The sequence below is a fragment of the Bradyrhizobium centrolobii genome (genome assembly GCF_001641635.1).
Classification (GTDB): domain Bacteria; phylum Pseudomonadota; class Alphaproteobacteria; order Rhizobiales; family Xanthobacteraceae; genus Bradyrhizobium; species Bradyrhizobium centrolobii.
Genome location: NZ_LUUB01000105.1, coordinates 7,501 through 54,307, shown reverse-complemented (window position 1 = coordinate 54,307; position 46,807 = coordinate 7,501). Strand labels below are relative to the sequence as shown.

Here is a 46,807-nt window from a genome sequence, read left to right as displayed (position 1 = left end):
TGTGCGGACCGGGGACATGGGTAACACCGTTCGGAGACATGGGTAACACATTCATTTTGCATCACCTCGAAGATCGATGGATGCGATTTGATGGGCTCCGAAGTAGACGCCGAACTGACCATCCGTGGCGAGTGGCCTGATGGCCAGAAGCTCGCCCCGGAAGGCCTCCGGAACGCGCCAGCGCTGCTTGCCGAAGCGTAAGTTGGCCTTGAGCTGACTGGCCCTGCGCACGATTGCTCCTTCCTCGTACTCGGGCTCGGGCAGCTTGCTTGGCAATGAACGGGAGCTTGGCCGATACCGGTTCGCCGGGACGTCGTAGTCCAATGATTGGTGGGGCCGCTCGGTATTGTAGACGTGCCGCCAGCGGTCGAATGCCTTCTGCAAGTCGCGCGTGGTTCTGAACGTTGTCATGGACAGGACTTCGGTCTTCAGCGTGCGGTGGAAGCGCTCATTCTTTCCCTTGGTCTGAGGATGATAGGGGCGGGCATAGATGACGTCGACGCCCAGCTTGAGCAGCCAGACACGAAGTTTGGTCCATCGAACTTCGGAGCACGTGCCCCAGGGCACACCGTTATCGACCAGGAACGCATTGGGCAGGCCGTAGCGGCGAAACGTCCGTTCGAGATGCTGCTGGACCGTCTCACTTTGCTCGTTGGTGCAGGCCTGCAGGCACAAGGCATAACGGGAATGGTCGTCAACCATGGTGAGCGGGTGACACATCTGCCGGTCGCCCAGAGGGAAGCGTCCCTTGAAGTCCATCTGCCAGACGTCGTTAGGAGCCGGGTGTTCGAAGCGGATGTATTGCGCCGGCTGTGCAGGCGGCGGGACGCGCTCATGCCGGGCTAGAATCGCGTGGACCGTCGAGGCCGCAGGCACGCTCTTCTGCCGATCCTCCAGGCGACGGCGAATCTTGCGGGCGCCCCATGTCGGATGCGCGTCTCGTACCTCCAAGACGGCCGCTTCGATCGCCTCCGCGCTTCGCGCCGGAGAGACATGCGGCCGCCGCGACTGGTCCTGAGCCCAATCCTTCTCGACGGCCTCTGCCGCGGTCGCCCTAGCCAGCCACTTGTACGCGGTCCTCGGACTGATCCCGAAGCGACGGCACAGCTCCCGCCGGTTCACGTCCGCCTGCCGGAACAATCGAACGAACTCTTTCCTCTGGTCCATGAGTGACACCTCGCGCCACGGCATGTCGGCCCTCCCAAGCCTTCCATGCCGTCGATGTGTTACCCATGTCTCCGAACGGTGTTACCCATGTCCCCGGTCCGCACACTTGACCGGGCGATCCAGTAATCCGAGACGCCGGAGCGCTACGGAGAAGGCGCGGCGTACTGGATACCCCGCTTTCGCGGGGTATGACAGCCGTCGCGGGTCTTACGCCGGCGCGCCCGACTTCACGAGCTTGTAGATCACCGAATCCATCAGCGCCTGGAACGAGGCGTCGATGATGTTCGGAGATACGCCGACGGTGGTCCAGCTGTCGCCATTCTCGTCCTCGCTCTCGATCAGAACGCGCGTGACCGCGCCGGTGCCGCCGTTGAGGATGCGCACTCGGTAGTCGATCAGCTTCAGGCCCTCGATGTATTTCTGGTACTTGCCGAGGTCCTTGCGCAAGGCGACATCGAGCGCGTTGACGGGACCGTTGCCTTCGGCCGCCGAGATCAGGTGCTCGCCGGCGACGTCAACCTTCACGACGGCCAGCGCGACAGTGACGCGCTCGCCAAGCGCGTTGTAGCGCTGCTCGACATTGACGTCGAACTGCTCGACCTCGAAATAGTGCGGCACCTTGCCGAGCGTGCGGCGCGCCAGGAGCTCGAACGAGGCGTTGGCGGACTCGTAGGCATAGCCGGCCGCCTCGCGCTCCTTCAATTCCTCGACCAGCCGAGTCAGCTTCGGATCGCTCTTTTCATATGGGATTCCGGCGCGGTCGAGCTCGGCAATGACGTTGGAACGCCCGGCCTGATCGGACACCAGCACCTTGCGGTGATTGCCAATCGCGTCAGGCGCGACATGCTCGTAGGTCTGCGGATCCTTCAGCACGGCGGAGGCATGGATGCCGGTCTTGGTGACGAAGGCGCTCTCGCCGACATAGGCAGCGTGCCGGTTCGGCACGCGGTTGAGCATGTCGTCGAGCGTGCGCGAGACTTTTACGAGGCTTGCCAGCTTCTCGCCCGTCACGCCGATCTCGAAGGCGTCCGAAAATTCCTTCTTGAGTTTCAGCGTCGGGATCAGCGAGCAGAGATTGGCATTGCCGCAGCGCTCCCCGAGCCCGTTCAGCGTGCCCTGGATCTGCCGCGCGCCGGCACGCACCGCCGCGAGCGAATTCGCAACCGCCTGCTCGGTGTCGTTATGGGCGTGGATGCCGACGTGATCGCCGGGGATGTGCTTGATCACCTCGGTGACGATGGCCTCGACCTCATGCGGCATGGTGCCGCCATTGGTGTCGCACAGCACCACCCAGCGCGCGCCAGACTCATACGCGGCCTTGGCGCAGGCGAGCGCGAAGCTCGCGTCCTCCTTGTAGCCGTCGAAGAAATGCTCGCAGTCGAGCATCACCTCGCGGCCGGCGGCCTTAGCGGCGCTGACGCTGTCGCGGATCGAGGCGAGGTTCTCTTCTTTCGTCGTCTCCAGCGCGACGCGCACCTGATAGGCCGACGACTTTGCCACGAAGCAGATCGCGTCGGCTTTCGCTTCCAGGAGCCCGGCGACGCCGGGATCGTTGGAGACCGAGCGCCCGGCCCGCCGCGTCATGCCGAAGGCGGTGAAGCGCGCATGGGCGAGCTTCGGCTTGGTGCCGAAAAACTCCGTGTCGAGCGGATTGGCGCCGGGATAGCCGCCCTCGACATAGTCGATGCCGAGTTCGTCCAGCATCGTGGCGATGACCTGCTTGTCGGCGAGCGTGAAATCGACGCCATTGGTCTGCGCGCCGTCGCGCAGCGTGGTATCGAACAGATAGAGGCGCTCCTTGCTCATTGCGGTGCTCCGAGCGTCTTCTTCATGGTGGTGTTGGCGAGCCATTCGTCGTTGACGGTGACGCTGTTGCGTTGCTGGGCGGCATAGCCGCGCTTGGCAAAGAAGCCCTGGGCGGTGTCGCTGGCATCGACCGTCAGGCTTTTCGCGCCACGGCCTCCGGCGAGCTTTTCCAGCGCATCGACCAGCATGGTCGCGACGCCCTGCCCGCTGACTGCCGGATGCACGTAGAGCATGCGGATATGATCATTGCCGCGCAGCGAGGCGAAGCCGACGGGCGAGCCGTCCAGCGTGGCGATCAACGTCAGGTCGGAGGCGAGCTGGCGGCCGAACTCCTCGTCCTCCGCTGCCGCCATCCAGGCTTCCTGCTGCGCCTCGTTATAGTCGTCGCCGGTCAACTCCTCGATGCTGGCCGCAAAGATCGCAGCGAGGATCGGCACGTCGGCCGGCAGGAAGGGCCGCAGCGCGGGTTTTGGGAGTGCTTGTGCCATCACGCGAGCTCCCAGGTCGTCATCGGCTTGCCATCGGCATCCTTGCCGTCCTTGAGTACGACGCCCTTGGCGGCGAGCTCGTCACGGATGCGATCGGACTCCTTGAAGTCCTTTCTCGCACGCGCGGCAGCGCGCTCCGCGATCAAGCGGTCGATCTCGCCCGCGTCGACGCCGCTCGCCTGCCGCTTCCGCCCCTCCCACTGCGCGGCGCTCTCGGAGAGGAAGCCGAGCAGGCGCAGCGACGCCGAAAGCCCGCTCGCATCGGACGAATTGCGCAGACCATGCAGCGCCGCAATCGTCTGCGGCGTGTTCAGGTCGTCGAGCAACGGCTCGATCACAGATGCGGCCGGCTTGCCGGGCGTAACGTCAGCCGCAAAGCGATACCAGTCGTCGAGCGTCTTGGCGCTCTCCTCCAGTGACTTCATCGTCCAGTCGATCGGCGAGCGGTAATGCGTCTTCAGCATGTTCAGGCGCAGCACCTCGCCCGGCCAATCCGCGAGCAGGTCGCGGATGGTGACGAAGTTGCCGAGGCTCTTCGACATCTTCTCGCTCTCGACCTGAAGGAATCCGTTGTGCATCCAGTAGTTCGCCATGCGCGACTGGTGGAACGCGCAGCAGCTCTGCGCGACCTCGTTCTCGTGATGCGGAAACACGAGATCGATGCCGCCGCCGTGAATGTCGAAGTGCGTGCCGAGATGCTTCCAGGCCATGGCCGAGCACTCGACGTGCCAGCCCGGACGGCCCTGCACCTCGATGCCCGCCGGCGACGGCCATGACGGCTCGCCCGGCTTGGACGGCTTCCACAGCACGAAGTCGGTGGCGTCGCGCTTGTAGGGCGCGACGTCGACGCGCGCACCGGCGATCATCTCGTCGAGCGAACGCTTCGACAATGCGCCGTAACGCGGCAACTCGGAATTGGCCGCGTTCATCGCCTGCGGCGAGAACAGCACGTGGTCCTCGGCGACATAGGCAAAACCGCCGGCGACGAGCTTTTCGATGATCTCGCGCATCTCGCCGATGTGCTCGGTCGCGCGCGGCTCGACGCTTGGCCTCAGCGCCTGGAGCGCATCGACGTCGGCGTGAAACTGACGGCCCGTCTCTTCGGTGACCTTGCGGATCGCCTCGTTCAGCGGCAGGCCGGGAAAATCCCGCGCGGCGCGGTCGTTGATCTTGTCGTCGACGTCGGTGATGTTGCGGACATATTTGACGTGCGCCTCGCCATAGAGATGGCGGAGCAGCCGAAACAGCACATCGAACACGATCACCGGTCGCGCATTGCCGATATGGGCGAAGTCATAGACCGTCGGTCCGCAGACATACATGCGGACATTTTTGGGATCGAGCGGCACGAACGGCCGCTTCTCCTTCGTCAGCGTATCGTAAAGGCGCAATTCCATATGGACACCCATCGGCTGTTGGCCGGGCGTCCAGTGCTCTCAATGCTTTTGAGAAAAGACGGCTCCAGCCAGCGAATCGCTAGCTCGTAATCTCGCAAATAGCGCAAATGGCGAGGAGACCGTTCATGCGGGAACATATGGGCCACGAAGGGCCCTCGCGTCAAGAGAGCCGCGAAAATGCCGTCTTCTCTCCGCAAAGCGCGCCTGCCCCGCCATTATGCTTCATCATCCTTAACCTTTTGAGTTTATTCGGAAGCTGGCGGTTCCCCAGCCCCCCGGTGCACCATGCGATCCCTGCTCGCGCTCCTCTCCTGTGCCTTCATCGTCGCTGCATCTGCTGCATCCGCCGAGACCCGCGTCTTTATCATCGCCAACCAGGCTGACGGCTACGGCATCGACCAGTGCCTCGCCAAGGGTGAGAAATGCGGCGCGCAGGTCGCGCGCACCTATTGCCAGTCGCGGGATTTCGCCCAGGCATCGGCCTATCGCCGGGTCGATCCCGACGAAATTACCGGCTCGGTCCCCAAATCCGGCGCAAACTGCTCCCATGGCCATTGTGACGAATATGTTGCAATCACCTGCCAGCGCTGAATTCGCTCGGAGCTGGCGCATCTTAGGCCAAATCTGCGCTCCCGAAACGACGTGACGATGCCCCGAGAAGCGGGTAATGGAGGGCGCGCTTCGGCCCCCACCGTCCGTGGGGCCGCGACCTCGCTAGAATGGCGGATATGCCTGAATTTTTGTCCCTGTCTCGCTCTCGCTCCCTCCTTGCAAGTGCCGTGCTTCTGAGCGCGATCGCGCTCGCCACCGACGCATTCGCTCAGGCCGGTCCGCCCGGACCGCCGCCTCCGCCCACGCAGGGCGGGCTCGGGCCGAACCCTATGTGCGCGCGGCTGGAAGGACAGCTCGCCACACTCGACCGCGGTGGAAGCAGCGATCCGGCGCGCGAAGACCAGATCCGCCGCTACCAGGATTCCCAGACCCGCCAGCAGGCCGAGCTCGACCGCGTCACCATGCAGGCCAAGCGCATGGGCTGCGATTCCTCCGGCTTCTTCTCGCTGTTCAACGGCCAGTCGGCGCAATGCGGCCCGGTCAACACCCAGATCCAGCAGATGCGCGCCAATCTGGACCAGATCACCGCCAATCTCGAACGCTTGCGCGGCGGCGGTCCCGGCGGCTTCAGCCCGGAGCGCGACAACCAGCGCCGCTCGGTGCTGCTTGCGCTCGCGCAGAACAATTGCGGCCCGCAATATGCCAACGCCGCGCAATCGCAGGGCGGCAACTTCCTGAGCAATCTGTTCGGCGGCGGCAACAGCGCCAACAATCCGCCCGGCGCGCCGCCGCCGGCTGATCTCGGCCCGCAGTCCGGCACGTATCGTACCGTGTGTGTCCGTACCTGCGACGGCGCCTACTTCCCGATTTCGTTTGCGACGGTGCCGGCGCGCTTCCCCGATGACGAGAAGACCTGCAAGGCGCTGTGTCCGGCGGCGGACGCCTCGCTTTATGCCTACCGCAATCCTGGCGAGGACATGAACTCGGCGGTGTCCGTCAGTGGCCAGCCCTACACGGCGCTGCCGAACGCATTCAAATTCCGCAGCGAGTTCAACCCGTCCTGCTCATGCAAGGCCGCCGGCCAGAGCTGGGCCGACGCGCTGAAATCGGTCGACGACAAGGCCGCCGCGGAGCAGCAGGGTGACATCATCGTCACCGAGGAAAGCGCGAAGAAAATGCAGCAGCGGCAGCTCACCAAGAGCCAGCCCACCAACGGCAAGAAAGGCGCGCCCCCACCGCCCGCCACGGCCAGCGCGCCGGCGGCGGCACCGCCCGCGGACACCGGCGCCACCGCTGCGACCTCCGAGAACAAGCCGATCCGCTCGGTCGGGCCGACCTTCATCGCTCCGAAGCAATAGCTTTACGGCAATCTCAAGCGAAGGCGGCCGCCTGGCGCGGCCGCTTTGCTGTTACTGCTCGCCCTCGCGGCTCCACGGAAAGAGATTGGCCGGAAAGTCCGCAGCATAGCGCTTTCCCTTCGGGGGCGGCGGTGGCTCGTCCGGTGGATTCGGGTTCGGCTCGACCACCCTCCGGTAAAGATGCCAGGTGGCATGGCCGAGCACCGGCAGGACGACAGCGAGACCGACGAAGAGCGGTATCGAGCCGATCACGAGCAGCGCCGCGACGATGAGGCCCCAGGCGGCCATCGCAACCGGATTCGCGGCCACCACTCGGAGTGACGTGCGGATCGCATCGATCGCAGTCGCATGCCGGTCGAGCATCAACGGAAACGACACGACGCTGACACACAGGGCCACAACCGCAAACAGGAAACCGACACCACAGCCGACGATGATGAGCGACCAGCCTTCCGGTGTCGTCAGCACGCGTGTTGCGAAGTCAGGAATGCTTGCAGCCGGCGCGTGACCGAAGATTGTGACGTAGATTGCGTTCGCGACACCGATCCAGGCCCCGAACAGGACGAGCAGGAGCACGCCGAGCTCGAGCATGGCGCCGAACGACGGTGCGCGCAGCACCTTGATCGCGTCCCATGCACCGACCTCCTCGCCGCGCTCACGGCGACGGCTGAGTTCGTAGAGACCGATCGCGGCAAAAGGGCCGATCAAGGCAAACCCCGCGGCCAGCGGAAACAATAGCGGCAGGACCGAATAGCCGAGGACCATCCTGAACAGGACGAGACCGAGAACTGGATAAATCACGCACACGACGATCGCGTGACTCGGCATCGCCTGGAAATCCTCCCAACCCAGGCGCAGCGCGTCGGTCAGGTCGGACAGACTGATCTTGCGGATGGGATAAGAGGCCGCTTCGCCGAATACGTGCCGCCGTATGAGGTCGTGGGAGTACAGAGTGGCCATGAACGCACCCTCCCGTGCTGAAAGCCGCGGTGGCGATACCACGCGCCTTCCAGCCGCGCGTGTCCGCCTCACGAGCGAGGAACGCGATGGGCCGAGTACGGCAACCCAGGTTCAGCGAATCGAGCCTGGCCGGACGGAACCCGTCGCGACCTGCTTCACAAGCTTAGCGCGCACGCGGCACGGCTGTGCTCACGGTTGGGTGAATTGTGCATCCGCCAAGATTTGTGCGTTGCGTCACCCCAGACACAGCCATCTGACAGCGCAACTGACGCTTCGCCGAGTTGCCGGGCGAGAGCGACGCCCTCCCCACGTCAGCACGTCTACATGCGCTATTGACGCCGGGTTCGGCGGGTATCATTTTGAATGCATAGACGCCCCCAGCTCCGATGAGATTGGCGGTCGCGACCTCTCTCTTGATATCGCGACCGGTTGAATGGGCGAGGCAAGAGGCGCGGCGATGGCGTGCATGCCAACGCAGCCATCGCGATAGACGTGAGCTCCGCCCCGGATTCGTATCCGCAGCCTTTGATGGCAAGGATGGATCAGGATGGCTGTCGCACTGATACTGCTTCTGGTCGCGATCGGCTCGGTGCTGTTTCACCTCTACAGCCCGTGGTGGTGGACACCGATCGCCACGAACTGGGCCTATATCGACCACACCATCAACATCACCTTCTGGATCACGGGCTTCGTTTTCGTCGCGGTCATCGCCTTCATGGCCTATTGCGTCTTCCGCTTTCACCACAAGGAGGGAAGACGGGCCGACTACAATCCGGAAAACAAAAGGCTCGAATGGTGGCTGAGCGTCGGGACCGGCGTCGGCGTTGCGGCCATGCTGGCGCCTGGCCTCGTGGTCTGGCATCAGTTCGTGACGGTGCCTGCGGATGCCAGCGAGATCGAGGTCATGGGCCAGCAATGGCAGTGGAGCTTCCGCCTTCCCGGCAAGGATGGGCGGTTGGGCACGTCCGATGTCCGCAACATCGGTTCCGACAATCCGATGGGACTCAATCGCGATGATCCACATGCGCAGGACGACGTCGTGATCGAGAACGGCGACCTGCACCTTCAAGTAGGAAAGCCGGTCAAGATTCTCCTCCGCTCGGTTGATGTCCTGCACGATTTCTACGTGCCCGAATTCCGGGCCAAGATGGACATGGTTCCAGGCGTGGTGACCTATTTCTGGATAAAGCCGATCCGAACCGGAACGTTCGACGTTCTCTGCGCGGAGCTTTGTGGCGCTGCGCACTATCAAATGCGGGCTAAGGTCATCGTCGACGAAGAGGGTGAATATCACGCCTGGTTGGAGCAACAGAAAACGTTTGCAGAATTGTCGCTTGGAAAAGCCGTCGTGAAGGCGACCTACCAATCCGGCGGCAAGACCTACCAATCCGGCGGCAAGTAGCAAGCTGCCGCCGCGAAGATAAAGGCGAACTCGTCGCCCCCGAAGGAAACGACCGAGGAGGTATTTCTATGGTCGATATTCCATATGACAGGATCGCAGACATCCCGCCTGCCGAAGTGCCCGATGTCGAACTCTATCACCCGAGGAGCTGGTGGACACGCTATGTCTTCTCGCAGGACGCCAAGGTGATCGCCGTTCAGTACGCGCTGACAGCCTCGGCCATCGGGCTGGTGGCCCTGGTGCTGTCGTGGCTGATGCGACTGCAACTGGGATTCCCCGGCACCTTCTCTTTCATCGATGCCAACCAGTACCTCCAGTTCATCACCATGCACGGCATGATCATGGTGATCTACCTGCTCACCGCATTGTTCCTGGGCGGCTTCGGCAACTACCTGATCCCGCTGATGGTCGGCGCCCGGGACATGGTCTTCCCCTATGTGAACATGCTGAGCTACTGGGTCTACCTGCTCGCAGTCCTGGTGCTGGCCTCGACATTCTTCGTGCCCGGCGGCCCCACCGGCGCCGGCTGGACGCTGTACCCGCCGCAAGCAATCCTCTCCGGAACGCCCGGACAGGATTGGGGCATCATTCTCATGATGTCGTCCCTGATCCTGTTCATCATCGGCTTCACCATGGGCGGCTTGAACTATGTGGTCACGGTGCTGCAGGCGCGCACCCGCGGCATGACGTTGATGCGTTTGCCCCTGACGGTGTGGGGCATTTTCACCGCCACCGTCATGGCGCTGCTGGCATTCCCCGCACTCTTCGTTGCCTCGGTCATGCTGCTGCTCGATCGTCTCTTGGGAACCAGCTTCTTCATGCCCTCTCTCGTCGAGATGGGCACGCTTTCGAAATATGGTGGGGGCAGCCCGCTGCTCTTCCAGCACCTGTTCTGGTTCTTCGGCCATCCCGAGGTCTACATCGTCGCCCTGCCCGCCTTCGGCATCGTCTCTGATCTGATCAGCACGCATGCGCGCAAGAACATCTTTGGTTACCGCATGATGGTCTGGGCGATCGTGGCCATCGGCGCGCTCAGCTTCATCGTATGGGCGCACCACATGTATGTGAGCGGCATGTTCCCGCAGTTCGGGTACTTCTTCGCCACCACGACGCTGATCATCGCCATCCCCACCGCAATCAAGGTCTACAACTGGGTGCTGACCCTGTGGCGCGGCGACATTCATCTCAGGGTGCCGATGCTGTTCGCCCTCGGCTTCATCATCACCTTCGTGAACGGGGGGCTCACCGGCCTCTTCCTCGGCAACGTCGTCGTGGATGTCCCCCTCTCGGATACCATGTTCGTGGTCGCGCATTTCCACATGGTGATGGGCGTGGCGCCGATCATGGTCGTGCTTGGGGCGATCTATCACTGGTACCCCAAGGTCACGGGGCGGATGCTGAACGATGCACTCGGCAAGTTTCACTTCTGGGTCACCTTCCTCGGCGCCTACCTGATCTTCTTCCCCATGCACTATCTTGGACTGCTCGGGGTTCCGCGCCGCTATTTCGAACTCGGCGATGCCGCGTTCATCCCGCCTTCGGCCCATTCACTGAACGCCTTCATCTCCGTGGTGGCCCTGACCGTCGGCTTCAGCCAAATGGTGTTCCTGTTCAACCTTGCCTGGAGCCTGTTCAAAGGTGAGGCCTCAGGCGGCAATCCGTGGCGGGCGACGACGCTGGAGTGGCAGACGCCGGAGACGCCCCCCGGGCACGGCAACTGGGGCAAGGAGCTCCCGGTCGTCTACCGCTGGGCCTATGACTACAGCGTACCCGGCGCCGAGCAGGACTTCATTCCGCAAAACCAGCCACCGGCCGCGACACGGGTCGTTCAGGGAGCTGCTTCGTGAGCGCCATCATCCTGTTCCTGGCTGTGATCGCGATCATCGCCGGATGGTGGCTGTCGCAGCAGCGCCTGACGGCCAAGCCCTGGCTGGAGGAAGGTCCGGTCGGCGACTTCCCCGGCAGCGACGCCATGACCTGGCCGGCAGCGAAGATCGGACTTGGCGTGTTTCTCGCCGTCGCGAGCTGTTTGTTCGTCCTCTTCATCAGCGCCTACTCGATGCGCATGAACGTGGTGGACTGGCGCGCACTACCCGTGCCTCGGCTCTTGTGGCTCAACACGGGCGTCCTGGTCCTGAGCAGCGTCGCGCTGCAATGGTCATACGTGGCCGCGCGCCGAGACGATGCTGAAGGCGTCATGATCGGCCTGCTCGCCGGCGGAGCATCTGCCGTGATCTTCCTCGCCGGGCAGCTCCTGGCCTGGCAGCAGCTCAACGCGGCCGGATATTTCGTGGCGTCCAATCCGGCCAATTCCTTCTTCTACCTATTGACCGCGGTGCACGGGCTGCATCTGACGGGCGGCCTGGTGGCGCTGGGCAGAACCTCGGCCAAGGTGTGGCGCAGCTCCAAGATCGCCGACGTGCGCTTGAGCGTGGAATTATGCGCCATCTACTGGCACTTCCTGCTGTTGGTCTGGCTTGTCCTGCTCGGGCTTCTCACGGGCTGGACCGACGATTTCGTCAACATCTGTCGCCAATTGCTGAGCTAGGGAGGCGAGACCAGATGGCTGAGACTGCACTGACACATACAGCAGAAGCTCCTGAACGGCTTCCAGGTTGGCGCGGCATCGCTGCGGACTGGGCTTCGGATCAGCGCGCGTTCAAGAATGTGTCCTGGGGCAAGGCCATGATGTGGATCTTCCTCCTCAGCGACACCTTCATCTTCAGTTGCTTCCTGCTCTCCTACATGACGGCGCGCATGTCGACGACCGTGCCGTGGCCCAACCCCAGCGAAGTCTTCGCCCTCAACTTCGCCGGCAAGCACATTCCGCTCATCCTGATCGCCATCATGACCTTCATCCTGATCAGCAGCAGCGGGACGATGGCGATGGCCGTCAATTTCGGCTACCGCCGCGATCGCGTCAGGACCGCAGCCCTGATGCTGGTGACAGCGGCCTTCGGCGCAACCTTCGTCGGCATGCAGGCTTTCGAGTGGACCAAGCTGATCAGGGAGGGCGTCCGGCCCTGGGGCAACCCGTGGGGCGCGGAGCAATTTGGCTCAAGCTTCTTCATGATCACCGGCTTCCACGGCACCCACGTGACGATCGGCGTGATCTTCCTGATCGCCATTGCGCGGAAGGTCTTGCGCGGAGACTTCGACGTCGGGAGGCGAGGCTTCTTCACGAGCCGCAAGGGATATTACGAGATCGTCGAGATCATGGGCCTGTACTGGCACTTCGTCGATCTCGTGTGGGTATTCATCTTTGCCTTGTTCTATCTTTGGTGAGGTCGGCGCATGACAAACACGGCGGTACACATGGAAGGACAGCTCCACGCTCCTGCGCATGGCACAGTCGCAACAGCAGCCGTGCACGCCAAGGGTCAACAGCACCCGATCAAGCTCTACCTCGTGGTCTGGGGCTGGTTGTTTGTCCTCAGCACGTGCTCCTACCTCGTCGACTACTTTGGCCTGCATGGCTATCTCAGGTGGTCGCTGATCCTGCTGTTCATGGTGTTGAAGGCCGGCCTGATCGTCGCCGTCTTCATGCACATGGCCTGGGAGCGGCTGGCCCTGGCCTATGCCATCCTGGCGCCGCCGATCGCGGTGTTGGTTTTTGTGGCGATCATGGTGCTCGAATCCGAATACACGCACTTGCTTCGGGTGCTGTTCTTCGCAAGCCCGTCGTAGCAGTACACGAGTTCGCTCCTTACTCCACAGTCATGCCCCGCGAAGGCGGGGCATCCAGTACTTCGTGGCGCCAGTTGGTTTCCACAACGTCCGCCGCGGAGTACTGGATCATCCGCCTTCGCGGATGATGACAGATAGACGTGTGGCGAGACCGCCCGTCTCTCTGCGGTGCTACCCCTCGAACGCGTCGATCGACGCCTGGCTGCCGCGCGAGATCAGCGCCTCGTCGGGCGCCGGCAGCGGTTCGCCGCCATCGCGGAAGCGGTTGGTGATGGGATAGCGGCGGTCGCGACCGAAATTCTTGCGCGTCACCTTCACGCCGGGCGCGGCCTGGCGGCGCTTGTATTCGGCGACGTTGAGGAGATGGTCGATGCGCACGACCGTTTCAAGGTCAAAGCCGGCGGCGATGATCTGGTCGAGCGGCTCCTCGCGTTCGACCAGACGCTCCAGGATGGCGTCGAGCACGTCATAGGGCGGCAGCGAATCCTGGTCCGTCTGGTTCTCCCGCAGCTCCGCCGTCGGCGGGCGCGCGATGATGTCAGGCGGGATCACCTCGCCCGACGGGCCGAGCGCGCCGTCCGGCTTCCAGGTGTTGCGCAACGCCGCCAGACGAAACACCTGTGTCTTGTAGATGTCCTTGATCGGATTGAAGCCGCCGTTCATGTCGCCATAGAGCGTGGCGTAGCCGACCGACATTTCCGACTTGTTGCCGGTGGTCACCACCATCAGCCCGGTCTTGTTCGAGATCGCCATCAGCAGCGTGCCGCGGGTGCGAGCCTGCAGATTTTCCTCGGTGATATCAGTCGGCAGATTCTTGAAGATATCGGAGAGGATGGTCTCAAAGCCGTTCACCGCCTCCGCGATCGGCAGGACCTCGTAGCGGATCCCGAGGTGGCCCGCGAGCTCGCCGGCATCGGCGATCGAGCTTGGCGCGGTGAAGCGATAAGGCAGCATCACGCCGTGCACCTGATCCGCGCCGAGCGCGTCGACCGCGATCGCCGCGCAGAGGGCGGAATCGATGCCGCCGGAAATGCCGAGCAGTACGCCCGGAAAGCCGTTCTTGGCGACATAGTCGCGCAAGCCGAGCACGCAGGCAGCGTAGTCCGCCTCGTCACCCTCGGGCAGCTCGGCGACCGGCCCCGTACAGCGCCAATCGTCGCCATTCTTGCCAAAGCGCAGCGTGGTGATGCTCTCGGCGAACGCCGGCAGCTGCGCTGCGAGCGAAAGATCGCCGTTGAGCGCGAAGGAGGCGCCGTCGAACACCAGTTCGTCCTGGCCGCAGACCTGGTTCAGGTAGACCAGCGGCAGGCCGCTCTCGGTGATACGCGCCACCGCCACAGACAGGCGCACGTCGCCCTTGTCGCGGGCATAAGGCGAGCCGTTCGGCACAAGGATGATCTCCGCGCCGGTCTCGGCCAGCGTCTCGACGACGTTCTCGTAGTCCTCCGACTCTTCCAGCCAGATATCCTCGCAGATCGGCACGCCGATCCGCACGCCGCGCACGGTCACGGGGCCGGCGGCGGGTCCGCGCGCAAACAGCCGCTTCTCGTCGAACACGCCATAATTCGGCAGGTTGCATTTGAAGCGCAGCGCGGCGATGCACCCGCCATCGAGCAGCGCGCAGGCATTGTACAGCCTGTCATCCTCGACCCAGGGCGTGCCGACCAGCATCGCCGGACCGCCATCGGCGGTCTCTCGGGCAAGGCTTTCGATCGCCGCGCGACAGGCGGCCTGGAAGGCAGGCTTCTGCACCAGGTCTTCCGGCGGATAGCCGGCAATGAACAATTCCGGAAACAGCACGAGGTCGGCGCCGTCGGCCGCAGCCTGGGCCCGCGCAGCGCGCACCTTCGCGGCATTGCCGTCAATGTCGCCCACCGTCGGATTGAGCTGGGCGAGCGTGACCGCGAATTCGTTGAGACGTTCGGTCATCGATCGCTCGCATTCACCTCTCCCGAAGGGAGAGGCATAGGCCCCCTTCGGGGGCCGTTCTCGAGAACGCCGAGGCGCAGCCTCGGCTGTGTTGCATCGAAGATGCAATCCGGGTGAGGGGTTCCAGTCTCTCGTGGGACCCGAGCCCCCTCACCCGATTTGCGCTCGACGATGCTGCGCATCGCGAGACGCAAATCGACCTCTCCCCGTTGGGGAGAGGTGAAGGAGTCTCGGACACCCATGCTCAATGGACATTCTCCGCGAGCTAGACGAACCCCAATCGCTCGACGATGGCAAAAATCCAGAACGCGCCGGCCATCAGCAGCGCCACGCCGACGGCCGCCGAACCCATATCCTTGACCCGTCCGATCTGCTTGTCGTGATCCATGGTCAGGCGATCCGCGAGCTTCTCGATCGCGGTGTTGAGCAGTTCGACCACCAGCACGAACGCGACGGCGCAGACCAGCTCGACCGCCCGCATCGCGGTCGCCCCGATGAACCAGGCAAGCGGCAGCGACACAAGGAGCGCAAAAATCTCCTCGCGGACGGCCTGCTCCGAGCGGAACGCGAAGGCCAGACCGTTACGGGAATTGATCGTGGCCTTCCAGAGCCGCAGCAAGGTGTTAAAGTCCCGCTGCCGCCGGCATCGGCTTGACCTTGCCGGCGCGTTCCTGCTTCAGCAGCTCCGCGACCAGGAAGGCCATGTCGATGGATTGCTCGGCATTGAGGCGGGGATCGCAGACGGTGTGGTAGCGGTCGTTGAGATCCTCGTCCGTGATCGCGCGGGCGCCGCCGAGGCACTCGGTGACGTCCTTGCCCGTCATCTCCAGATGCACGCCGCCGGCATGCGTCCCTTCGGCGGCGTGGATCGCGAAGAACGACTTCACCTCCGACAGGATGCGGTCGAACGGGCGCGTCTTGTAACCGGTGGTGGAGGTGATGGTGTTGCCGTGCATGGGGTCGCAGGACCAGACCACCACCCTGCCTTCGCGCTTCACGGCTCGGATCAGGTTCGGCAGATGCTCGACGACCTTGTCGGAGCCGAAGCGGCTGATCAGCGTCAGCCGGCCCGGCTCGTTGTCGGGGTTGAGCACGTCAATCAGCTTCAACAGATCATCGGCCTTCAGCGACGGGCCGCACTTCAACCCGATCGGGTTCTTGATGCCCCGGAAATATTCGACATGGCCGTGATCGAGCTGGCGGGTGCGGTCGCCGATCCAGATCATATGGCCGCTTGTCGCGTACCAGTCGCCGGTCGTAGAGTCGACACGTGTCATGGCCTGCTCGTAGCCGAGCAGCAGCGCCTCGTGGCTGGTGTAGAAATCGGTTGAGCGGAGTTCGGGATGGGCTTCCAGATCGAGGCCGCAGGCGCGCATGAAATTGAGCGCATCCGAGATGCGGTCGGCCAATTCTTTGTAGCGGCGGGACTGCGGGGAATCTTTCAGGAAGCCCAGCATCCACTGATGCACGCTGCCGAGATTGGCGTAGCCGCCGGTGGCGAAGGCGCGCAGCAGGTTCAGCGTCGCCGCCGACTGCCGGTAGGCCATCAGCTGACGCTGCGGATCCGGCACGCGCGCTTCCTTCGTGAAGGCGATGTCGTTGACGATGTCGCCGCGATAGCTCGGCAGCTCGACGCCACCCACCTTCTCGGTCGGCGACGACCGCGGTTTTGCAAACTGGCCGGCGATGCGGCCGACCTTCACCACCGGGACGGCGCCGGCATAGGTCAGCACGACCGCCATCTGCAGGAACACGCGGAAGAAGTCGCGGATGTTGTTGGCGCCATGTTCGGCGAAGCTCTCGGCGCAATCGCCGCCCTGGAGCAGGAAAGCCTCGCCGGCCGCGACCCGCGCCAGCGCCTTCTTCAGGTTGCGCGCCTCGCCCGCAAACACCAGCGGCGGAAAGGTCGCAAGCTGCGCCTCGACGTCGGCCAGCGCCTTGGCATCGGGATAGTCGGGCACCTGCAGCACCGGCTTGCTGCGCCAGCTCTCGGGCGTCCACCGCTCGGACATCGCAATCTCTCCGTGAAGCAAAAAGTACAACCTGATCTGTGGGTTGCGAAGGGCCGCCTTATACACAGGCTGGCAACCGACCGCCAGTTGTAAATCCGTTTTGCATTGCAACCCCTTGCGAGCAAAGCCGAATTCGCATCTGCTGTAAACTGCAAGGAAACTGCAGGACAGCGGCTGCCCATGGAAGCGGCACTGGACGACGTTTTCGTCGACGACATCACCTTCCCGGCCACGGACGGCTATTCACTTGCCGGCACCCTGTTCCTGCCGCGCGGGGCCAAGGGCCATGCCGTCCTGATCAATTCGGCGACCGCCGTCCCCCGCAAGATCTATCGCGGCTTTGCCTCCTATCTCGCCCACCGCGGCTGCGCGGTGCTGACCTATGATTACCGCGGCATCGGCGGCTCGCGCCTGCCGACGATGGTCGGCTACAACCAGCCGAAATCCCTGGTCGGCTTCAACGCCTCGATGTCGGACTGGGCGGCGCTCGACGTCACCGCCGCGGTTCGCTGGATGCGCGAACGCTACACCACCCTGCCCTTCGCCTATATCGGCCATTCCTTCGGCGGCCAGGCGCTCGGGCTGATCGAGAACAACAGCGAGGTGTCGCGCGCCCTGTTCGTGGCGTCCCAGGCCGCCACGTGGCGCCTGATGGCGCCGCCGGAGAAATATAGCGTCTTTGCCTTCATGAATTTCGTCGGCGTGCCGCTCGCCCACATGCTCGGCTACGCCCCCGGCTGGGTCGGCATCGGCGAGGACCTGCCCAAGGGCGTCTTCCTGCAATGGGCCGAGTGGGTCTCCAGCCCCCGCTATCTCTTCGATTCAAAGCTGCCGGCGCTGGAGAATTTTGCGAAGTTCAAGGGTGAGCTGCGCGCGCTCTGTTTCTCTGACGATCCCTGGGCGACGCGTCCGGCGGTCGAGCTGCTCGCCGCCGGCTTCACCGCGACCAGGCCGGAGGTGCTGACCGTCAAACCATCCGACGTCGGCGCCAAGAGCATCGGCCATTTCGGCTTCTTCCGCCCCGAACACCGCGACGCACTGTGGCGCGGCGCGGCGGAATGGATCCAGGGGGAGTGACGGTCAGGCACGATCGGTTGCCAAAGGCAGCTTGACGAGAACCCGAAATCCGGCTCGTCCGCTCGCGACGATGTTTACCGCTTCAATCGACCCGCCGAGCCGATCGACGATCCGCTTGACGATCGAGAGTCCAAGGCCGACGCCATCGCCTTCCGGACGCTGTCCGCGGAAGAACGGCTCGAATATCCGATCGATCTCGTCGGGAGAAACGCCGGGCCCGGTATCCTCGATCTGGAGGATGGCGGAGTCGCCATCCCGGTAGACGCACGCGTCGATCCGTCCGCCATGCTGCGTGAAGCGAAGCGCGTTGTCGAGGAGTTTGCGAACGACGGCGACAAGCATCACCGCTTCACCGCAAATCGAGGCGGGTTCTACGCGCGCAAAGCCGAGATCGACGCCGCGACTAGCCGCCTCGGGCAGTACGTCAGCAACGACCTCTTTTGCCACACCATCCAGCGCCACGATTGGCATCGTTGCGCCATCGGACGGCCCAGCATCTTGCCTCGCAAGTGCAAGCAACTGCTCCACCAGATGCCTGGTCCGGCGGATGCCCTGCCGGAGCGCTGCGAGACGGTCGCGCGCGTCGGCGGGCAGATCGATCGGATCGAGATTCTCCGCTTGCAAGCTCAGCGCCGTGATCGGGGTGCGCAGCTCATGCGCGGCGTCCGCAACGAAACGGCGCTGCTGATCCATCAAGAGGCATACGCGCTGCAACAGCCCGTTGATCGAGGCGATGAAGGGATGCAGCTCGCTCGGCATTTGTGCCGCCGGCAGCGCCGTCATGTCGTCGGCGCGCCTTCCATCGAGATCATCGGCAAGACGAACCATCGGCCGCAGCGAGCGCGCGATGACGATGGCGGTCACCAGCAACAGACAGGGAATGAGCGCCGCGATCGGCAGCACGGTACGGAACGCCATGTCGCTCGCGATCTCGTCGCGCACGGACGTGCGTTGCGCCACCGCGAAGCGCGTGCCATCGGACCGCGTCCGCAGCAGCACGCGGATGGACTGCCCCCCTCGCGTCGCCAGCGCAAGACCGTCCTCGAGGCTCCACAGCTTGAGCTCATCACCCGAAGCCTGCGGCGTCGCGGCCTGATCGATCAGCCACACCTCGGCGTCCTCGTCGACACCATGAAGCTCGCGGCCGCCCGTAAGGCTGCCGGTCTGTACGAGGCCGGCGATCTGGATCAGGACCGAGTCCTGCATCTCGATGGCCTCGTTGAAGGCCCAGTGATGCGCGAACAGTCCGCCGGCGATCCCAGTCAGCAGGATGATCGCAGTGAGGCCGGCGAAAAGCCGGCCGCGCAAGGACCTGATCATGGGCGCCCGTCCACCATCCAGCCGACCCCGCGCACGTTGCGGATCGCGTCGGGTCCGAGCTTCTTGCGCACGGCATGGATCAGGAACTCGATGGCGTTGCTCGCAACCTCCTCGTTCCATCCATAAATCTGCCGCTCGAGTTCGCCGCGCGACAATATCGTGCCGGGACGCGACAGCAGCGCATGGAGCAGCGCGAATTCACGCGCGGTGAGCACCGCCGACCTGGTCAGGTACAACGCCTCCCGGCTCGCCGGGTCCAGGCTGATCTTTCCGTTGCCGAGCTGCGCCGGCGAGCCGCTCGCCTCGCGGCGCGTGACCGCGCGCATCCGGGCCAGCAACTCGCGGATCTCGAACGGCTTGACGAGATAATCGTCGGCCCCGAGATCGAGCCCCTCGATCCTGTCGTCGATGGCATCGCGCGCCGTCACGATGATGATGGGAAGCCTGCGACCATCCGCGCGCAGCCGCCGCAGGATGTCCCGGCCGTCGGCGTTCGGCAGTCCGAGATCGAGCAGCAGCACCTCATAGGATTCGTTCGCGACAGCAAGCAGCGCGGTCTCGCCATCCCTCACCCAGTCGACCGCATAGGCCGCGTCCTTGAGCGCCTGCTCGACGGCGGCTCCAACCATCCTGTCGTCCTCGATCAGCAGAACCCGCAAACGTCCATCCTCAAGCTTCATGGGCCATCCGGCCCCAAAATCATGGCCATTCCGACTTAGAGCAGAGTTAGCGAGCGCCGAGAGGCCCAAATTGCGGAGAGGGCCTCCGTGCCCCGAATTTTCGTGCCCTAAGCCGGACCTAAGTCGGCCGGGCGACGGTCCCCATCGTTTGGATCGATGATCGGCGTTGGGAGATTTGGCGTGTCGCAATTCGCAAGCCTTGGCGCAAGGCAGATGTTGAACAAGGTTCCAGAGGTCACCGCGATCTTCTGGACCATCAAGATCCTATCGACCACGGTCGGCGAGACCGGCGCAGACTATCTCGCGGTGCACGTCGGCCTCGGCGCCAGCCTGACCGCGATCTGCATGACCGGCCTGTTGGCCGTCGCGCTCCTCCTGCAACTGAGCCGCCGCGCCTATGTACCCTGGATCTATTGGCTCACTGTCGTTCTCGTCAGCATCGTCGGCACGCAGCTCACCGATCTCCTGACTGACAAGCTCGAGGTCAGTCTCTCTGCAAGCACCACGGCGTTCGCCTGTGCGCTCGCAGCCACGTTTGCGGTCTGGTACGGCGTTGAGCGCACGCTGTCGATCCACACCATCGTCACGACGCGGCGCGAGCTGTTCTACTGGACGGCGATCCTGTTCACCTTCGCGCTCGGCACAGCCGCCGGCGATCTTGCGACAGAGGCGCTCGGCCTCGGCTTCCAGCTCGGCGTCATCGCGTTCGGAGTGCTGATCGCAGCGACAGCGATAACCTATCACATCGGCGCCAACCCGGTCCTCACCTTCTGGCTCGCTTACATCCTCACTCGCCCGCTCGGCGCCTCGCTTGGCGATCTGCTGTCGCAGTCGCGCGATTATGGCGGCATGGGCCTCGGTACGATCCAGACCAGCATCGCTTTTCTGAGCGTGATCGTCGTCCTCGTCGCCTGGGTGACGTTCGAAGGCGACGGCACCCGCCGGGCTGGGCCAGCGCAGTAATTCCAACCGCAAGTTTTCACCGCTCCCTGCACGGACGCGGGGCCCCCACGAGGAGAGACCCATGATGAAACTGATATCCGCCGTCGCCGTTTGCCTGGTGACAACCTTCACCAGTGAGCCGCGGATGCATGCGAGCCAGCACATCACCTTCGTGCCGCGCGCGGAGGCCGCGACAGCAAAGCTCGGCGATCTCACGCCGTTCCGGACCATCGTGGTCGATGTGGCCGCACTGATCGACAAGGGCGACCTTCCCGGCGCCAAGACCCGGATCAAGGACCTCGAAACCGAGTGGGACGAGGCCGAAGCGGGATTGAAGCCGCGTGCTGCAGCCGACTGGCACACCGTCGACAAAGCCATCGATCGCGCGCTGGAGGCGCTGCGCGCGAGCACGCCGGATGCCGCGAAATGCAAGCAGGCCGTGGTCGATCTGCTCGCGGTCATGGATAGCGTCGCGAAGGCCTGAGGCTCCCCGCACACCGCCATCGGAAATCTCAAGCGTCAGCCGCTACCCGGCTGACGCAGCAAAGAGGACACCATGCAGGATCATACCAAGAGCAGCATCGTCAGCGAAAGCAAGGTCCCCGAAGTCACGCTCGGCTTCTGGATCATCAAGATCGCCGCCACGACGCTCGGCGAGACCGGCGGCGACACCGTCACGATGACGCTGAACTGGGGTTACCTCGCAGGGACATGCCTGTTCCTGGCCGCCATGATCGTCCTGGTCGCAGCGCAGATCCGGGCGCACAGATTCCATCCGGCGCTTTACTGGGCAACCATCGTCGCGTCGACCACCTTCGGCACGACGATGGCCGACTTCGCCGACCGCTCGCTCGGCATCGGCTATACTGGCGGTTCGACGCTGCTCCTCACCTGCCTGGTACTGGTGCTTGGCCTCTGGTATCGCGCCGAAGGAACGGTCTCGGGCAACAGTGTCAGTACACCGCGCGTGGAGGCCTTCTACTGGGCCGCGATCACCTTTTCGCAGACACTGGGCACCGCGCTCGGCGACTGGATCGCCGACACCGGCGACATGGGCTACCGCGGCGGCGCGTTGATCTTCGCGGCGGGGCTGGCCATCATCGCAGCGCTGTATTTCTGGACCCGCGCCTCACGCGTCGCGCTGTTCTGGGCGGCCTTCATCCTGACCCGCCCGCTCGGCGCCACCGTCGGCGATTTCCTCGGCAAACCGCTCGACCATGGCGGCCTGGCCCTGAGCAGGCCGCTGGCCTCCGCCGTGATCGCCGTTTTCATCGTCGTCTGTCTGCTGCTGATCCCGCAACGCGCCGGACAGCATCCCGGCGAGACGCCCTCACTCAGCCGAACGTGAAGACGTAAGCCTGGACGCCGGGATCGAGAAAACGGATTTCAAACGTGTGGTCGCTCACACCGTCCGGCGTGCGGATGAGCTGATAGAGTCGCTGCGTGGTCACAACGCCGTTGCCGTCTGCATCAGCGTCCATGCCATGGGCCGCGCCGGGCGCCTTGCCGTCGATGGTGATGCGGAAGCGAACGCCGGCGCCTTCCGTCGCGGGGCCGAGTACAAGGTGCAGGTCGCGCGCATGAAAGCGGTAGACGATGCTGCCGTCCGGCTCGTTCAGTTGCGCGCGCTCGGGTCCGACCGTCCAGTTGCCGGTGAGTGACCAGTCGTTGAGCTGCGGCTCGCCCGCGGCGGCATAGACGTGGCTCTCGTCCTTCACCACGCCGCCGGGCGAGACGAAGTTCTCGCTGCGCTCATAACCGACATAGGTCTCCGGCGACTTGACGTCGGCATTGTCGGAGGCGGCCTCCGCGCCCGACGCCTTGACGGCCACGATGTCGGACGGAACGTTCTTGTTGCCGGCCTCTGCTAGCAGCGCCTGGATGACGCGCTCAGACTCCGCGTATTCCCCCTCGCCGAAATGGTGGTGACGGACCTTGCCGTTGGCATCGATGAAATAGTGCGCGGGCCAGTACTGGTTCTCGAAGGAGCGCCAGATCTTGTAGTCGTTGTCGATCGCGACGGGGTAGCCGATTTTGAGCGTCGCGATGGCGTTTTTGACGTTGTCGACATTGCGCTCGAAGGCAAATTCGGGCGCGTGGACGCCGATCACCACGAGGCCACCATCGCGATATTTCTCCGCCCACGCCCGGACGTACGGGATCGAGCGCAGACAGTTGATGCAGGAATAGGTCCAGAAGTCGACGAGGACGACCTTGCCCTTCAGCCGATCAAGGCTGAGCGGCGCCGAGTTCAGCCATTCCTGGGCGCCGGCGAGCGAAGGATTGAGATCCTCGACTCGCAGATCGGTCGTGGCCTCACCGGCGGGCCTGGCCTGCATCGACGGACCCGTCATCGCCGTCTTCTCGTTCGGGCGGAGCTTGTCGAGCAGCGCCTGCTCGATTGACGTCGTGCTGCCGACCGAGAGATTGGTGAGGAAGCCTGTGTCCAGGCCCAGCGCAATGGCGACGACAGCCGCCAGCACCGCCACACCGACGCCGCGCCTGATCCATTCGCCGGCGCCGATCGATTGCTTCATCGCGGCGAAGACGCGTCCGCCGACCAGGAGGGCCAGCGCCAGCGATGTCGCGGCGCCCGTGGCGTAGACCAGCAGCAGCAGCGCGGTCCTGGCGTTGGCGCCTTCGAGCGCAGCGCCCGTGAGGATCAGGCCGAGGACAGGGCCGGCGCAGGGCGCCCAGAGCAAGCCGGTGGCAATGCCGAGCACGAAGGGCGCGACGATGCTCTCCTCACCCGCCTGCCCCGCCGATTGCGACATCCGCGCGCCCACTGCCACCAGAGGACGCATCAGGCGATCGGCGAATTCCGGGAAGACCAGCGTCAGGCCGAAGACGGCGAGCAGGATCAGGGCGGCGCCGCGTCCATACTGGTTGGCGGATACGACCCAACCGCCCGCGACGGAGGCGAACGTCGCGACGACGGCAAACGCCAGCGCCATGCCGATCAGCATCGGCAGTCCATTCCTGAGGAACGGACGGTCGGCGCGCGCCAGTACGAACGGAATGACCGGCAGGATGCACGGGCTCACGATGGTCAGGACGCCACCGAGATAGGCGAGCAGAAACAGGATCATGAGCCCGCTCTTATCACCGCTCGGAAGGGCCGATCTTCACAAGACCGTTTTCGGTCGGAGAAACAGCCCGTAACGGGCGCAAGGCTCGGAGGACGGCCGTATCGAAGGCCTGAGCCCTCGATCGCGCTGCTCAACGAATGACCGTCGTCAGAGAGGAATACCGCCTGGCGGTCTTTGCTTCGCTCGGCGTGAACTGCGCAAATGCGGCGCTGACGCGTGCTGCCGGCGTCGTGTTGCTTGCGAAGCGAAACTCGTTCGACCGCGGCGCGTAGAAGGTGCTCTGATAGTACGCGTCGTCGAAGCGCGCCTCGCCGATGCCGAACAACGCGTCGCAGACGAACAGGAGCGCGTACACCCCCGCGACCGCAACGACGATCTCTTTGAGAATAGACATGCTGATGCCCCGCCCTTTTGTCGGGAAGGATGCACGCCAGTTCCAAAGCTCAGGTTTAAGGGGCGCGATTCCCGTCCGCAGGGTTTGCCGCCGCTGAGCGGATTGCAGACAATTTTATCGACCTGGAAAAGGAAGCCCGCCTGACCGGACGATTCAAGAGCTGGCCGGCTCGGGAGGTTTTCAGACGGCCAGGTTCATCCACACCGCCTTGGGCTCGGTGAAATTGTCGATCGCGGCGGTGCCGTGCTCACGGCCGAGGCCGGAGTCGCGCTCGCCGCCCCAGGGCAGGCGCACATCGGTATAGCCATAGGTGTTCATCCAGACCGTGCCCGCCCGCGCGCGCTTGGCGAAGCGCTGGAGCTTGCCGATATCCCGGCTCCAGACGCCGGCGGCGAGGCTGTAGGCCGTGCCGTTGGCGATCCTGAGCGCATCTGCCTCATCCTTGAATTTGATGACGCTGACGACGGGACCAAAAATCTCCTCCTGCGAGATCCGCATCTCGTGCTCGACATCGGCGAACACCGCGGGGCTGATGAAATAGCCGCGCTCGCCGACCCGCTCGCCGCCGGTGACGAGGGTTGCGCATTCCTTCTGTCCGATATCGACATAGTCGAGGATCGACTTCATCTGCTTCTCGGAGATCACGGGCCCGAGCGTCGTCTTGCGGTCGAGCGGATCGCCCATTTTCAGCGATTTCGCGCGCGCGGCCAGCCGCTCGACGACCTCGTCATAGGCCTTCTCCTGCACCAGCACGCGGGAGCCGGCCGAGCACACCTGGCCCGCGTTGAAGAAGATGCCGGAGGCGGCAGCCTTTGATGCGGCTTCGAGATCGGCGTCGTCGAAGATGACGTTACCCGACTTGCCGCCGAGCTCGAGCGAGACGCGCTTGAAGTTGCCGGCAGCGCCCTTCATGATTCCGCGCCCCACACCGGGCGAGCCGGTGAAGGTCACCTTGTCGACATCGGGATGATTGACCAGCGCGTCGCCGACGACGCGGCCCGGACCCGTGACGACATTGAAGACGCCCGGCGGCAGGCCGGCTTCGAGCGCCAGCTCGGCGATGCGCAACGCCGACAGCGAGGTCAGCTCGGCGGGCTTCATCACGACGGTGCAGCCACAGGCGAGCGCCGGCGCGAGCTTCCACATGCCGATCATCAGGGGGAAATTCCACGGCACGATCGCCGCGACCACGCCGACCGGCTCGCGCATGGTGTAGGTCAAGGCATCGTCGCGCACGGGAACGACATCGCCGCTGATCTTGTCGGCCCAGCCGGCGTAGTAGATCAATGTGTCGACGGCAGCCGGGAAATCCTGGCGCAGCGTGGCGGCGATCGGTTTGCCTGCATCGATTGACTCGATCTCGACGATCTCGTCGGCGTGGGTTTTGAGAAGCTCTGCCCAGCGCAGCAGGATCTGGCCGCGCTCCGACGCGCGCATCGTGCGCCAGGGGCCTTCGAAAGCCCGGCGCGCGGCCGCCACGGCGTGTTCGACGTCCGCCTCGTTGCCCTCGGCGATAGTGGCGATGACCTGCCCGGTGGCAGGATTGAGTGACTTGAAGGTGCGCCCGGAGCTGGCGGGGACGCGGCGGCCATCGATCAATAGATGCTGCGGCCGAGACATGAACTCGCTGGCCGGCGAGTGCGCAAAGTCATATGCAACAGACATCATATTTCCTCCTGTTCTGGTATACCAGTCTAGGAGGCTATTTGCTGTAGTAAATATGATATGATTTGCCTATGGACGCCGCACATATGAAGTCGACTACATAAAGTTATTCCAATGCTCCAGATCGAGATCGAGGCCGTTTGGCGGTTTCGCCGGGAGGGCAGCCCGCGCAGCGCGGTGGTCATGCTCGGCGTGCTCAATGAAATCCGGAAGACCGGAAAGATCACCAGTGCCGCCAACGACGCGCAGCTCTCCTACCGGCACGTCTGGAATCTGATCGAGCAATGGTCGGAGTTCTTCGGCACGCCGCTGGTCGAAACCCAGCGCGGCAAGGGCTCCAGGCTCACGCCGTTCGGAGAGCGGCTGGTGTGGGCCGGCGAGCGCATGCAGGCGCGGCTCGGCCCGCAGCTCGACAACCTCGCGCAGGAGCTGGCGAGCGAGATCAAGCCGTTCCTCGAGCAGCGGCCCTCGGTGATCCGCGTGCATGCCAGCCACGGTTTTGCGGTGGCCAAGCTGCGCGAATTCCTAGACCGCGAACCGGGCATCGGCGTCGATCTGCGCTATGTCAGCAACCAGCATTCGCTGGTCTCGCTCGCCCAGGGCGCCTGCGACCTCTCCGGCCTGCACCTGCCGCACGGCGCGTTGCGGGCCCAGGGCATCAAGGCGGCACGCGAATGGCTCGATCCACGCGAGGACCGCATCATCAATTTCGTCACGCGCGAGATGGGGCTGATGGTCGCGCGGGGCAATCCGCTTCACATCGGGTCGATCGAGGATTTGACCGCTCCGAAGGTGCGCTTCGTCAACCGCGACCACGATTCCGGCACGCGTCTTCTGTTCGACCAGCTGCTCGCCGCACACGGCATCGACGAGAGCCGCATCAACGGCGCGCAGCAGATCGAGTTCACCCACGCCGCGGTCGCGGCCTATGTCGCGAGCGGCATGGCGGATGCGAGCTTCGGTGTCGAAGCGGCGGCCCGGCATTTCGGTCTCGATTTCATCCGCGTCCTGACCGAGGATTATTTCTTCGTCTGCAAGCGCACATTCCTGGACACCGAACCGATGCAGCGCGTGCTCGAGATCATCCGCAGCGCCGATTTTCGTGCGGCTGTCGCCACCCTGCCCGGCTACGTACCGTCGGATACGGGCGCCGTGACCGGTGTAAAGGCCTTTCTGGAGATGCACGCCGTGCGGTGATGCCGCACGCCGCATGCATGGCATGCGCGCCGCACATCGCTCAGCGAACCATCTGGACGAGGCCAGGCATCCGCTATATCATTCTGAATATAGCGTGAGCATCATGAGATGCCGCGTGTAGGGCTTGCTGGATGTTTCAACGCCGTCGATCTGCCGTCGCGCTCCGTCACGTTGCATTTGAGGATCTCGGCCTGCTCGCGCCGATCATGGAGCGCGAAGGCTGGAATGTTTCGTTCTGCGAGGCGCCGGTCGACGATCTCAACCATGCTTCGATCCGGGATGCCGACCTCCTGATCGTTCTCGGCGGCCCGATCGGCGTCTACGAGACCGAGAGCTATCCCTTCATCGTCAGGGAAATCGAGCTGCTGGAGCGCCGCATTGCCCTGGGCTTGCCGACGCTCGGAATTTGCCTCGGCGCGCAGCTCATGGCGAAGGCGCTCGGCGCGCGTGTCCATGCCGGCCACGTCAAGGAGATCGGCTGGGGATCGGTCACGCTGTCGGAAGCCGGCCTCGCCTCCAGCCTGAAGCCGCTTGCCGATGGCACGCCGGTTCTGCACTGGCACGGTGACACCTTCGATCTTCCCGATAGCGCCGTGCGGCTCGCCTCGAACGAGAACTACGATATCCAGGCGTTTGCCTTCGGAAGCAACGCGCTTGCGCTCCAGTTTCACCTGGAGGCCGATCCGCGGCAGCTCGAGGAGTGGTATGTCGGCCACGCCGTCGAGCTTGCGGGCGCCGGGATTTCGATACGTGAGCTCCGGGCGAAGACCGCGGAAGCCTCGAAGATTCTCGCACGCCAGGCCGATCGCGTCTTCGCCGACTGGCTCGGCCAACTCGGGCAAGGCGATACTGCAGCCAAGACCGCTCAAGCAAGGTGAAGAAATGGCAGACTATCCCCTGATCGAACTCTACATCGACGGACAATGGAAGCGCGCGGGCGGGCAGCCCATCATCAATCCCGCCGACGAAAGCGTGCTGGGCACTGTTCCGACCGCGACCAGATCCGATCTCGATGATGCGCTCGCGGCCGCCGAGAAAGGATTTGCGGTCTGGCGCAACACCGCGCCCGCCAAGCGCGCGCAGATCATCCTGAAGGCCGCGGCGCTCATTCGCGAGCGCGTCGATGTGATGGCGGCCGCCATGACGCTCGAACAGGGCAAGCCGATCGAACAGGCGCGGCTCGAAATCCTCAGGGGCTGCGATATCATCGAGTGGGACGCGACCGAAGGCTTGCGTCTCTATGGCCGGGTGATCCCGAGCGAGCCCGGTATGCGCCACACGGTGCTGCGGCAGCCGATTGGCCCGGTCGCGGCCTTCTCGCCCTGGAATTTCCCGATGAGCTCGCCCGCCCGCAAGGTCGCGGGTGCCCTCTCCGCCGGCTGCTCGATCATCCTGAAGGCCTCGGAGGAGACCCCGGCGGGTGCGGCGCAGCTCGTGCGCGCCTTCCATGACGCGGGCCTGCCGCCTGGCGTGCTCAACCTCGTGTTCGGCAATCCCGCCGAGATTTCCGACTATCTGATCCCGCAGTCGCGCATCCGGCTCGTGACCTTCACCGGCTCCATTCCCGTCGGCAAGCATCTCGCCGAGATGGCCGGACGGCACATGAAGCCGGCGATCATGGAGCTCGGCGGCCACGCGCCGGTGATCGTCTGCGACGATGTCGATCCCGTCGCGACGGCGGCCACGTCCGTCGTCGGCAAGTCGCGCAATGCCGGGCAGGTCTGCGTCGCACCGACGCGCTTCTTCGTGCAGGAGAAGATCTTTGAACAGTTCGCGCAGTCATTCGCCGAGCGCGCGAGCCAGCTGAAGGTCGGCAACGGTCTCGATCCGTCGACCCAGTTGGGCCCGCTCGCCAACGCGCGGCGGATCGACGCGATGGAGACGCTGGTCGGCGATGCCAAGGCGAAAGGCGCGCGCGTGCTTGCCGGCGGACAGCGCATCGGCAATCGCGGCTACTTCTTTCCGCTCACGGTTCTCGCCGACGTGCCCGACGATGCGCGCGCCATGAACGAGGAGCCTTTCGGGCCGCTCGCACTGGTCAATCCGGTCAAGACGCTGGATGAGGCGATCGAGAAGGCCAACGCACTTCCCTATGGCCTCGCGGCCTACGCCTTCACGCGCTCCGCCGGCAATGCCGAACGCCTCGCCGAGGGCGTCGAGGTCGGCAATCTCTCGATCAACCATTTTGTCGCTTCCCTTGCCGAGACGCCGTTCGGCGGCGTGAAGGACAGCGGCTATGGCCGCGAGGGCGGCACCGAGGGGTTGCAGTGCTACACCGTCGTCAAGAACGTCTCGCACAACACAGTAGGACGCTTCATGCAGCACAGCGCACCGCGCCATCAGGACGGAAGTGCCGGCGACGCCAATTACGGCGCCATCGGCAAGGGCTATACGAGTTTCCGCCAACCGGACCCGCGCATTGCGGAGCTGATCGAGGCAGCGCTTGGTGAGGCCCGCACGATCCTCAATGTCGGCGCCGGTGCCGGCTCCTACGAACCGGTCGGTCGCACCGTAACCGCGGTCGAACCGTCGCAATCGATGCGGGCGCAGCGGCCGGCGCATCTTCCCGTCGCGATCGACGCCGTTGCGGAAAACCTTCCTTTCGAGGACGCATCGTTCGGCGCCGCGATGTCGACCTTCTCCGTGCATCAGTGGAAGAACCTCAACGCGGGCCTGCGCGAGATGCGGCGGGTGACGCGCGGTCCGATCGCGATCATGACCTGCGATCCCGACGAGCTCGATCGCTTTTGGCTTCATGCCTATTGCCCGGAGGTGATCGCGGTCGAGGCGGCCCGCTATCCGGCGATCAAGGATATCGCAGCAGCGCTCGGCGGCACGACGGACGTCCTGCCCGTTCCGATTCCGCTCGACTGCAGCGACGGCTTCAATGAGGCCTACTACGGCCGGCCCGAGATGCTGCTGGATCCGGCCGCGCGGCTCGCCTGCTCGGCCTGGAGCTTCGTCAGCGAGGACGTGGTGCGGCGCTTCGAGGACCGGCTCGGTAGCGATCTCGCCTCCGGCCGATGGGAGGCGCGTTACGGATACTATCGGAAACAGCCAACCTTCGCCGGCTCGCTCAAGCTGATCGTCAATCATATCTGACCTGTCGAATGGCCGCGCCGGAGCCGAGGTGCGCTCTGGATATCCGGCGCCCTCACCTTGTCCAGGGCGGGCAAGAGTGGCAATCTCGCAGGCGAGTGGCCCAAGAGACCCAATCATGTCGCGCGCGAGCGCCAAATCGCTCCCCCAACTGAGCCTTCGTATCGACCTCGACAGCGAGGATCGGATCGGACCCGGCAAGATCGAGCTCCTGGAGCAGATCCGCCAGCACGGCTCGATCTCGGCGGCCGGCCGCGCCATGGACATGTCCTACAAGCGCGCATGGGACCTCGTGGACGAGATCAACCGCATCTGCGGCCACGCCGCGGTGGAGCCGCAGGCCGGCGGCAAGAATGGCGGGGGTGCGATGCTCACACCCTTCGGCGCCGCCCTGGTCGCGCGCTACCGCAAGATCGAGCGCGACGCCGCACGCGCGGTGCGCAGGGAGCTGATGGCGCTGAAGACCGACATCGCCCGTTCGCGCAAATCCTGATCGCGCCCGGCGGCTAGTTCGGCCGCACCGTCATCTCGGGCATAGCTTGAGTCAGGGCCTCGCCCAGCAGGCTTTGCTCGGCCTTGGGGATCGAGAAGCGCACCTTGAAACCGTCCTCGGTCGCAAGCGTGATGATACGCTGACTCGTATCGGTCGACTGCTCCAGCACCCAGGACGCCAATGGATAGGCATAGCGCAGACTCTGGTCGCCGTAGCGGGCCTTGAGCGCCGTCTCGAGCAAGCCGGGCAAGGTCATGATCAGCGCGCCGACCTGGTTCAGCGAGATGCTGACGGCGGCGGGATTTCCCGCCGCGTCCTCGAAGCCCAGCGAGATCGCGCCGCCGTCGGCCGCCACTTCGCAGGTCGTGAGCGATCTGACCTTGATTTCCATCGCAAATCCCGGAACGCACTTTCGCTATATTCTTCAGGATATATCGATACCAACGTCGGCGTCCAGCCGCGTTTTTCTGGAATCCGTCGAACCGGATGCCATGGCCGGTCCAGTCGGATCTGAAATAGGCCGACGTCGCCCAATCAGTGCCCGGCCTCCTTGCGATACGCGTTGTCGGCGAGACGGTCGACCCAGGCGATGCCGATCGCGGAGATGATGAAGGTCAGATGGATCAGCACCTGCCACATCACGCCGGTCTCGGTGAAATTGCTGCGCGTCGTCCCGAGATTTCCCGCCTCGATGAAGGTTCGCAGCAGCGAGATCGAGGAGATGCCGATGATCGCCATCGCGAGCTTGATCTTGAGCACGCTGGCGTTGACGTGGCTCAGCCATTCCGGCTCGTCCGGATGGCCGCGCAGGTTGAGACGGGAGACGAAGGTCTCGTAGCCGCCGACGATCACCATCACGAGCAGGTTCGAGATCATGACGACGTCGATCAGCCCGAGCACGGTGAGCATGATCTGCTGCTCATTGACATCGAACCAGTGCACGGCGAGATGCCAGAGCTCTTTCAGGAACAGCAGCACATAGACGGCCTGCGCGACGATGAGGCCGACATAAAGCGGCAATTGCAGCCAGCGCGAGCCGAAGATCAGCCTCGGGAACAGGCCGATCGGCGGCTGCGGCGCGGCGCGCGCCGAAGGGGCTTTGCGTTCGGACGTCATTGATCACTCCGGATTTGCGGACAGGAAAGCCGAGCCTCACAGGCTCGCGATGACCGGCGCGAGCTCGAGCGAGCCGCGATAGATCATCTCGATAGCGACATAGACGATGATCGCGAGACCGACATAGGCGATCCAACGCTGCTTCTGGAGCACGCGGCCGAGCAGGTCCGCGGCGACGCCCATCATGGCGACCGACAGCAGCAGGCCGAAGGCGAGGATGTAGGGATGCTCGCGGGCGGCGCCCGCCACCGCGAGCACGTTGTCGAGCGACATCGAGACGTCGGCGGCGACGATCTGCAGGGCGGCCTGGCCGAAGGTCTTGTGCGGCACCGGCGCGACACTAGCGCCGTTGCCATGGCTGAAGGCGAGTTCGCTCCTGTGCGCGGCCTGTTCGCGCAGCTCGCGCCACATCTTCCAACATACCCACAACAGCAGCACGCCGCCGGCGAGCAGCAGGCCGATCACCTGCAGGAGCTGGGTCGCAACGCCGGCAAAGACAATGCGCAGCGCGGTCGCGGCGACGATGCCGACGATGATGGCGCGGCGGCGCTGCTCGGCCGGCAGGCCCGCCGCGGCAAGGCCGATGACGACGGCGTTGTCGCCGGCAAGCACGAGGTCGATCAGGACGACCTGGAGCAGCGCGGCGAGCGCGTCGGCGGTGATGAATTCAATCATGACTGATCATTTTTAGGTGCGGACGGATCGAGCCACTGCGGCTTGCGCCGCTCGACCCAATCCAGGACCTTCGAACGCGAGGCGCGCAGCGGCGGCACGTCTTCGGCGAGCAATGCAAGGCCGAGCGGCAGCATCCAGATGCCGAGCACCGGCAGGAAGGAGAACACGCCGCCGACGACCAGTAGCGCGCCCGAGGGGATCCGCACCCACCGGCTGGACGGTTGAAGCAGATAGGAGACGGTGTCGCCCATGCGCGGCGGCAACCGATGGACGAGCTTATCGAGGCGCGGGTCGCCGCCGGCCAGTTGGCCGGCAGCGCCCTTGGGCGCCGTCGAGCGTTCGTCGGGAGCCGCGCTCATCCCTAGTCCTCGGAAGCTGCGCGCTGTTCGGCGCGCACCGCACTCGGCGTGACCTGCTTCGCGCGCGGCAACACCAGCGTCAGCAGGCGCAACAGCTTGATCGCCTGCACTTCATGGGGGTGGACGTCCTCGTCCGCGGCCGCGACGCGCTCCGACAGCTCCATCAGATGGGACGAGAGCGGCATGTCCGAGACCGGCCGCAGGGTGTCGATCACCACATTGGCGAAGTCCGGCTCCTCGAGCCGTTCGGCGAGTTCGTCGAACATCGCAAACAGCCGGTCGTCGGTGATGTGCGGCGCCAGCCCACGATCCCTGATGAAGCGGATCACCTCGTCGCGCTCGACCGGCGAGACACGCCGGTCGGCCACGGCGACGAGCGCGCCGGCAATCACCAGCGCCACCGCAGCCTGCTCATTGAGGCTGGACGGCTCCGTGATCTCGATCTCGAGCGGATTTGAATGCTTGTTGTCGGAAGAATTGGCGTCAGACATCGTTGCTCCTCAACTTTGCGCAAATGGCCGCGCAGAGCTGCGATAGGGGCGATGTCGGAGAGAACAGACAGGCTGGGCCCGACGATCGGCCGATCCATCGCATTCGCGCGGGACAGGTCATCCGACATCGCGAGGTTTGCCGACGTTGTCGGTGTCCTCGCCAGAGGGGCCCGGATTGTTGTTCTTGTGAGAGATAAAGGTGAGGCGATTGGAATCAAGGCCGCAAGAGTGCGACCAGCGGCCGCATCGGTTCCATGTTGCCGTATCCGGGCAAGCCGGCTTAGGCGCAGGCGTCCTCCGCATCAATGACGGCCGGGCGCGCGCTGGCCGTTTGCGTACCGACGTCTTGCGCGACGACAGCGCAACATCTTCAGTGTCGTCCCGGCGAAAGGACCCATAGCCACAGGGAGCAGTTGTCGCGACAACCACGAGTCTTAGCCAAACAGGATCCTTTGGTTATGGGTCCCGGCCTTCGCCGGGACGACGGTGGGGAGATATCTCGCGCACCTGCATCAACCTCGTCATTGCGAGCGCAGCGAAGCAATCCAGACTGTCGCCGCAGCAAGAGCAGGTTTGCGCTACAATGCACAGCGGGAAAAACCGCGGGGGCAACCGGAAAACATCTCGGCCTTCCCCGCGCAGTGGGTGGGACGGCTTATGTCGTAAGCTCCCCGGGGGAGTCGAACCCAATTGCCCCCGTCGCCTTGCAGATCGCTGAGCGCGCGCCCGGTTGGGCCGATGCATCACCACAAGACTTGACGCCAGATTCGGGCGCCAGGGCCACACGATTTTGCCGTACGCTGATCGCACCGATCGTGTGCGCGACGTCTTCGCTCACGGTTGCCCGCCCTGCGAAGCCATTCGCGCCGATGTGGCCAGCGTCCACCGCCGTCCGGCCCGCGTGTCGTGACGATCGCGATACGCCCCTCTTCAATTATCACATCCCACCTTGCGCGGTGGCTGCAAGCCGGACGAATTGATCCAGCGTTCCACCTTCAACGTGGCTTCCAATTCGAGCGCCTTCCAGAGAAGTTCATCGCGTTCCCTGCCCAAGGGTAATTTTTCCGCAGCCGCGAACAATTCAGCGATCTGGGAAGGCAAGCACTCTCGCGGTCTCTCTGCCATCACTCGACCCCCTACCGGCGTTGAGTCCCCATTTCAAAACATAATCCGCGCTCGGGACAAGTGCACTTTGTGACAAGTCCCACGCAGGCTTCTCCTTCGTCGGCGATGCCACACTCCGGACCCGACCGGGCTTTAACGTTCCGCCGGACCGGCATACCGGCGCCGCATCGCACGACCGGCGGGCGCTTCGATGGCATCGAGCCGGCCTCGATTTTCTCGCTGCATCTAGCTTGACGCAATCTGACCTGCCCGCTCGACAAGGTGTGCACGCGAGGGCGCAGGCTCGAACGGATCGCAGAAGTACTGCGTTTCGTGAACGAGCAGTCCGTCGCGGAATTCCACGATGCTCACCACGTAGGATGGCGCGCCGTCATAGGTCAGGACGAATTCGCTCACCCAGAGATCGCCCCCGCCGACAATTCGCCGAACCGTGAAGCACTTCTTGTTTGGCTAAGCGGCTCTCCTGAATATTTCTGCGCCCATGGATCCGCTCGCCCGATTGCGGATAATCGAGCACGGCGTTCTCGCGATAGATGTCATGCTCGGCCTCGAAATCGTTTGCGTCCGACGCATCCCAGTGGCGGTGGAGCGCCGTCAACCTGGCTCGATCGTCAATATCGATCTTCGATCTACGCTTCTCTCGCTTCCGCCCCGCAGAACAACATTGAAGCCGGCGCCCCCAGAATGAAGATATGCTACGCGGCCTTTCAGTTCATACTGATCACAGGCTTGAGATCGCTCCTTCCTGAGGATGGTGGATGGTCGAGATGAAAACGATTCCCGCGCGCCGCGCCGGCCGCATGGGCGCGCGCCAGATCTACGAAGCGCTGAGGGATCAGATCATGGCGCGGGTGTACGGCACCGACGGTCTCTTGCCGTCGTCCCGGGCGCTCGCCGACGAGATGGGCGTGGCGCGTTCGACCGTCACCGTTGCCTACGAACAGCTCGCCGCTGAAGGCTTTATCGAGACACGCCATGGCGCGCGGCCGCGTGTCGCCCGCGCCGTCGTCGAGCGGGGACGCGCGCGTGTCGCGGCCAGGCCCTCAGTGCGCAAAGCGCGGCTGTCAAAATTCGGCGAGCGGCTGCGGAAGTATCCACCGCGCTGGAGCGAACCGCCGCGTGGTCTCGTCGCGAACTTCCGCTATGGCGAGCTGTCGCCGTCGGACTTCCCTCGGCTCGCATGGAAGAAGGCCGTGGTCGCGGCGATGAACCGCAAGCCCGAACGGCTGGCCTACGACGATCCGTGCGGCTCGCTGCGGCTGCGGACGGCGCTTCAGGGCTATCTGTGGCGTTCGCGCAGCGTACGCTGTGACGTCGATCAGATCGTCGTCGTGAACGGGTCGCAGCAAGGGCTCGACATCTGCGCGCGCCTTTTGCTCGACGCCGGCGACCGCTTCGTGATGGAGGATCCCGGCTACCAGATGGCGCGGCAGACCTTTGCGGCGACGGGCGCCACTGCGATTCCGATTCCCGTCGATCAGGATGGCCTCGAGACGGAGCGGCTCGATGGCGNCCGCCTCGCCTATGTGACGCCGTCGCATCAGTATCCGCTCGGTGGCGTCATGCCAATCGGGCGGCGACACCAGTTGCTCGCCTGGGCCAGCCAAGCCGACGCCTATGTGATCGAGGACGATTACGACAGCGAATACCGCTACGACACCAAACCGATCCCGCCGCTGCACGCGCTGGAAGGCAGCGACAACGTGATCTACCTCGGGACCATCTCCAAGACGCTCTCTCCGACGCTGCGCATCGGCTATCTGGTGGTGCCTTCCGGACTGCGATCCCTGTTCGGCGCCGCCAAGCAGATCATGGACCGGCACACGCCGCTGGTCGAACAGGAGGCGCTTGCCGCGATGCTGGAGAGCGGCGCTTACGACAGCCACGTCAGGCGCGTCCGCCGCCGCAATGCCGAACGCCAGCAGGCGCTGCTCTACGCCCTGCGCCGCAGGTTCGCAGACCGGGTCCGGATCGACGGCGCAGCCGCGGGCCTGCATGTGGTGGCGTGGTTCGACGATGTGCCGCAGGCGCGCGAAGCCGCGTTGATCGAGGCAGCCCGCGCAAAGGGTGTCGGCATCTATCCCGTCTCCGCCCTGTTCGATGGCCGCCGGATCGGCCGCCGCCGGTCGCCGCAGGCGATCGGTCTCGTCATGGGCTATTCGGCGCTGGAGATCGCGCAGATCGAGCGCGGCTGCAGGCTGCTTGCCCAGGCCGTCGACGAACTCGGGCTCTAATAACTGGACTGGCACAATTGCCAGAAACTGGACGTTTCTCGCAGACCAGAATTCGCCTATCTCCGAGCCTAACGGAGATACACCATGTACATACCCCCCGCCTTCAAGGACGACGACATCGAGAGCATCCGGGCGACCATCCGAGGTGCACGCCTCGCCAATCTGGTGACGGCGACCGCCGACGGTCCGGTGGCGACCCCTCTGCCGCTCTTTCTCGACGAGAGCGAAGGCGACCACGGCGTGCTGTATGGGCACGTCGCGAAAGCCAATCCGCAGTGGCGGTTGCCTCCCATCGGCAACGCGCTGGCGATCTTCACGGGTCCCGACGCGTATGTGACGCCGTCCTGGTACGCGACCAAGCGTGAGACCGAAAAGGTCGTGCCGACCTGGAATTACGTTGCCGTGCATGCCTACGGCCCGGTGGAGTTCTTCCACGAGGCCGAACGGCTGCTCGACGCGGTGACGCGGCTGACCAACAGGCACGAAGGATCGCGCGCAAAACCCTGGGCCGTCACCGACGCTCCCGCCGACTTCATCGCCGCACAGCTGCGCGGCATCGTGGGCGTGCGCATTCCCGTCGTGCGGTTCGAGGGCAAGCGCAAGATGAGCCAGAACCGTCCGGAGGCCGATCGTGTCGGCGTAGCAGCCGGGCTCGCGGCAAGCTAGAACCCCGGGGATCGCGAGGTCGCTGCGCTGATCCCGCTTCCGGGTTGAAGGCCCTCTGTTCCGGGCCATTCGATGCCGGGGACATCGTGCAGCCAGGGCTGTTGGTCCACCTCGCGATGCCCCTCCGACGAGCGCTCCGATCCGAGGCAGCGTTCAAGCGCCGTCATAGCGCCCGCGCAAGCTTTGGGAACGATAACATCGTTCCGGAATTTGTCTTGTCGTGGAGGAACGCATGAATCACATCACCTATTGCGCCGGCTGCGGCCATGGCCTGGTCCCCATCCTCTCCGGGAAGGGCGGCACACAGCTCAGCTGCTTCTGGTGCGAAGGCGTCGATGCGCGAACGATGGAAATGGCGAAGTGGGCGGACAGCCCGTCCGGCAAGCCCGAGCGAACCGTGATTCAGCCGCTTGAAAGATCAGATCAGCCGCTGGCATTTCGCTGATCCGCGCCATCAGCGCAGATGCATTTCTCCGGCAGGCCTTGCCGATAAATTAGACAATGTACGTCTCGTTACTTCCCCGGTATTGCGGGATTTACGAAAGGGTCAGGCGATCTGGGAGAAACGCGTGATCTAACCTCCGGCGCAACCTCGATTATTTCTCGCCGCTCGGAGCCAAAGAGTCCCTGTGCCGCACGGCACTCCAACTGGCCCAAAATTCGCAAGGCAACATCAGGCCGATTCCCTGCCCTCCCGCCAAGCGGAGCAGCAAGATGCGCACGCCCAGATCCCGGATGAATGGCTCAGATCGGAGAACGCCATGAATGTGCATGCTGCGGGCGATCTCAAATTCACCGGCCTCACCCGCCCGAGTGGCGCGCCCCTTCGTCTGAATGATCGGGATTTTGTGGCTATCGATCGCGACCGGAATGCGAAGTACGAGGCGACGTACCGCCCGCAAGCACTTTACAATCGCGCAAACGAGGGCTTTCACGCCAATAACGAAACTTTCCTCCTTCACGAAGTCGCGACAAATCTGCCGATCTACCGCCCCGACACCGGCCCCACCGATTTCCATCTTCATCTTCCGCCGGGCGGCTTTCAGCTCGTGCTGGTCACCTCGGGCGCGTTCACCTTCGACTACGATGGGCGCTTCTATAATGTCGGCCCCGGCGCGGTGATGCTGCAAAGCGCGATCGTCCACCGCCAGCTCTTTTATACATGGTCCGGTTTGTCGACCGAAGAGAACCTGAAGACGCCGCAGACGGTGGTGCCGGATCCGATTTCGATGGGCTACTCGGGCAAATTCCTCGAAGCCTTCGTCACCGATCCGACGACGTTTCCTAACCCGACAATCGTCGGTCCGGATCAGATCGATGAAGCCGAGACACCGCGGGTGGCCTGGAGCCACCCTCTGCATGATCGCCCGGCCAATGCAGGATTCTGGCTTCAGGACCCGCTGGCGCTCGATGCGCTGTTCAAGCCCCTCACGGATAGTCCGATCAAATCGGCCATGCCGGTCTATGTGCGCGATATCGGCATCGAAATTCCGAGCGGCCATCTCGTCACCGGCCACATCATCGCCACCGACCCGCGCGGCCAGTCTCTCCTGCCGAAGAGCACATCGACTGCGGCGGACGCGACCTGTTTTGCCAAGGGCGAGGTTGTGATCTATCGCGTCATTCGCGGCACGGCCGAATTCAAGAACAAGGCCGGAGAGACGTTCGAGCTCGCCGCCGGCGACGTGGTGACAGCAGGCAAGACGTCCATCAGCCTCATCGACGTGAGCGAAAATACCCAGGTCCTTCGGCTCGGCCTCCTCAAGGGCATGAACGATCTCCGCAGCTGGACGCCAACGCAACGCGACGAGATCGACGGCTTGGCTGGTCAAATCATTACGCAGAAGGACATCCGTCCCCTGCGCACCGAAGGTAAGCCGGTCGGGTACTTGTACGGGTAAGCGCTCGCCCTACTCCGCCGCCTGCCGCACGTGGCGCGCGGTCGGGGTGCGCATGGTGACGAGCTCTTCGGCTGCGGTCGGATGCAGCGCGATGGTCGCGTCGAAGTCGGCCTTGGTCGCCTTCATCTTCACTGCGATCGCGACCGCCTGGGTGATCTCGGCGGCACAATCGCCGACAATGTGGCAGCCGAGCACGCGGTCGGTCGAGCCGTCAACGACAAGCTTCATCAGCACGCGGGTGTCGCGGCCCGACATCGTCGCCTTGATCGGGCGGAATGTCGTCTTGTAGATGTCGACGTGGCTAAATTGCGCGCGCGCCTCGGTCTCGGTGAGGCCGACGGTGCCGACCTCCGGCTGCGAGAACACGGCGGTCGGGATGTTGGCGTGATCGACCCTGACCTCGCGCTTGCCGAACACGGTGTCGGCGAAGGCATGGCCCTCGCGGATCGCGACCGGCGTCAGGTTGAAGCGGTGGGTGACGTCGCCGATCGCGTAGATGTTGTCGACCGAGCTCTTCGAGAAATGGTCGACCGCGATGCCGCCGTTCTTCGGATTGATGCCAACGCCAGCCTTGTCGAGGCCGAGATTGGCGACGTTGGGATGGCGGCCAATCGCGAACATCACCTGGTCGGAGGCGACGCTCGAGCCGTTCGACAGATGGGTGGTGAACTCCTCGCCGTGGCGATCGACCTTCGCCACCGTGCAGCCGGTGAGGATGGTGATGCCCTGCTTCTCCATCTCGGCGCGGACATGGGTCCGAACGTCCTCATCGAAGCCGCGCAAGATGTTGTCGCCGCGATAGATCACGGTGACGTCGGAACCGTAGCCGGCGAAGATGCCGGCGAATTCCAGCGCGATGTAGCCACCGCCCTGGATCACGATCCGCTTCGGCAGCTTTTTCAGGTGGAACGCCTCGTTGGAGGAGATCACGTGCTCGATGCCGGGGATGGAGGCGCCGTGGTTGGGCGCGCCGCCGGTCGCGATCAGGATGTATCTTGCCGTGATCTTCTTGTCGTTCTCGAGCAGGCGGACAGTGTGCTTGTCCTCGATCACCGCGCGGCTCTTGACCACCTGCGCGCCGGACTTCTCGACATTGGCGGTGTAGGCCGCCTCCAGCCGCGCGATCTCCTTGTCCTTGTTGGCGATCAGCGTCGGCCAGTCGAAGCTCGCCTGCGGAATGGTCCAGCCGAAACCTGCGGCGTCCTCGATCTCGTGACGGACGTGCGAGCCGATCACGAACAGCTTCTTGGGCACGCAGCCGCGGATCACGCAGGTGCCGCCCATGCGGTACTCTTCCGCGATCACCACGCGGGCGCCGTGGCCGGCCGCGATGCGGGCGGCACGCACGCCGCCCGAACCACCACCGATGACAAAGAGGTCGACGTCGAATTCAGCCATTGTCCACTCCGACCTCTTTCAGGGATTCCTGATCAGATATGTGCTGTCAGATTTCCTTGCCACGCTTGCGCATCTCGGCGCGGAAAGCGCCCATCACGGTCTCGGAGAAATTGTGGGCCCAGGAATTCATGAAGGCCATGCTGAGGCCGATGGCGCGGGGCTCGGCCTGGATCAGCTTCTGTCCGAGCGGCGACTTGTAGAAGGTGACGAGGTCCTTCAGCTCCTGCTCGGTGAACTCGCTGGCGTAGACCTGCGCCATGCCCTCGCCGATCTCCTTCTCGCGGCCCGCGAGCTGTTGGGCGACGATCGGCGCGACCTCGTTCAGATCCTTCTGGTAGTTGAGGTTCTGCTGGATCAGCGCGGTCTTGGTCTTCTCCACCATGCCGGGCACGGCGTTGGCGTACATCGTATTGGCGCTCTTCAGCGCCAGGATCTCCCTGGCCGCAGCGATCGCCGCCGGGGTCGATCTCGGCTGGGCGGGCTGTTGCGGCGCAGCCGGCTGCTGGGCCGAGGCCGGGAGGGCACCGAAGGCCAATCCCACAGCGAGGGTCGCGGCCGGCAAGAATTTAAACACGCTCTTCATTCCTAGTCTCCTTTCGGCTTTCGCCGTTCAACCACGCGGATTCCGTCGCCACCCGCCAGAACAGCCGAGCTGACCAAGCCGATGAACAGTCCATGCTCGACCACGCCTGGGATCGCGCTCAAAGCCTCGGCGAGGCGAGCCGGATCCTCAATCCGTCCGAGCTGGGCATCGACGATCCAGTGGCCGCCATCGGTGACGAAAACGTGGCCATCCTTGGCCTTGCGGACCGCCATTTGCCCGGAAACGCCGCAACTCGCAAATGCCTTCTCGATCGCCCGGCGGGTTGCACCGAGCCCGAACGGGATCACCTCGACCGGCAGCGGAAAGCGGCCGAGCGTCGCCACCCATTTGGTGTCGTCGGCAATCACGATCATGCGATCCGAGGCGGCCGCCACGATCTTCTCGCGCAGCAACGCGCCGCCGCCGCCCTTGATCAAATTGAGCGCGGGATCGATCTCGTCGGCGCCGTCGACGGTCAGGTCGAGACGGTCGATCTCGTCCAGCGTGGTCAGCGGCACGCCGCACCGCTCGGCGTCGGCTCGCGTCACCTCCGAGGTCGGCACGCCGATCACCTTGAGCCCGGCGCGCACGCGCTCGCCGAGCAACTCCACGAAATGTTTTGCGGTCGAGCCCGTGCCGAGCCCGAGCTGCATGCCGTCCTGCACCTCCTCGAGCGCACGCGCCGCGGCCTGCCGCTTCAATTGGTCCATGTCCACGTTGCGCCTGTCCTCGTTGGTGTGCCGCTGAAATAGGTCGCTTGCGGGGCCTATCTAGCCTCGTTTTGGTCCGGAGAACAGGGTCTGGGGAGCAGACCTATAAGCCGATCTTATGGAATGTCCTCTTGCGCGGACTCAGCCGGGCCGATAGCGCTTGGGCATGACCTCCCCTCACACGATCGTCTTCGATCTCGACGGCACGCTTGTGGATACGGCGCCCGACCTGATCAACGCGCTGAACCACGTGCTCGACCGTGAAGGGCTGCCGCCCGTGCCGATGCAGTCTGCCCGCAACATGATCGGCGCCGGCGCCCGCAAGCTGATCGAACGGGGCGTGGAGGCCGAAGGCCGCACGGTTAGCGTCGCGGAGATGAACCGGATGACGGCCGATTTCATCGCCTATTATGCCGACCATATCGCCGATGAATCGCGGCCTTTCGTGGGGCTCGAGGAGGCGCTCGACCATCTGGCCGCGCGCGGCCATACCCTCGCGGTCTGCACCAACAAGCTGGAATGGCTGTCGAAGCGGCTCCTGAACCAGCTCGGCCTGAGCGGCCGCTTTGCGGCGATCTGCGGCGCCGATACCTTTGGCGTCCAGAAGCCCGATCCCACCATCCTGCGCGAGACGGTGGCGCGGGCCGGCGGGCAGATGGCGGCCAGCATCATGGTTGGCGATGCCGGAACCGATGTCGGGGTCGCCCGGCGGGCCGGGGTTCCCGTGATCGGGGTCAGCTTCGGCTATACGGACGTGCCGATCGCTCAGCTGAAGCCTGACCGGCTGATCCATCACATGCGCGACCTGCCGGCCGCCGCAAGCAGCCTGATAACTGCTTAGGGCAACTGCTCAGGGGATCGCGGCAAGACACTGAAAATGCTGGATAATCTCAATAGCCCCCTGCGTGAACCATCTGTTATCTATGCACGCCCGGCCGGTTGCCCGGACAGAACGACGCACCTATGGTCGCCGCGGGGATTGTGGCGGTTCGTCGCACAGAAGTGGATGGTCATGCGTCGTGTCATCGCGATTGCGCTAGCGGGAGCGAGCCTTCTCGCGGGAGCAAGCCTTGGCGGCTGCTCCTCGGGCTCCTGGGACATGTTCAAGTCCGCTCCGCCGCCGGTCCAGGTCCAGCTCGAATCCAACCCGCCGGGCGCTGACGCCAGGACCTCGCTCGGACCGGGCTGCAAGACCCCGTGCTCGGTCTCGGTCCCCGCCCCGGACGGTCCGTTCACGGTCAGCTACGCCCTGAACAAGTACCAGCCGGCGAGCGTGACGGTGGATGTGATCAAGAATCCCGGCGACTTCACCACGCCCGCGTCCGTCACCACCGATCCGAACCCGGTGTTCGCGGAACTCCAGCCCGCCGTGCCGCCCAAGCCGGTCCGGAAACCGCACCGGCCGCGGACGCCGAAACCCGCTGCGGCCGCAGCCGCGCCCGCCGCCACGCCGGTCGCGGCCTCGCCGTTCCCCGATCCCAACGCGGCAGCGGCGCCACAGCGCTGAAGTCCGTACAGTGCACGATTGTCCTTGGCGCGTCCGATGCTTAGATTGCTTCTACAGCACCGCTGAAGCAAAGGTGCGCCCGTCGCCGTAAGTGACAAGGTCTCTCGTATGAACGGACACTCCGCGAGTCCCCTCGCCGCGCTGTCGAGCCCGATGACCGATCCGTTCGGGCGGACCATCACCTATTTGCGCGTCTCCGTCACCGACCGCTGCGACCTGCGCTGCTTCTACTGCATGTCGGAAGACATGACCTTTCTGCCCAAGGCGGACCTGCTGACGCTTGAGGAACTCGACCGCCTCTGCACCGCCTTCATCGCCAAGGGCGTGAAGAAGCTGCGACTCACCGGCGGCGAGCCGCTTGTCCGCCGTAACGTGATGTCGCTGGTGCGCTCGCTGTCGCGCCACCTGACGAGCGGTGCCCTGAAAGAGCTGACGCTGACCACCAACGGCACGCAGCTTGCGAAACATGCCCAGGAACTCGCCGATTGCGGCGTCCGCCGCATCAACGTCTCGCTCGACACGCTCGATCCGCAAAAGTTTCGCGAGATCACCCGCTGGGGCGAGATCGACAAGGTGCTCGAGGGCATCGAGGCCGCGCGCGCCGCGGGCCTTGCCGTGAAGATCAACGCGGTGGCACTGAAGAACCTCAACGAGGACGAGATTCCCGATTTGATGCGCTGGGCGCACGGCAAGGGCATGGGCCTGACGCTGATCGAGGTGATGCCGATGGGCGAGATCGGGTCGGGCCGCATCGACCAGTATCTGCCGTTGTCGCTGGTGCGCGCGCGGCTCGCCCAGCAGTTCACACTGACCGACCTAACCGAGACCACCGGCGGACCGGCGCGCTATGTCAGCATCGCCGAGACCGGTGGCAAGCTCGGCTTCATCACGCCGATGACCCACAATTTCTGTGAATCCTGCAACCGGGTGCGCATCACCTGCACGGGTACGCTGCACACCTGCCTCGGCCACGAGGATGCCTCCGACCTGCGCAAACCTCTGCGTGCATCAGTTGACGATATGCTGCTTGCCGATGCGATCGACCGCGCCATCGGGCTCAAGCCCAAGGGGCACGACTTCATCATCGACCGCCGCCACGACCGGCCGAGCGTAAGCCGGCATATGAGCGTCACCGGCGGCTGAAGATTCGCTCCCTCCTCCGCTAACCTAAGCTGCTGACCGCGCGTCAATTTGCCCATTTTCCGATTGACGACGCGGCAACCCGCTGAAATGGTGCATCCGCCTTTGCTTGCCCGGCAACGATAAGCCGGCCCGCCCCCTTTGGCGGTCGCGGTCAAGACGGCAAGGCATTGAGGGGAGGACTGACGGCGCAATCGCTCCGGAATACGGCCGTGCGGCCGCGCGCATTTTGCACGCGGGCTGAGTGATGCGCGCTGATGCCTCCCATGAAGTCAAGGCCGCGGCGGAGAGAACTAAGATGCGTCCATTGTTGGCGGTGAGTAACGCCATCGACCTCCTCAATGAGAAGATCGGCAACATTTGCAATCTGCTGGTGCTGCTGGCGTGCCTCGTCAGCGCGGCCAACGCCATGATCCGCTACGCCTTCAGCTACTCCTCGAACGGCTGGCTGGAACTGCAATGGTACATGTTCGCCGTGCTCGTGATGTTCGGCTCGTCCTACACCTTCAAGCGCAACGAGCATGTCCGCGTCGAGATCTTCTATCTGATGCTGTCCGAGCGCGGCCAGCTCTGGCTCGATTTGATCGGCACGCTCTGCTTCCTGATCCCCTCCTGCCTGCTGCTCGCCAAGCTGTCCTGGCCGTTCTTCATGCAGGCCTATGACGTCGGCGAGATGTCCGGCAATGCCGGCGGTCTGATCCGCTGGCCGATCAAGTTCGTGATCCCCGCAGGTTTCGTCATGCTGGCGCTGCAGGGCGTTTCCGAAGTCATCAAGCGTATCGCGGCTCTCAAGGGCTACGTGACGATCGACGCCAAGTATGAGAGGCCGACCCAATGACCATTACGCTGGAGATGATGCCGCCGTTGATGTTCGGCGGCCTGGTTCTGGCGATGCTGATCGGCTATCCCGTCGCCTTCACTTTGGCAGCGCTCGGCCTCTCCTTCGGCTTTCTCGCGATCCATCTCGGCTTCTTCGACCTGAACTTCCTTCAGGCGATTCCGGGCCGCGTATTCGGCAGCGTGCTCTCCAACGAGCTCCTGCTCGCGATTCCCTTCTTCACCTTCATGGGATCGGTGCTCGAGCGATGCGGGCTTGCCGAGGACATGCTGGATTCCATGGGCCAGCTGTTCGGCCCGATCCGCGGCGGTCTCGGCTACTCCGTCATCATCGTCGGCTTCATCCTCGGCGCCATCACCGGCACGGTGGCAGCGCAGGTCATTGCCATGGCGCTGATCTCGATGCCGGTGATGATCCGCTACGGCTACAACATCCGCTACATCACCGGCGTGCTGGCAGCCTCGGGCACTATCACCCAATTGGTGCCGCCTTCGCTGGTGCTGATCGTGCTGGCCGACCAGCTCGGCAAGTCGGTCGGCGACATGTATCTCGGCGCCTGGGGCCCCTCGATCTTCCAGATCGTCCTGTTCGCCGGCTACACCTTCATCCTCGGCATCATCAAGCCGAACCACGTTCCGGCGGTGCCGATCGAGGAGCGCACGCTGACCGGATGGCCGCTGTGGAGGAAATGCCTGCTCGGCATCATCCCGTCCGCCGTCCTGATCTTCGTCGTGCTCGGCACCATGATGCTGGGCCTTGCAACGCCGACGGAAGCCGGCGCCATGGGCGCGGTCGGCGCCATCGTCCTCGCCGCAATCCACCACAAGGATTTCTCTTCTACGGGACGCAAAATCCTGATCATCGGCGTGATCGCCGCCGGCATCGGCACGATCATCGCGATCCTGTTCAGCGAGAACATCGTGTTCAAGATCGCCTATGCGATCACCTATCTCGCGGTGGCCTGGATCTGCATCGAGGCGGCGCGCATCCCCGACCTGCGCGACCTGATCAAGCAGGGCTACCAGACGACCATGCGAATTACCTGCATGGTCACCTTCATCCTGATCGGCTCGACCTGCTTCTCGGTGGTGTTCCTGGGGTGCAACGGCGGCGTCTGGCTCGAGCACCTGCTCACCTCGCTGCCCGGCGGCGCCTGGGGCTTCCTGATCTTCATCAACATCTTCATCTTCTTCGTCGCGTTCTTCCTCGACTTCTTCGAGATCGCCTTCATCATCCTGCCGATGATCGCGCCGATCGCGCAGAAGGTACTGGCACCGGTGGTCGGCCCTGACGCCGCGCTGATCTGGTTCGGCGTCATGCTGTGCGTGAACATGCAGACCTCGTTCCTGC

46 protein-coding genes and 3 pseudogenes (1 of these 49 cut by a window edge) are annotated in these 46,807 nt (G+C 64.2%); 26 read left to right on the top strand and 23 right to left on the bottom strand.

Annotated features, from left to right (window positions below):
- Positions 1 to 51: 51 nt before the first annotated feature.
- The 4 genes from AYJ54_RS38005 to cysS form a co-directional block, all read right to left on the bottom strand.
- Positions 52 to 1,191, bottom strand: a complete 1,140-nt coding sequence (locus tag AYJ54_RS38005; protein WP_063696331.1) for an IS481 family transposase — start codon at positions 1,189 to 1,191, stop codon at positions 52 to 54.
- Between the two features lie 183 nt (positions 1,192 to 1,374).
- The gene (gene cimA / locus AYJ54_RS38000) at positions 1,375 to 2,973 is read right to left on the bottom strand and encodes a citramalate synthase (RefSeq protein ID WP_063707388.1); all 1,599 of its coding nucleotides are present in this window, start codon (positions 2,971 to 2,973) and stop codon (positions 1,375 to 1,377) included.
- Positions 2,970 to 3,461, bottom strand: a complete 492-nt coding sequence (locus tag AYJ54_RS37995) for a GNAT family N-acetyltransferase (RefSeq protein WP_063707386.1) — start codon at positions 3,459 to 3,461, stop codon at positions 2,970 to 2,972. The genes cimA and AYJ54_RS37995 overlap by 4 nt, the downstream gene beginning before the upstream one ends.
- Positions 3,461 to 4,858, bottom strand: a complete 1,398-nt coding sequence (cysS, locus tag AYJ54_RS37990) for a cysteine--tRNA ligase (RefSeq protein ID WP_063707404.1) — start codon at positions 4,856 to 4,858, stop codon at positions 3,461 to 3,463. The genes AYJ54_RS37995 and cysS overlap by 1 nt, the downstream gene beginning before the upstream one ends.
- Before the next feature lie 285 nt (positions 4,859 to 5,143).
- Between cysS and AYJ54_RS37985 the strand changes: the two genes are divergently transcribed.
- The gene (locus tag AYJ54_RS37985) at positions 5,144 to 5,449 is read left to right on the top strand and encodes a hypothetical protein (RefSeq protein WP_063707384.1); all 306 of its coding nucleotides are present in this window, start codon (positions 5,144 to 5,146) and stop codon (positions 5,447 to 5,449) included.
- Positions 5,450 to 5,577: 128 nt separating this feature from the next.
- Positions 5,578 to 6,768: a DUF2865 domain-containing protein gene (locus tag AYJ54_RS37980; protein ID WP_063707383.1), complete on the top strand. Its 1,191-nt coding sequence runs from the start codon at positions 5,578 to 5,580 to the stop codon at positions 6,766 to 6,768.
- Positions 6,769 to 6,819: 51 nt separating this feature from the next.
- Here the strand turns inward: AYJ54_RS37980 and AYJ54_RS37975 are convergent, their stop codons facing one another.
- Entirely contained in the window at positions 6,820 to 7,728 is a 909-nt protein-coding gene (locus tag AYJ54_RS37975; RefSeq protein WP_063707381.1) for a DUF2189 domain-containing protein, read from the bottom strand.
- Between the two features lie 547 nt (positions 7,729 to 8,275).
- Here AYJ54_RS37975 and AYJ54_RS37970 point away from each other — a divergent pair.
- The 5 genes from AYJ54_RS37970 (at position 8,276) to AYJ54_RS37950 (ending at position 12,817) form a co-directional block, all read left to right on the top strand.
- On the top strand, positions 8,276 to 9,130 hold the full coding sequence (locus AYJ54_RS37970) for a cytochrome c oxidase subunit II (RefSeq protein WP_063707379.1): 855 nt from the start codon (positions 8,276 to 8,278) through the stop codon (positions 9,128 to 9,130).
- A gap of 68 nt (positions 9,131 to 9,198) precedes the next feature.
- Positions 9,199 to 10,977: a cbb3-type cytochrome c oxidase subunit I gene (locus tag AYJ54_RS37965; protein WP_063707377.1), complete on the top strand. Its 1,779-nt coding sequence runs from the start codon at positions 9,199 to 9,201 to the stop codon at positions 10,975 to 10,977.
- Positions 10,974 to 11,678 carry a cytochrome c oxidase subunit 3 gene (locus tag AYJ54_RS37960; protein WP_063707376.1) on the top strand — a complete coding sequence of 235 codons (705 nt, stop codon included), beginning with the start codon at positions 10,974 to 10,976 and terminating at the stop codon, positions 11,676 to 11,678. The genes AYJ54_RS37965 and AYJ54_RS37960 overlap by 4 nt, the downstream gene beginning before the upstream one ends.
- Before the next feature lie 14 nt (positions 11,679 to 11,692).
- A complete protein-coding gene (locus AYJ54_RS37955; protein ID WP_063707374.1) occupies positions 11,693 to 12,415 on the top strand; it encodes a heme-copper oxidase subunit III family protein in 723 nt (240 codons plus the stop codon).
- A 9-nt stretch (positions 12,416 to 12,424) separates the two neighbouring features.
- A complete protein-coding gene (locus AYJ54_RS37950; protein ID WP_063707372.1) occupies positions 12,425 to 12,817 on the top strand; it encodes a cytochrome C oxidase subunit IV family protein in 393 nt (130 codons plus the stop codon).
- Positions 12,818 to 12,988: 171 nt separating this feature from the next.
- Here AYJ54_RS37950 and AYJ54_RS37945 read toward each other — a convergent pair whose 3' ends face one another.
- The 3 genes from AYJ54_RS37945 to AYJ54_RS37935 all read right to left on the bottom strand — a co-directional run bounded on the left by AYJ54_RS37945 (position 12,989) and on the right by AYJ54_RS37935 (position 16,758).
- Positions 12,989 to 14,746 (bottom strand): NAD+ synthase, encoded by a 1,758-nt coding sequence (locus tag AYJ54_RS37945; protein WP_063707370.1) that lies wholly within the window; start codon positions 14,744 to 14,746, stop codon positions 12,989 to 12,991.
- A 265-nt stretch (positions 14,747 to 15,011) separates the two neighbouring features.
- Complete coding sequence (locus AYJ54_RS37940; RefSeq protein ID WP_063707368.1) at positions 15,012 to 15,365, bottom strand: diacylglycerol kinase; 354 nt, start codon at positions 15,363 to 15,365, stop codon at positions 15,012 to 15,014.
- Positions 15,366 to 15,369: 4 nt separating this feature from the next.
- The gene (locus AYJ54_RS37935) at positions 15,370 to 16,758 is read right to left on the bottom strand and encodes a class II 3-deoxy-7-phosphoheptulonate synthase (protein WP_063707366.1); all 1,389 of its coding nucleotides are present in this window, start codon (positions 16,756 to 16,758) and stop codon (positions 15,370 to 15,372) included.
- A 180-nt stretch (positions 16,759 to 16,938) separates the two neighbouring features.
- Between AYJ54_RS37935 and AYJ54_RS37930 the strand changes: the two genes are divergently transcribed.
- Positions 16,939 to 17,835: an alpha/beta hydrolase family protein gene (locus tag AYJ54_RS37930; protein WP_063707364.1), complete on the top strand. Its 897-nt coding sequence runs from the start codon at positions 16,939 to 16,941 to the stop codon at positions 17,833 to 17,835.
- 3 nt (positions 17,836 to 17,838) lie between these two features.
- On the opposite strand, the gene AYJ54_RS37925 is transcribed toward AYJ54_RS37930, so the two are convergent.
- Both AYJ54_RS37925 and AYJ54_RS37920 read right to left on the bottom strand, forming a co-directional pair.
- Positions 17,839 to 19,155 (bottom strand): ATP-binding protein, encoded by a 1,317-nt coding sequence (locus AYJ54_RS37925; protein ID WP_063707362.1) that lies wholly within the window; start codon positions 19,153 to 19,155, stop codon positions 17,839 to 17,841.
- Positions 19,152 to 19,814 (bottom strand): response regulator transcription factor, encoded by a 663-nt coding sequence (locus AYJ54_RS37920; RefSeq protein ID WP_063707402.1) that lies wholly within the window; start codon positions 19,812 to 19,814, stop codon positions 19,152 to 19,154. The genes AYJ54_RS37925 and AYJ54_RS37920 overlap by 4 nt, the downstream gene beginning before the upstream one ends.
- Positions 19,815 to 20,048: 234 nt before the next feature.
- On the opposite strand from AYJ54_RS37920, the gene AYJ54_RS37915 reads away from it, so the two are divergent.
- The 3 genes from AYJ54_RS37915 to AYJ54_RS37905 all read left to right on the top strand — a co-directional run bounded on the left by AYJ54_RS37915 (position 20,049) and on the right by AYJ54_RS37905 (position 22,125).
- Positions 20,049 to 20,798, top strand: coding sequence for a COG4705 family protein (locus AYJ54_RS37915; RefSeq protein ID WP_063707400.1), 750 nt, complete (start codon positions 20,049 to 20,051; stop codon positions 20,796 to 20,798).
- A 61-nt stretch (positions 20,799 to 20,859) separates the two neighbouring features.
- Entirely contained in the window at positions 20,860 to 21,261 is a 402-nt protein-coding gene (locus AYJ54_RS37910) for a hypothetical protein (RefSeq protein ID WP_136624214.1), read from the top strand.
- A 72-nt stretch (positions 21,262 to 21,333) separates the two neighbouring features.
- Positions 21,334 to 22,125, top strand: coding sequence for a COG4705 family protein (locus AYJ54_RS37905; protein ID WP_063707361.1), 792 nt, complete (start codon positions 21,334 to 21,336; stop codon positions 22,123 to 22,125).
- Here the strand turns inward: AYJ54_RS37905 and AYJ54_RS37900 are convergent.
- The 3 genes from AYJ54_RS37900 to AYJ54_RS37890 all read right to left on the bottom strand — a co-directional run bounded on the left by AYJ54_RS37900 (position 22,112) and on the right by AYJ54_RS37890 (position 25,925).
- Positions 22,112 to 23,866, bottom strand: coding sequence for a cytochrome c biogenesis protein DipZ (locus AYJ54_RS37900; RefSeq protein ID WP_063707359.1), 1,755 nt, complete (start codon positions 23,864 to 23,866; stop codon positions 22,112 to 22,114). The genes AYJ54_RS37905 and AYJ54_RS37900 overlap by 14 nt on opposite strands.
- Positions 23,867 to 23,996: 130 nt before the next feature.
- Complete coding sequence (locus tag AYJ54_RS37895) at positions 23,997 to 24,260, bottom strand: hypothetical protein (protein WP_063707357.1); 264 nt, start codon at positions 24,258 to 24,260, stop codon at positions 23,997 to 23,999.
- 180 nt (positions 24,261 to 24,440) lie between these two features.
- Complete coding sequence (locus AYJ54_RS37890; protein ID WP_063707396.1) at positions 24,441 to 25,925, bottom strand: aldehyde dehydrogenase family protein; 1,485 nt, start codon at positions 25,923 to 25,925, stop codon at positions 24,441 to 24,443.
- A gap of 114 nt (positions 25,926 to 26,039) precedes the next feature.
- Between AYJ54_RS37890 and AYJ54_RS37885 the strand changes: the two genes are divergently transcribed.
- The 5 genes and pseudogenes from AYJ54_RS37885 (at position 26,040) to AYJ54_RS37870 (ending at position 30,714) form a co-directional block, all read left to right on the top strand.
- The gene (locus tag AYJ54_RS37885; RefSeq protein WP_063707356.1) at positions 26,040 to 27,122 is read left to right on the top strand and encodes a substrate-binding domain-containing protein; all 1,083 of its coding nucleotides are present in this window, start codon (positions 26,040 to 26,042) and stop codon (positions 27,120 to 27,122) included.
- 131 nt (positions 27,123 to 27,253) lie between these two features.
- Complete coding sequence (locus AYJ54_RS37880) at positions 27,254 to 28,000, top strand: glutamine amidotransferase (RefSeq protein WP_063707354.1); 747 nt, start codon at positions 27,254 to 27,256, stop codon at positions 27,998 to 28,000.
- A 4-nt stretch (positions 28,001 to 28,004) separates the two neighbouring features.
- A pseudogene (locus AYJ54_RS53085) lies at positions 28,005 to 29,429 on the top strand (NAD-dependent succinate-semialdehyde dehydrogenase); the annotation flags it as partial.
- Positions 29,430 to 29,438: 9 nt separating this feature from the next.
- The gene (locus AYJ54_RS53080) at positions 29,439 to 30,224 is read left to right on the top strand and encodes a class I SAM-dependent methyltransferase (RefSeq protein ID WP_245329229.1); all 786 of its coding nucleotides are present in this window, start codon (positions 29,439 to 29,441) and stop codon (positions 30,222 to 30,224) included.
- Positions 30,225 to 30,339: 115 nt separating this feature from the next.
- Complete coding sequence (locus AYJ54_RS37870) at positions 30,340 to 30,714, top strand: winged helix-turn-helix domain-containing protein (protein WP_063707352.1); 375 nt, start codon at positions 30,340 to 30,342, stop codon at positions 30,712 to 30,714.
- Positions 30,715 to 30,727: 13 nt separating this feature from the next.
- Here AYJ54_RS37870 and AYJ54_RS37865 read toward each other — a convergent pair whose 3' ends face one another.
- The 7 genes and pseudogenes from AYJ54_RS37865 to AYJ54_RS37840 form a co-directional block, all read right to left on the bottom strand.
- On the bottom strand, positions 30,728 to 31,105 hold the full coding sequence (locus AYJ54_RS37865) for a hypothetical protein (protein ID WP_063707350.1): 378 nt from the start codon (positions 31,103 to 31,105) through the stop codon (positions 30,728 to 30,730).
- Between the two features lie 143 nt (positions 31,106 to 31,248).
- Positions 31,249 to 31,830 (bottom strand): TIGR00645 family protein, encoded by a 582-nt coding sequence (locus AYJ54_RS37860; protein WP_063707348.1) that lies wholly within the window; start codon positions 31,828 to 31,830, stop codon positions 31,249 to 31,251.
- A 36-nt stretch (positions 31,831 to 31,866) separates the two neighbouring features.
- Positions 31,867 to 32,505 (bottom strand): TerC family protein, encoded by a 639-nt coding sequence (locus AYJ54_RS37855; protein ID WP_063707346.1) that lies wholly within the window; start codon positions 32,503 to 32,505, stop codon positions 31,867 to 31,869.
- Positions 32,502 to 32,864 carry a hypothetical protein gene (locus tag AYJ54_RS37850; RefSeq protein ID WP_063707344.1) on the bottom strand — a complete coding sequence of 121 codons (363 nt, stop codon included), beginning with the start codon at positions 32,862 to 32,864 and terminating at the stop codon, positions 32,502 to 32,504. The genes AYJ54_RS37855 and AYJ54_RS37850 overlap by 4 nt, the downstream gene beginning before the upstream one ends.
- Before the next feature lie 2 nt (positions 32,865 to 32,866).
- A complete protein-coding gene (locus AYJ54_RS37845; RefSeq protein ID WP_063707343.1) occupies positions 32,867 to 33,355 on the bottom strand; it encodes a TerB family tellurite resistance protein in 489 nt (162 codons plus the stop codon).
- Positions 33,356 to 34,285: 930 nt separating this feature from the next.
- Positions 34,286 to 34,456, bottom strand: coding sequence for a hypothetical protein (locus tag AYJ54_RS50160; RefSeq protein ID WP_245329227.1), 171 nt, complete (start codon positions 34,454 to 34,456; stop codon positions 34,286 to 34,288).
- A gap of 249 nt (positions 34,457 to 34,705) precedes the next feature.
- Positions 34,706 to 35,096, bottom strand: a pseudogene (locus tag AYJ54_RS37840) (nuclear transport factor 2 family protein).
- 142 nt (positions 35,097 to 35,238) lie between these two features.
- Between AYJ54_RS37840 and AYJ54_RS53075 the strand changes: the two are divergent.
- From AYJ54_RS53075 to AYJ54_RS37820, 5 genes and pseudogenes are all read left to right on the top strand, one after another.
- Positions 35,239 to 35,992, top strand: a pseudogene (locus tag AYJ54_RS53075) (aminotransferase-like domain-containing protein); the annotation flags it as partial.
- Position 35,993: 1 nt separating this feature from the next.
- Positions 35,994 to 36,714, top strand: a 721-nt coding sequence (locus tag AYJ54_RS53070; protein ID WP_245329226.1) for an aminotransferase-like domain-containing protein, incomplete at its 5' end; no start/stop codon positions are given.
- Positions 36,715 to 36,798: 84 nt separating this feature from the next.
- Positions 36,799 to 37,380 carry an FMN-binding negative transcriptional regulator gene (locus AYJ54_RS37830; protein ID WP_063707339.1) on the top strand — a complete coding sequence of 194 codons (582 nt, stop codon included), beginning with the start codon at positions 36,799 to 36,801 and terminating at the stop codon, positions 37,378 to 37,380.
- 232 nt (positions 37,381 to 37,612) lie between these two features.
- A complete protein-coding gene (locus tag AYJ54_RS37825; protein ID WP_063707337.1) occupies positions 37,613 to 37,825 on the top strand; it encodes a hypothetical protein in 213 nt (70 codons plus the stop codon).
- 316 nt (positions 37,826 to 38,141) lie between these two features.
- Complete coding sequence (locus AYJ54_RS37820; protein ID WP_063707335.1) at positions 38,142 to 39,281, top strand: hypothetical protein; 1,140 nt, start codon at positions 38,142 to 38,144, stop codon at positions 39,279 to 39,281.
- Positions 39,282 to 39,290: 9 nt separating this feature from the next.
- Here the strand turns inward: AYJ54_RS37820 and gor are convergent, their stop codons facing one another.
- Genes gor through rpiA form a run of 3 tightly spaced genes read right to left on the bottom strand, consistent with a single transcriptional unit; the run spans position 39,291 to position 41,978 of the window.
- Entirely contained in the window at positions 39,291 to 40,679 is a 1,389-nt protein-coding gene (gene gor / locus AYJ54_RS37815) for a glutathione-disulfide reductase (protein ID WP_063707333.1), read from the bottom strand.
- Positions 40,680 to 40,725: 46 nt separating this feature from the next.
- Positions 40,726 to 41,262: a DUF2059 domain-containing protein gene (locus AYJ54_RS37810; protein WP_063707331.1), complete on the bottom strand. Its 537-nt coding sequence runs from the start codon at positions 41,260 to 41,262 to the stop codon at positions 40,726 to 40,728.
- Between the two features lie 2 nt (positions 41,263 to 41,264).
- On the bottom strand, positions 41,265 to 41,978 hold the full coding sequence (gene rpiA / locus AYJ54_RS37805; protein WP_136624211.1) for a ribose-5-phosphate isomerase RpiA: 714 nt from the start codon (positions 41,976 to 41,978) through the stop codon (positions 41,265 to 41,267).
- Between the two features lie 160 nt (positions 41,979 to 42,138).
- Here rpiA and AYJ54_RS37800 point away from each other — a divergent pair, with 160 nt between their 5' ends.
- The 5 genes from AYJ54_RS37800 to AYJ54_RS37780 form a co-directional block, all read left to right on the top strand.
- Positions 42,139 to 42,813, top strand: coding sequence for an HAD-IA family hydrolase (locus AYJ54_RS37800; protein WP_063707395.1), 675 nt, complete (start codon positions 42,139 to 42,141; stop codon positions 42,811 to 42,813).
- Between the two features lie 171 nt (positions 42,814 to 42,984).
- Positions 42,985 to 43,479, top strand: coding sequence for a hypothetical protein (locus tag AYJ54_RS37795; RefSeq protein ID WP_063707393.1), 495 nt, complete (start codon positions 42,985 to 42,987; stop codon positions 43,477 to 43,479).
- Positions 43,480 to 43,587: 108 nt separating this feature from the next.
- Positions 43,588 to 44,622, top strand: coding sequence for a GTP 3',8-cyclase MoaA (moaA, locus tag AYJ54_RS37790; protein ID WP_063707327.1), 1,035 nt, complete (start codon positions 43,588 to 43,590; stop codon positions 44,620 to 44,622).
- A 295-nt stretch (positions 44,623 to 44,917) separates the two neighbouring features.
- A complete protein-coding gene (locus tag AYJ54_RS37785) occupies positions 44,918 to 45,457 on the top strand; it encodes a TRAP transporter small permease subunit (protein ID WP_063707391.1) in 540 nt (179 codons plus the stop codon).
- Positions 45,454 to 46,807, top strand: the 5' portion of a protein-coding gene (locus tag AYJ54_RS37780; protein WP_063707325.1) for a TRAP transporter large permease. The gene runs 251 nt beyond the window's last position; the window shows 1,354 of its 1,605 coding nt (coding positions 1–1,354); it begins with the start codon at positions 45,454 to 45,456; its stop codon lies beyond the right edge, outside the window. The genes AYJ54_RS37785 and AYJ54_RS37780 overlap by 4 nt, the downstream gene beginning before the upstream one ends.

Bases quoted from the DNA above. Each gene is read 5' to 3' on its own strand.
- AYJ54_RS38005 (WP_063696331.1), bottom strand. From the start codon at position 1,191: ATGCCGTGGCGCGAGGTGTCACTCATGGACCAGAGGAAAGAGTTCGTT.
- cimA (WP_063707388.1), bottom strand. From the start codon at position 2,973: ATGAGCAAGGAGCGCCTCTATCTGTTCGATACCACGCTGCGCGACGGC.
- AYJ54_RS37995 (WP_063707386.1), bottom strand. From the start codon at position 3,461: ATGGCACAAGCACTCCCAAAACCCGCGCTGCGGCCCTTCCTGCCGGCC.
- cysS (WP_063707404.1), bottom strand. From the start codon at position 4,858: ATGGAATTGCGCCTTTACGATACGCTGACGAAGGAGAAGCGGCCGTTC.
- AYJ54_RS37985 (WP_063707384.1), top strand. From the start codon at position 5,144: ATGCGATCCCTGCTCGCGCTCCTCTCCTGTGCCTTCATCGTCGCTGCA.
- AYJ54_RS37980 (WP_063707383.1), top strand. From the start codon at position 5,578: ATGGCGGATATGCCTGAATTTTTGTCCCTGTCTCGCTCTCGCTCCCTC.
- AYJ54_RS37975 (WP_063707381.1), bottom strand. From the start codon at position 7,728: ATGGCCACTCTGTACTCCCACGACCTCATACGGCGGCACGTATTCGGC.
- AYJ54_RS37970 (WP_063707379.1), top strand. From the start codon at position 8,276: ATGGCTGTCGCACTGATACTGCTTCTGGTCGCGATCGGCTCGGTGCTG.
- AYJ54_RS37965 (WP_063707377.1), top strand. From the start codon at position 9,199: ATGGTCGATATTCCATATGACAGGATCGCAGACATCCCGCCTGCCGAA.
- AYJ54_RS37955 (WP_063707374.1), top strand. From the start codon at position 11,693: ATGGCTGAGACTGCACTGACACATACAGCAGAAGCTCCTGAACGGCTT.
- AYJ54_RS37950 (WP_063707372.1), top strand. From the start codon at position 12,425: ATGACAAACACGGCGGTACACATGGAAGGACAGCTCCACGCTCCTGCG.
- AYJ54_RS37945 (WP_063707370.1), bottom strand. From the start codon at position 14,746: ATGACCGAACGTCTCAACGAATTCGCGGTCACGCTCGCCCAGCTCAAT.
- AYJ54_RS37935 (WP_063707366.1), bottom strand. From the start codon at position 16,758: ATGTCCGAGCGGTGGACGCCCGAGAGCTGGCGCAGCAAGCCGGTGCTG.
- AYJ54_RS37930 (WP_063707364.1), top strand. From the start codon at position 16,939: ATGGAAGCGGCACTGGACGACGTTTTCGTCGACGACATCACCTTCCCG.
- AYJ54_RS37925 (WP_063707362.1), bottom strand. From the start codon at position 19,155: ATGATCAGGTCCTTGCGCGGCCGGCTTTTCGCCGGCCTCACTGCGATC.
- AYJ54_RS37915 (WP_063707400.1), top strand. From the start codon at position 20,049: ATGTTGAACAAGGTTCCAGAGGTCACCGCGATCTTCTGGACCATCAAG.
- AYJ54_RS37910 (WP_136624214.1), top strand. From the start codon at position 20,860: ATGATGAAACTGATATCCGCCGTCGCCGTTTGCCTGGTGACAACCTTC.
- AYJ54_RS37905 (WP_063707361.1), top strand. From the start codon at position 21,334: ATGCAGGATCATACCAAGAGCAGCATCGTCAGCGAAAGCAAGGTCCCC.
- AYJ54_RS37900 (WP_063707359.1), bottom strand. From the start codon at position 23,866: ATGATCCTGTTTCTGCTCGCCTATCTCGGTGGCGTCCTGACCATCGTG.
- AYJ54_RS37895 (WP_063707357.1), bottom strand. From the start codon at position 24,260: ATGTCTATTCTCAAAGAGATCGTCGTTGCGGTCGCGGGGGTGTACGCG.
- AYJ54_RS37890 (WP_063707396.1), bottom strand. From the start codon at position 25,925: ATGTCTGTTGCATATGACTTTGCGCACTCGCCGGCCAGCGAGTTCATG.
- AYJ54_RS37885 (WP_063707356.1), top strand. From the start codon at position 26,040: ATGCTCCAGATCGAGATCGAGGCCGTTTGGCGGTTTCGCCGGGAGGGC.
- AYJ54_RS37880 (WP_063707354.1), top strand. From the start codon at position 27,254: ATGTTTCAACGCCGTCGATCTGCCGTCGCGCTCCGTCACGTTGCATTT.
- AYJ54_RS53080 (WP_245329229.1), top strand. From the start codon at position 29,439: ATGCAGCACAGCGCACCGCGCCATCAGGACGGAAGTGCCGGCGACGCC.
- AYJ54_RS37870 (WP_063707352.1), top strand. From the start codon at position 30,340: ATGTCGCGCGCGAGCGCCAAATCGCTCCCCCAACTGAGCCTTCGTATC.
- AYJ54_RS37865 (WP_063707350.1), bottom strand. From the start codon at position 31,105: ATGGAAATCAAGGTCAGATCGCTCACGACCTGCGAAGTGGCGGCCGAC.
- AYJ54_RS37860 (WP_063707348.1), bottom strand. From the start codon at position 31,830: ATGACGTCCGAACGCAAAGCCCCTTCGGCGCGCGCCGCGCCGCAGCCG.
- AYJ54_RS37855 (WP_063707346.1), bottom strand. From the start codon at position 32,505: ATGATTGAATTCATCACCGCCGACGCGCTCGCCGCGCTGCTCCAGGTC.
- AYJ54_RS37850 (WP_063707344.1), bottom strand. From the start codon at position 32,864: ATGAGCGCGGCTCCCGACGAACGCTCGACGGCGCCCAAGGGCGCTGCC.
- AYJ54_RS37845 (WP_063707343.1), bottom strand. From the start codon at position 33,355: ATGTCTGACGCCAATTCTTCCGACAACAAGCATTCAAATCCGCTCGAG.
- AYJ54_RS37830 (WP_063707339.1), top strand. From the start codon at position 36,799: ATGTACATACCCCCCGCCTTCAAGGACGACGACATCGAGAGCATCCGG.
- AYJ54_RS37825 (WP_063707337.1), top strand. From the start codon at position 37,613: ATGAATCACATCACCTATTGCGCCGGCTGCGGCCATGGCCTGGTCCCC.
- AYJ54_RS37820 (WP_063707335.1), top strand. From the start codon at position 38,142: ATGAATGTGCATGCTGCGGGCGATCTCAAATTCACCGGCCTCACCCGC.
- gor (WP_063707333.1), bottom strand. From the start codon at position 40,679: ATGGCTGAATTCGACGTCGACCTCTTTGTCATCGGTGGTGGTTCGGGC.
- AYJ54_RS37810 (WP_063707331.1), bottom strand. From the start codon at position 41,262: ATGAAGAGCGTGTTTAAATTCTTGCCGGCCGCGACCCTCGCTGTGGGA.
- AYJ54_RS37800 (WP_063707395.1), top strand. From the start codon at position 42,139: ATGACCTCCCCTCACACGATCGTCTTCGATCTCGACGGCACGCTTGTG.
- AYJ54_RS37795 (WP_063707393.1), top strand. From the start codon at position 42,985: ATGCGTCGTGTCATCGCGATTGCGCTAGCGGGAGCGAGCCTTCTCGCG.
- moaA (WP_063707327.1), top strand. From the start codon at position 43,588: ATGAACGGACACTCCGCGAGTCCCCTCGCCGCGCTGTCGAGCCCGATG.
- AYJ54_RS37785 (WP_063707391.1), top strand. From the start codon at position 44,918: ATGCGTCCATTGTTGGCGGTGAGTAACGCCATCGACCTCCTCAATGAG.